Origin of the sequence: Phytopseudomonas dryadis, from assembly GCF_004327355.1 — a bacterium.
Lineage (GTDB): Bacteria > Pseudomonadota > Gammaproteobacteria > Pseudomonadales > Pseudomonadaceae > Aquipseudomonas > Aquipseudomonas dryadis.
In genome coordinates this window covers 1-57,671 of the sequence record NZ_QJUM01000026.1, presented here as the reverse complement: position 1 = coordinate 57,671, position 57,671 = coordinate 1, and the positions used below count along the sequence as shown (strand labels likewise).

General features: G+C 66.0%; 49 protein-coding genes, 1 pseudogene and 2 riboswitches (1 of these 52 running past the window's edge). Of the genes and pseudogenes, 30 read left to right on the top strand and 20 right to left on the bottom strand.

From position 1 onward, the window contains the following. The 6 genes in view from DNK34_RS19830 to DNK34_RS19805 are tightly spaced (at most 58 nt apart) and all read right to left on the bottom strand, a layout consistent with a single transcriptional unit that may run on beyond the window. Nucleotides 1-241: the 5' portion of an OprD family porin gene (locus DNK34_RS19830; RefSeq protein WP_131176848.1), read on the bottom strand. Its footprint begins 1,124 nt before the window's first position; the window shows 241 of its 1,365 coding nt (coding positions 1-241); its start codon is at nucleotides 239-241; its stop codon lies off the left edge, out of view. Beyond that, nucleotides 238-1,461, bottom strand: a complete 1,224-nt coding sequence (locus DNK34_RS19825) for an MFS transporter (RefSeq protein WP_131176849.1) — start codon at nucleotides 1,459-1,461, stop codon at nucleotides 238-240. Before DNK34_RS19825 ends, DNK34_RS19830 begins: the two co-directional genes overlap by 4 nt. 33 nt (nucleotides 1,462-1,494) lie before the next feature. Further along, nucleotides 1,495-1,935 (bottom strand): pseudoazurin, encoded by a 441-nt coding sequence (locus tag DNK34_RS19820; RefSeq protein ID WP_131176850.1) that lies wholly within the window; start codon nucleotides 1,933-1,935, stop codon nucleotides 1,495-1,497. A 15-nt stretch (nucleotides 1,936-1,950) separates the two neighbouring features. Next, complete coding sequence (locus tag DNK34_RS19815; protein WP_131176851.1) at nucleotides 1,951-2,718, bottom strand: ABC transporter ATP-binding protein; 768 nt, start codon at nucleotides 2,716-2,718, stop codon at nucleotides 1,951-1,953. Then, entirely contained in the window at nucleotides 2,715-3,749 is a 1,035-nt protein-coding gene (locus DNK34_RS19810; protein WP_131176852.1) for a FecCD family ABC transporter permease, read from the bottom strand. Before DNK34_RS19810 ends, DNK34_RS19815 begins: the two co-directional genes overlap by 4 nt. A 58-nt stretch (nucleotides 3,750-3,807) precedes the next feature. After that, the gene (locus tag DNK34_RS19805; RefSeq protein WP_131176853.1) at nucleotides 3,808-4,824 is read right to left on the bottom strand and encodes an ABC transporter substrate-binding protein; all 1,017 of its coding nucleotides are present in this window, start codon (nucleotides 4,822-4,824) and stop codon (nucleotides 3,808-3,810) included. A 184-nt stretch (nucleotides 4,825-5,008) separates the two neighbouring features. Beyond that, nucleotides 5,009-5,204: riboswitch (cobalamin riboswitch) on the bottom strand. A 447-nt stretch (nucleotides 5,205-5,651) separates the two neighbouring features. Here DNK34_RS19805 and DNK34_RS19800 point away from each other — a divergent pair. Next, on the top strand, nucleotides 5,652-5,912 hold the full coding sequence (locus DNK34_RS19800) for a type B 50S ribosomal protein L31 (RefSeq protein ID WP_131176854.1): 261 nt from the start codon (nucleotides 5,652-5,654) through the stop codon (nucleotides 5,910-5,912). Further along, a complete protein-coding gene (gene ykgO, locus DNK34_RS19795) occupies nucleotides 5,909-6,064 on the top strand; it encodes a type B 50S ribosomal protein L36 (protein WP_042552546.1) in 156 nt (51 codons plus the stop codon). The genes DNK34_RS19800 and ykgO overlap by 4 nt, the downstream gene beginning before the upstream one ends. Before the next feature lie 293 nt (nucleotides 6,065-6,357). Here ykgO and DNK34_RS19790 read toward each other — a convergent pair whose 3' ends face one another. From DNK34_RS19790 to DNK34_RS19755, 8 genes are all read right to left on the bottom strand, one after another. Continuing rightward, nucleotides 6,358-6,651: a DUF971 domain-containing protein gene (locus DNK34_RS19790; RefSeq protein WP_131176855.1), complete on the bottom strand. Its 294-nt coding sequence runs from the start codon at nucleotides 6,649-6,651 to the stop codon at nucleotides 6,358-6,360. Then, nucleotides 6,648-7,616, bottom strand: coding sequence for a HEAT repeat domain-containing protein (locus tag DNK34_RS19785; protein WP_131176856.1), 969 nt, complete (start codon nucleotides 7,614-7,616; stop codon nucleotides 6,648-6,650). Before DNK34_RS19785 ends, DNK34_RS19790 begins: the two co-directional genes overlap by 4 nt. Beyond that, entirely contained in the window at nucleotides 7,613-8,467 is an 855-nt protein-coding gene (locus tag DNK34_RS19780) for an ABC transporter ATP-binding protein (protein WP_131176857.1), read from the bottom strand. The genes DNK34_RS19785 and DNK34_RS19780 overlap by 4 nt, the downstream gene beginning before the upstream one ends. Beyond that, on the bottom strand, nucleotides 8,467-9,249 hold the full coding sequence (locus DNK34_RS19775) for an ABC transporter permease (protein WP_131176858.1): 783 nt from the start codon (nucleotides 9,247-9,249) through the stop codon (nucleotides 8,467-8,469). Before DNK34_RS19775 ends, DNK34_RS19780 begins: the two co-directional genes overlap by 1 nt. A 50-nt stretch (nucleotides 9,250-9,299) precedes the next feature. Next, a complete protein-coding gene (locus tag DNK34_RS19770; protein WP_131176859.1) occupies nucleotides 9,300-10,706 on the bottom strand; it encodes an ABC transporter substrate-binding protein in 1,407 nt (468 codons plus the stop codon). Nucleotides 10,707-10,951: 245 nt separating this feature from the next. Then, the gene (locus DNK34_RS19765; protein ID WP_131176860.1) at nucleotides 10,952-11,197 is read right to left on the bottom strand and encodes a 4Fe-4S dicluster domain-containing protein; all 246 of its coding nucleotides are present in this window, start codon (nucleotides 11,195-11,197) and stop codon (nucleotides 10,952-10,954) included. A gap of 96 nt (nucleotides 11,198-11,293) precedes the next feature. Then, the gene (locus DNK34_RS19760) at nucleotides 11,294-13,024 is read right to left on the bottom strand and encodes a fumarate reductase/succinate dehydrogenase flavoprotein subunit (protein WP_131176861.1); all 1,731 of its coding nucleotides are present in this window, start codon (nucleotides 13,022-13,024) and stop codon (nucleotides 11,294-11,296) included. Beyond that, on the bottom strand, nucleotides 13,021-13,770 hold the full coding sequence (locus tag DNK34_RS19755) for a GntR family transcriptional regulator (RefSeq protein ID WP_131176862.1): 750 nt from the start codon (nucleotides 13,768-13,770) through the stop codon (nucleotides 13,021-13,023). Before DNK34_RS19755 ends, DNK34_RS19760 begins: the two co-directional genes overlap by 4 nt. Before the next feature lie 261 nt (nucleotides 13,771-14,031). Between DNK34_RS19755 and DNK34_RS19750 the strand changes: the two genes are divergently transcribed. The 11 genes and pseudogenes from DNK34_RS19750 (at nucleotide 14,032) to DNK34_RS19700 (ending at nucleotide 27,568) form a co-directional block, all read left to right on the top strand. Continuing rightward, nucleotides 14,032-14,928 (top strand): LysR family transcriptional regulator, encoded by an 897-nt coding sequence (locus DNK34_RS19750; protein ID WP_131176863.1) that lies wholly within the window; start codon nucleotides 14,032-14,034, stop codon nucleotides 14,926-14,928. Between the two features lie 279 nt (nucleotides 14,929-15,207). Further along, a complete protein-coding gene (locus DNK34_RS19745) occupies nucleotides 15,208-16,404 on the top strand; it encodes an acyl-CoA dehydrogenase family protein (protein ID WP_131176864.1) in 1,197 nt (398 codons plus the stop codon). Then, nucleotides 16,401-17,351, top strand: coding sequence for a D-isomer specific 2-hydroxyacid dehydrogenase family protein (locus DNK34_RS19740; RefSeq protein WP_131176865.1), 951 nt, complete (start codon nucleotides 16,401-16,403; stop codon nucleotides 17,349-17,351). The genes DNK34_RS19745 and DNK34_RS19740 overlap by 4 nt, the downstream gene beginning before the upstream one ends. A gap of 31 nt (nucleotides 17,352-17,382) precedes the next feature. After that, on the top strand, nucleotides 17,383-18,177 hold the full coding sequence (locus DNK34_RS19735) for a class II aldolase/adducin family protein (protein WP_131176866.1): 795 nt from the start codon (nucleotides 17,383-17,385) through the stop codon (nucleotides 18,175-18,177). A gap of 102 nt (nucleotides 18,178-18,279) precedes the next feature. Then, nucleotides 18,280-19,044, top strand: a pseudogene (locus DNK34_RS19730) (ABC transporter permease); the annotation flags it as partial. Further along, complete coding sequence (locus DNK34_RS19725) at nucleotides 19,041-19,832, top strand: ABC transporter ATP-binding protein (RefSeq protein WP_131176868.1); 792 nt, start codon at nucleotides 19,041-19,043, stop codon at nucleotides 19,830-19,832. The pseudogene DNK34_RS19730 and the gene DNK34_RS19725, both read left to right, overlap by 4 nt. 86 nt (nucleotides 19,833-19,918) lie before the next feature. After that, nucleotides 19,919-22,351 (top strand): TonB-dependent receptor plug domain-containing protein, encoded by a 2,433-nt coding sequence (locus tag DNK34_RS19720; RefSeq protein WP_131176869.1) that lies wholly within the window; start codon nucleotides 19,919-19,921, stop codon nucleotides 22,349-22,351. An 86-nt stretch (nucleotides 22,352-22,437) separates the two neighbouring features. Continuing rightward, a complete protein-coding gene (locus DNK34_RS19715) occupies nucleotides 22,438-24,063 on the top strand; it encodes an ABC transporter substrate-binding protein (RefSeq protein WP_131176870.1) in 1,626 nt (541 codons plus the stop codon). Continuing rightward, nucleotides 24,060-25,010 (top strand): ABC transporter permease, encoded by a 951-nt coding sequence (locus DNK34_RS19710; RefSeq protein WP_131176871.1) that lies wholly within the window; start codon nucleotides 24,060-24,062, stop codon nucleotides 25,008-25,010. Before DNK34_RS19715 ends, DNK34_RS19710 begins: the two co-directional genes overlap by 4 nt. Before the next feature lie 3 nt (nucleotides 25,011-25,013). Further along, nucleotides 25,014-25,937, top strand: a complete 924-nt coding sequence (locus DNK34_RS19705) for an ABC transporter permease (protein WP_131176872.1) — start codon at nucleotides 25,014-25,016, stop codon at nucleotides 25,935-25,937. Further along, complete coding sequence (locus DNK34_RS19700; protein ID WP_131176873.1) at nucleotides 25,934-27,568, top strand: dipeptide ABC transporter ATP-binding protein; 1,635 nt, start codon at nucleotides 25,934-25,936, stop codon at nucleotides 27,566-27,568. The genes DNK34_RS19705 and DNK34_RS19700 overlap by 4 nt, the downstream gene beginning before the upstream one ends. Before the next feature lie 176 nt (nucleotides 27,569-27,744). Here the strand turns inward: DNK34_RS19700 and DNK34_RS19695 are convergent, their stop codons facing one another. After that, complete coding sequence (locus DNK34_RS19695; protein ID WP_131176874.1) at nucleotides 27,745-29,064, bottom strand: LLM class flavin-dependent oxidoreductase; 1,320 nt, start codon at nucleotides 29,062-29,064, stop codon at nucleotides 27,745-27,747. A 217-nt stretch (nucleotides 29,065-29,281) separates the two neighbouring features. Between DNK34_RS19695 and DNK34_RS19690 the strand changes: the two genes are divergently transcribed. The 16 genes from DNK34_RS19690 to DNK34_RS19615 all read left to right on the top strand — a co-directional run bounded on the left by DNK34_RS19690 (nucleotide 29,282) and on the right by DNK34_RS19615 (nucleotide 49,789). Next, the gene (locus DNK34_RS19690) at nucleotides 29,282-30,871 is read left to right on the top strand and encodes an FAD-dependent oxidoreductase (RefSeq protein ID WP_242675361.1); all 1,590 of its coding nucleotides are present in this window, start codon (nucleotides 29,282-29,284) and stop codon (nucleotides 30,869-30,871) included. Continuing rightward, entirely contained in the window at nucleotides 30,868-31,221 is a 354-nt protein-coding gene (locus tag DNK34_RS19685) for a 4Fe-4S dicluster domain-containing protein (protein WP_131176876.1), read from the top strand. Before DNK34_RS19690 ends, DNK34_RS19685 begins: the two co-directional genes overlap by 4 nt. Nucleotides 31,222-31,235: 14 nt before the next feature. After that, entirely contained in the window at nucleotides 31,236-32,219 is a 984-nt protein-coding gene (locus tag DNK34_RS19680; RefSeq protein ID WP_131176877.1) for an ABC transporter substrate-binding protein, read from the top strand. 19 nt (nucleotides 32,220-32,238) lie between these two features. Further along, nucleotides 32,239-33,573, top strand: coding sequence for an LLM class flavin-dependent oxidoreductase (locus DNK34_RS19675; RefSeq protein ID WP_131176878.1), 1,335 nt, complete (start codon nucleotides 32,239-32,241; stop codon nucleotides 33,571-33,573). After that, nucleotides 33,570-34,256, top strand: a complete 687-nt coding sequence (locus tag DNK34_RS19670) for a peroxiredoxin-like family protein (RefSeq protein WP_131176879.1) — start codon at nucleotides 33,570-33,572, stop codon at nucleotides 34,254-34,256. The genes DNK34_RS19675 and DNK34_RS19670 overlap by 4 nt, the downstream gene beginning before the upstream one ends. Nucleotides 34,257-34,409: 153 nt before the next feature. Further along, entirely contained in the window at nucleotides 34,410-36,986 is a 2,577-nt protein-coding gene (locus tag DNK34_RS19665) for a TonB-dependent receptor plug domain-containing protein (RefSeq protein WP_165497333.1), read from the top strand. A 261-nt stretch (nucleotides 36,987-37,247) separates the two neighbouring features. After that, complete coding sequence (locus DNK34_RS19660; RefSeq protein WP_131176881.1) at nucleotides 37,248-38,108, top strand: TauD/TfdA dioxygenase family protein; 861 nt, start codon at nucleotides 37,248-37,250, stop codon at nucleotides 38,106-38,108. Then, a complete protein-coding gene (locus DNK34_RS19655) occupies nucleotides 38,108-39,445 on the top strand; it encodes an LLM class flavin-dependent oxidoreductase (RefSeq protein WP_207401617.1) in 1,338 nt (445 codons plus the stop codon). The genes DNK34_RS19660 and DNK34_RS19655 overlap by 1 nt, the downstream gene beginning before the upstream one ends. Beyond that, on the top strand, nucleotides 39,445-39,948 hold the full coding sequence (locus tag DNK34_RS19650) for a sigma-70 family RNA polymerase sigma factor (protein WP_131176882.1): 504 nt from the start codon (nucleotides 39,445-39,447) through the stop codon (nucleotides 39,946-39,948). Before DNK34_RS19655 ends, DNK34_RS19650 begins: the two co-directional genes overlap by 1 nt. Next, nucleotides 39,938-40,879, top strand: a complete 942-nt coding sequence (locus DNK34_RS19645; RefSeq protein WP_131176883.1) for a FecR family protein — start codon at nucleotides 39,938-39,940, stop codon at nucleotides 40,877-40,879. The genes DNK34_RS19650 and DNK34_RS19645 overlap by 11 nt, the downstream gene beginning before the upstream one ends. A 189-nt stretch (nucleotides 40,880-41,068) precedes the next feature. Continuing rightward, a complete protein-coding gene (locus DNK34_RS19640) occupies nucleotides 41,069-43,780 on the top strand; it encodes a TonB-dependent receptor (protein WP_242675271.1) in 2,712 nt (903 codons plus the stop codon). Between the two features lie 12 nt (nucleotides 43,781-43,792). Continuing rightward, on the top strand, nucleotides 43,793-44,731 hold the full coding sequence (locus tag DNK34_RS19635; protein ID WP_131176884.1) for an ABC transporter substrate-binding protein: 939 nt from the start codon (nucleotides 43,793-43,795) through the stop codon (nucleotides 44,729-44,731). Between the two features lie 15 nt (nucleotides 44,732-44,746). Next, entirely contained in the window at nucleotides 44,747-46,429 is a 1,683-nt protein-coding gene (locus DNK34_RS19630) for a glycoside hydrolase family 3 protein (protein ID WP_131176885.1), read from the top strand. Between the two features lie 216 nt (nucleotides 46,430-46,645). Next, nucleotides 46,646-47,752, top strand: a complete 1,107-nt coding sequence (locus tag DNK34_RS19625; protein ID WP_131176886.1) for an LLM class flavin-dependent oxidoreductase — start codon at nucleotides 46,646-46,648, stop codon at nucleotides 47,750-47,752. A 226-nt stretch (nucleotides 47,753-47,978) separates the two neighbouring features. Further along, complete coding sequence (locus DNK34_RS19620) at nucleotides 47,979-48,488, top strand: flavin reductase family protein (RefSeq protein ID WP_165497334.1); 510 nt, start codon at nucleotides 47,979-47,981, stop codon at nucleotides 48,486-48,488. A gap of 299 nt (nucleotides 48,489-48,787) precedes the next feature. Beyond that, nucleotides 48,788-49,789, top strand: coding sequence for an aldo/keto reductase (locus DNK34_RS19615; RefSeq protein ID WP_131176888.1), 1,002 nt, complete (start codon nucleotides 48,788-48,790; stop codon nucleotides 49,787-49,789). Nucleotides 49,790-49,858: 69 nt separating this feature from the next. Here DNK34_RS19615 and DNK34_RS19610 read toward each other — a convergent pair whose 3' ends face one another. The 5 genes from DNK34_RS19610 to DNK34_RS19590 all read right to left on the bottom strand — a co-directional run bounded on the left by DNK34_RS19610 (nucleotide 49,859) and on the right by DNK34_RS19590 (nucleotide 56,117). After that, entirely contained in the window at nucleotides 49,859-50,725 is an 867-nt protein-coding gene (locus DNK34_RS19610) for an NHL repeat-containing protein (protein WP_242675362.1), read from the bottom strand. 41 nt (nucleotides 50,726-50,766) lie between these two features. Then, nucleotides 50,767-51,330, bottom strand: coding sequence for a manganese efflux pump MntP (gene mntP, locus DNK34_RS19605; RefSeq protein WP_131176889.1), 564 nt, complete (start codon nucleotides 51,328-51,330; stop codon nucleotides 50,767-50,769). Between the two features lie 6 nt (nucleotides 51,331-51,336). After that, a riboswitch (yybP-ykoY riboswitch) is annotated at nucleotides 51,337-51,503 on the bottom strand. Between the two features lie 98 nt (nucleotides 51,504-51,601). Continuing rightward, nucleotides 51,602-52,969: a Na+/H+ antiporter NhaA gene (gene nhaA / locus DNK34_RS19600; protein WP_131176890.1), complete on the bottom strand. Its 1,368-nt coding sequence runs from the start codon at nucleotides 52,967-52,969 to the stop codon at nucleotides 51,602-51,604. A gap of 150 nt (nucleotides 52,970-53,119) precedes the next feature. After that, entirely contained in the window at nucleotides 53,120-55,402 is a 2,283-nt protein-coding gene (pvdQ, locus tag DNK34_RS19595) for a bifunctional acylase PvdQ (RefSeq protein WP_207401618.1), read from the bottom strand. Between the two features lie 232 nt (nucleotides 55,403-55,634). Then, nucleotides 55,635-56,117 (bottom strand): sigma-70 family RNA polymerase sigma factor, encoded by a 483-nt coding sequence (locus DNK34_RS19590; RefSeq protein WP_131176891.1) that lies wholly within the window; start codon nucleotides 56,115-56,117, stop codon nucleotides 55,635-55,637. A gap of 145 nt (nucleotides 56,118-56,262) precedes the next feature. Between DNK34_RS19590 and DNK34_RS19585 the strand changes: the two genes are divergently transcribed. Next, nucleotides 56,263-57,255 (top strand): FecR family protein, encoded by a 993-nt coding sequence (locus tag DNK34_RS19585; protein ID WP_131176892.1) that lies wholly within the window; start codon nucleotides 56,263-56,265, stop codon nucleotides 57,253-57,255. The last annotated feature ends 416 nt before the right edge of the window (nucleotides 57,256-57,671 follow it).

The following is a 57,671-nucleotide window of genomic DNA, read 5'->3' as shown; positions in this document are numbered from 1 at the left end:
ACTCCTCGGCGTAACCATTGCGCTCGGTCCGCGGCTTGTAGGCGTTGCGCGCACCGTTGCTGCGCCCGCCGTTACGGTAGTCGCGGTTCTCGTAGACGCTGCGGTTGAGCAGACTCCAGCTGGCATCCTCGATAAAGCCGGCGGAGTGCGACTGAGCGCTCTGCGGCGCAGCCAGCGCCAGCGGCGAAAGGCAGCATACCGTGGCGGCGATCAGGACGGGTTTCGGGTACGGCCGGTTCATGCTTGCTCCTTGTGTCGGGATAATCGTTCCATATGCCGGGACAGGCCCACTGCGGCGCCCATCCCGATGCAGGTCAGTGCCCACCACAGTAATTGCGGTGGCGCCTGCTCGGCCGCCAGCAGGCGACCGATCAATACGTTGCCGAGCAGCGCGGCCAGGCCGCCAACGCCGGCGAAGAAGCCGTAATAGGCCGCCAGTTGGCCAGGGCGCGCGTAATACGGTACATGGGCCGACAGCAGCGGCAGCACCAGCAGGCTGCCGAGGCTGAGCAACGCCGCCATCAGCAGGATCGCCCAGCGCGGGCTCAGCAGGCTGGCCATGGGCTCGGCCAGCAGGCCATAGCTGGCGGCCATCAGCGCCAGGCCCAGGGCCATGCCCTGCCCTTCGCTGAGCCAGCGCTGGCGCAACGCGCTGATCGGCATCTGCAGCAGCACGCCGACCAGTGCGCTGATGACGAACACCCGGGTGATCCACGCCTGACCACCACCATGGGCGTGGCTGTAGGCCGGCAGCGCCAGGTACAGCGGGTGGAACAGCAACGGATAGGCCGCCGCCAGCAAGGCGAAACGCAGGAAGCAGCGCTGCTGCAGCATGTCCAGGCACTGGCGCAGCATGGTCACCGGTCGCTCCCCGGAAACCAGTTCCTTGGGCGGAAGAAAGCGCCACTGCACCAGGGTCATCAGCAGGAACAGACCCGCCGCCACGCTGCCGGACAGCGCGAAGTCGATACCGATCAGCAGCAACCCCGCCAATGGCCCGAGCAACATGCCGGCGGTACTGGCCATGTTCTGCAGGGCGAAGGCCCGCTTGCGCTGCTGCGCGTCCTGGCACTCGTCGGCCAGGTAGGCCTGGGCGCAGGGCGTGAACAGCGCACCGGCGAAGCCGCTGACGCAGGCGGCCAGCAGCAGGATCACCAGACTTTCCGAGAAGCCGAGCACGGCGAAACCGACGCAGCGCACCAGGCAGCCGACCAGGATGGCGCGGCGGTAGCCGATGCGATCGCCCAGCAGTCCGCCGAACAGGAACAGACCCTGCTGGCTGAACACGCGGATGCCGAGCACCAGGCCAACGGCCCAGCCGGCCAGCCCCAGGGTGTCGCTGAGATGCCCGGCCAGGTAGGGCACCAGCATGTAGAAGCCGAAGTTGAAGGCCAGGCTGTTGAGCACCAGCACCCGTGCCGCGGGGGACAGGCTGGCGAAGGTGTTCAACACTCGGCTCATGGCTGTTGGCTGCTCATGACTGGCTCATCGAATTCAAGGTATCTGGGTCGCACGCTGGACGATCTGTTCGAAGCGCTGCCTGGCCCGCGCCGGCAGTTGCGCCGGAATCTGCGCCTCGCTGGCTGGCTGCGCGCCGACCTGGATCAGCATGACCATGCCCATGGCCAGGTGCGGAATGCACTGGATGCCATACAGGCCGGGCTCGCTGAAGCTCACCTCGAGTTCTTCGTCGATCCGGCCCTTGAACGGTTCGGCAGCGGCCGGCAGAAAACCGGGGATACTGGCGGCATTATGGGTCGAGTGAGTGGCGATGAACTTGACCTTGTCGCCCGGGGCTATGGCCAGGTAATCGGGCTCGTAGACCATGGCGCCGGTCGCGCCGCGGTTGAGCATCTTCACCTCATGGGTTTCGGCCAGGGCCGGAGCCGCGCCCAGCAAGACCAGCAGAACAGCGAACAACGAAGAAACAGGCATGCTCATGCACTCATGTCAGACAGGTTGGAAACGCAGTACCCGATCGCCGTCTTCGGGGTCGACCAGGTAGCGGGCGCGCACCCCGAAGGTGTCGCGCAGGCATTCAGTGGTAAGCACCTCGGCTGGCGTACCGAGCGCCACCAGACGCCCGTGCCGCATCACGCCGAGGCGGTCGCATTGCAGGGCCTGGTTGAGGTCGTGCAAGGCGATCAGGCTGGTCACCGGCAACGCCCGCACCAGGCTCAGGATCGCCAACTGGTGCTGGATATCCAGGTGATTGGTGGGCTCGTCGAGCAACAGGACCTGCGGCCGCTGAGCCAGCGCCCGGGCGATATGCACGCGCTGGCGCTCGCCCCCGGACAAGGTGCTCCAGGCGCGCTCCGCCATCTCGGCCATGTCCACATCGGCCAGGGCCTGGGCGACGATCCGCTCATCCTCGGCCGACCAGGGCTGCAAGGCCGACAGCCAGGGTGTGCGGCCCAGTTCCACGGCATCGCGCACGCTCACCGCATCGGCGGTATCGGCCTGCTGTTCGACGAAGGCCAGCTGCCGGGCGACTTCGCGGCGGCTCAGGCTCGCCAGCGGCCGGCCCTGCAGCCATAGCTGGCCGCTGCCGGGCACGCGGATGCCGGACAGCAGCTTGAGCAGGGTCGACTTGCCGGAACCATTGGGGCCGATCAGGCCAAGGGTTTCGCCCTGCTGCAAGCGCAGGTCGACGCCGTCGACGATGGCGCGCCCCTTCACCGACCAGCCCAGGTTCTCGCAGTGCAGAACGGTACTCATCGTGGCCGTCTCCCGCGCACCAGGATCAGCGCGAAGGCAGGCGCGCCGATCAGCGCGGTGACCACGCCGATGGGCAGCACCTGCCCCTTGATCGCGGTGCGCGAGAGCACGTCGGCGGCGATCAGGAACACTGCGCCGGTCAGGGCACTGACCGGCACCAGCCGACCATGGCGCACACCGACCAGCAGGCGCGCGGCATGGGGAATCACCAGGCCGACGAAGCCGATGGAGCCGACGATCGACACAATCACCGCGGTGACCAGCGCCGCGCTGGCGATCAACGTGGCCTGCACACGGCGCACCGGCACACCCAGGGAGGCCGCCGACTCGGCGCCGAAGGTGAAGGCATCCAAGGCCCGGGTATGCCAGATACATAGCAGCACGCCGGCCAGGGCCACCGGCACGGCCAGCGCCACGTCCTGCCAGTCGACCCCGCTGAGGTTGCCGAGCAGCCAGAACAGGATGCCGCGGGCCTGCTCGGCGCTGGCCGACTTGGTGATCAGCAGCGAGGTCATGGCATTGAACAGCTGCGAACCGGCGATGCCGGCGAGGATGATCTGCCCACTGCCGTTCAGCGCGCCGCCGCCAGCGGCACGGGCCAGCAGGGCGACCAGGCTGAAAGCCGCGATGGCGCCGATGAAGGCGCCCATGGACAGCGACAACATCCCTGCCCCGACGCCGAGCAGCGCCACCGAAACCGCGCCCGTGGAGGCGCCGGCGGAGATGCCGAGCAGGTAGGGGTCGGCCAGGGGATTGCGCAGCAGCGCCTGCAGCACCACGCCGGATACCGCCAGTCCGGCGCCGCAGCAGGCCGCTACCAGGGCGCGGGTCAGGCGGTAGTTCCAGACGATGCCTTCGTCGATCGGGTCCAGCACGAAGCCTGCGCCGAACAGCTTGTTGGCCAGCACCTGGAACACCACCGACAGCGGAATCGGCGTTTCGCCCAGCGCCACGCCGGCGATCAGCGCCACGGCCAGCAGCAACAGGCAGGCGAACGTATAAAGCAACAGGCGAGAGCCGCGCGCCATCATGTTCCAGGGCCCGCCATCCCTGCGAGCCGTCGCTGCGCGACGTTAGAAAGCACGTCCATCATTTTGTCAGATCGAACCCGTCAACGGCCTGGGCCAGGGTTTCGATGCCGGCGATCATGCGCAGCGACGCCTGCATGCCGTCGGCGTCGAGAATCACGATACGGCCGTTCTTCACCGCCTCCATGTGCCGGGCCACCGGGTCGTTGCGCAGGAACTCCAGTTTCTTCTCCACGTCGTCGGCCGGGAAGCGGCGGCGATCCATGCGCGCCAGCACCAGCACGCTCGGGTTGGCCTTGGCCAGGGTTTCCCAGCCCACGGTCGGCCATTCCTCGCTGGACTCGACCACGTTGCGCAGGCCCAGGGACTTCATCATGTAGTCGGCCACACCCTTCTGCCCGGCCACATAGGGGTCGAGATCCAGGTCGGCGCTGGAGAACCAGAAGGCGGCGGAGATTCCCCTGGCCTGGCGCTGTTCGGCACCGGCCACGGCCTCGTGCAGACGGGCCTGCAGGCCGCCGACCAGCTTCTCGCCCTCGGCCTGCACGTCGAAGATTTCGGCCAGTTGGCGGATGCCCTTGTACAGGCTGTCGATCTGGAACGGCTGCAAGCGGGTGCCATCGGCGCCGACCAGGTTGTCCTTGCCCTCGCAGTCGGACGGCAGGATGTAGGTGGGGATCTTCAACCCGTGGAACTGCTCGCGGGTACCGACCACGCCCTGCTCGCCGACCATCCACTCGAACTGCACGGCGACCAGGCCGGGGCGCTTGTTGATCACCGACTCGAAGCTCGGGTCGTTGTCGGCCAGGCGCTCGACCTTGGCGTTCTGCGCCTCGAACTCGGGCAGCACCTTGCTGAACCACAGCGAGGTGCCGACCAGGCGCTCGCCCAGGCCCAGGGCATAGAGGATCTCGCTGCCGGCCTGGCCGATGGTCACGGCACTCTTCGGCGCAGCGGCGAAGCTCAGCTCGTGGCCGCAGTTGTCGAGGCTCAGCGGGTATTGAGTGGAACCGGCAGCCAGGGCCAGCGGCGCGCAACCAAGGGCGGCGGCGAAAAAGGCGAAACGAGACACGAGCATGCGGGGGTGATCTCCAAATCAACAGATACGCATAGGCGGCGTAGTGCAGGCAGAAGAACACATCGCATCGCCCGGCCATGGCCGAGCGCGTTCCGTCCAAACGGAACCGGTCGTCGTCGATGCCCCCTCCCGGACACCCCGCCGGCTGGTTCGATTGCAGCGCCCGACCACCGCGGCACGGCAGCTGATCAGACCTATGCCGGCAGGTCTCCTGACTGGTACGTCGACGCACTGCTGCGGCCTTCCCGGAATCGCTTCCAGTGACACGAATGCAGCCATGCTCAGCACCTACAGTTGCGGGGGCAGTTCCGTTTCGCCACATGAGGTGGCGTCGGATTCCCTATTGATTCCTCGCGGAAACCGGCGGCGGCATCTTAAACGATCGAGTCGCGTCACGGCAGCGCTGTTTGCCGCGGGTTGTTGCTGTCTTTCCCGGTTGCACGGGAAAAATAGCGGGCGGCAGACGGATGGCGTAGTGAAACTCCTTGTCGCCATTATTGTTATAATATAACAATAATGCAACGCGCTTATCGCGCCCGGATCGACCGCTGGACAAGCCACCGTCCGGGATAAGGCGGAAGCGGCCTTCGGCCTTCGATCAAAAACGCTTGAGGCTGGAAAGCTGGACGAAAGAGCCTATGCGGTCTGCTTCTCGTTCAGCCTCCAGCCTGTAGGATGGGTGAAACCCATCAATCGCCGATGGGTTTCACCCATCCTACGAGAGTCTGCTATCGCCTTGTAGCAGGCACTGAAGATTCCGCTTGAAATGAGAACCAAAATCAATAAACTGATAAATGTTATTTTATAACATATTGATTGGAGTTCCCATGAAACCCGGCATCCACCCCGATTACCGTCCCGTGCTGTTCCACGATGTCTCCGCTGACGCCTACTGGCTGATCGGCTCCACGGTGAGCACCGACAAGACCCGCGAGCACAGCGATGGCAACACCTACCCCTACGTCGCCCTGGATGTGTCCAGCGTCTCGCACCCGATCTACACCGGCCAGCAGCGCCAGACCAAGAGCGAAGGCCGCGTGGCCGGCTTCAACAAGCGCTTCGCCGGATTCGCAGGAGCCCGCTCATGAAAGTCGTCGCCTCGCTGAAACAGGCCAAGCTGCGCCATCGCGACTGCCAGATCGTCAAGCGCCGCGGGCGTATCTACGTGATCTGCAAGACCGAACCGCGTTTCAAGTGCGTACAGGGGCGGCCCAAACCGCAGCGCAAGAACAAGGGATAAGTGAGCTTGAATCAGCAACTCTGGCGCGAAGCGATCGCTTCGGGACGCGGTTATTAGCTCACCTGCAGGAGCTGCGGGGCGCCTAGCCTTGCGGGCGATGCGACAGTGGCCTTACCGCATAATTGCGTCGGCCGCACGATTCGCCGCGGGGGGGCGGCTCCTACAATACCGAGGTGCCTGCGAGATGGCGTCCGACATCAATCGCGTAGGAGCGTCGCCCCCGGCGCGAAGCGGTCTCGGCCGTCCAGCAGGAGTGGCGTCGTGACAACCAAGCAATACGACAAGCCCCCAACTCAAATCCCAGTCTCTCCCAGTTCGCGCAGGTAGCTCCAGGGATAGATACCGCGATCATGGCCGTCATCGAACACCAGCTGCACACCATAGCCCTGAGAATGGATCGCCGTGATCCGCACGCCCGCAGGCGCCACGTCGATACGCTGCGCCAGGCGTGCCGCCCGGCATTGCGAGCACGGACACTGGGCACGCAAGCGCCCATGGCCGAGTTGTTGCACCTGCCCCTCGCCCCAGTCGATGGTCAATAGCGCTTGCCCGGCGCTGTTGCGCAGCGCGACGGGGACCTGGCTCATGGAGCGACGGCACGCAACTGCGCGATGGCGATACGCACCGCCTTGCGCACTTCCGGGTCGGCATCCTGCTCGGCGGCCTGCAGGGCTGGCAACGCCTGAGCATCGCCCAGTTCGCCCAGCGCCAGCGCCGATTCCTTGCGCAGGTTGCTGATGGCGTGCCCCAGCAGTTCCACCAGGGCGTCGCGCGCCGCCGTGAAACGCAAGCGTCCGAGCGCCCGCACGGCGCGCAGCCGCACCTGCCAGTAGCTGTCATCCAGCGCTTCCAGCAACGCCGGGCCGGCGCCGCTGCGGCCGACCTTGCCCAGGGTGGTGGCCGCTTCCTCACGCACCTGCCATTCGCGATCCTTCAGGGCCGCCTGCAAGGCCGGCAACACGCTGTCGTCACTGGCCAGGCCAAGCGCGCCGGTGGCGGCGCGGCGTACTTCGGTATCGGCATCGTCGCTGGCCAGTCGTGCCAGTTGCGGCAAGGCATCGGTCTGCTTCAACCAACCGAGGATGCCCACCGCTTCACGACGGACGAAGGCATCGCTGTCCTGCAAGGCGGCAACGGCCGTGGGCACGCTGTCCACCAGGCGCAGCTCACGCAACGCCCGCAGGGTACTGGCGCGGACGAAGGCATCGGCATGCGTGGCCCAGGGCAGCACCACGCGGCCGGCATCGGCGCTTTTCAACTCGCTCAGGCTTTGCGCCGCCGCGCCGCGCACACGGGCGTCGGCATCGGTCAGCGCCGCGCACAGGCCACTCACCACTTCCGGCTCTTCCCAGGCCTCCAGCAGGCGCGCCGCCTCGGCGCGCACGTCGGCGGACGGATCCCTACCCAGCGCCTGCACCAGCCAGGGCAAGGCGTCGGGTTCCTCCAGGTCGGCCAGTTCGATCAGGGCGATGCGCCGCACGCCGGCGTCCTCGTCCTGCAGACGTGGCAGCAGCTCGAGAATGTCGGGATTGTCGGTACTCAAGTCGCTCATAGGGCAACTCGCAAGGGCGGATGATCGGTGGGCAGCCCGAGCGGCGTCAGGCGCGGCAGCTCGCGGCCTTCTTCATGGCGCAGCAGCTCCAGGCAGTGGCGCTTGAGCTGCACGAATTCGGGGCTGGTCAACAGGCCCGCATGCCGCGGACGGCGGAAGTCCAGGCGCAGGTCTTCGATGAAGCGTCCCGGCCGCGGACTCATTACCAGAATGCGGTCGGCGAGGAACAAGGCTTCGTCGATATCGTGGGTGACGAACACCACCGTGGTGCGCACCCTGCCCCAGATATCCAGCAGCAGTTCCTGCATCTTGCTGCGCGTTTGCGCGTCGAGGGCGCCGAAGGGTTCGTCCATCAGCAGCAGACGCGGCCGGTTGATCAGCACCCGGGCGATTTCCGCCCGTTGCTGCATGCCCCCGGACAGTTGGTTGGGCCAGCGCGTGGCGAAATCCTGCAACCCTACCAGGCCGAGAAATTCGCGGGCCTGGTGGTGCCGCTCGGCCTTGCCGATGCCCTGCATCTTCAGGCCGAAGGCGACGTTGTCGAGCACGCTGCGCCAGGGCAACAGGGTGTGATGCTGGAACACCATGCCGCGCTGCGGCGACGGGCCGTCCACCGCCTGGCCATCGACCCGCAGGGAGCCGGCGCTGGGCGTCAGGTGTCCGGCCAGGGCGCCGAGCAGGGTCGACTTGCCGCAACCGGAGGGCCCGAGAATGCACACGAACTCACCAGCGGCGATGGAGAAATCCAGCGACTGCACGGCTTCGAAGGCCTGGGCGCCCTCGCCCAGGCGAATGGTCAGGCGTTCGACCTCGATGCGCCCTGGCGACAGGTTGGCCTGGTGAATGTTCATCAACGGCGCCCTCCACTGCGGTACCAGGGCGTCAGCAGGTTGCCGAGGCGCTTGACCAGCACGCTGCTGCCCATGCCGAGCACGCCGATCAGCAGCATGCCGACGATGATGTCCGGGTAGTTCTGGATGGTGTAGGACTCCCAGGTGTAGTAGCCGATGCCGAACTGCCCGGAGATCATCTCGGCGGTGACCAGGCAGAACCAGGACGTCCCCATGCCGATCGCCAGGCCGGTGACGATGCTTGGCGCCGCGCCCGGCAGGATCACCTCGCGGAGGATCGCCAGACGCCCGGCACCGAGGCTGCGCGCCGAGGCGACCAGCCGCGCATCGACGCCTTCCACGCCGTGCACGGTGTTGAGCAATACCGGAAACAGCGCGCCGGTGAAGGTGATGAAGATCATCGACAGTTCCGACGAGGGGAACATCAGGATCGCCAGGGGAATCCAGGCCACGGCCGGAATCGGCCGCAGCACTTCCAGCGGCGGCAGCAGGCTGTCTTCGGCCCAGCGCGAACGGCCGATGGCGATGCCCAGGGCGACGCCCAACAGCGCGGCGACCAGGTAGCCGCTGAAGACCCGGCGAAGGCTGGCGCCAACATGATCCCAGAGTCTGCTGGATTCCAGCAGCGCCCAGGCGGCGTCGACGACCGACCCCGGCGTGGGCACGTAGGTGAAGGTGAGCAGGCCGAGATCCAGGCGCGAGTGGGTCGCCACCTGCCAGAACCCCAGGCACAAGGCGAGCGAGAGCAGACGCAGGGGCCAACGCTGTAAAGAAGTCATCATCAGGCTCCAGTGAGACGCTGCACCACGCGAGGCATGGCGCAGCAGACCGCTCAGCGTGCCGCCAGCAGACGCTGGTTGGCGCTGCCGAAGTCCAGGGCTTCACCGCCGTGGGCCTTGGCATAGGCCTCGGCCTGCCCCTTGAGCAGGAAGGCGCTCAGCTCGCCCTTGCCGTTGCGCACGAACCAGGCCTGGTTGGCCAGCAGCTTGATGCCACTGTCGGCGGCCTGGGCGTAGATGGCGCGGATGTCCTTGCCCTCCTCTTCGAGTTGCGCCAGCGCCTTGAGCGCCGCTTCCGGGGATGCGTAATGACGCACCTTGTCCTCGCCACGCACCCAGATCTGCGCCAGGCGCTTGAAGTCGCTGATCGGCCGGCCGGTCACCGCATCGTTGGCCTCGAGCGGCAACTGCGCGTAGTCGGCCAGGGCCTGGTCGTAGTCGCGGCCCTCGGCCTTGAAGGCGGCGCGGATGTACTGGTCGTCGACGAACTGCTCGACGTTCAGGCCGCGGTCGGTCTTCTTCAGCAGCTTGAGGGTGTCGATGGAGGTGGCGACGGCCTGGCGGTATTCGGGCTTCCAGGTCAGGTCGCGGGTCTGCAGGCCGAGCGGGCCGTGGAACAGGTAGTTCACCTCGGCCTCGATGCCGGTGACCTTCTCGATCAGCTCGCTGTACTTCTCCGGCTCGGCGGCGATCAGGCGATCGGCCTCCAGACCGGCGCGCAGGTAGGCGGTGACGATCTCCGGGTATTTCTCGGCGTAGGCCGCATCCACCAGGGCACCGTGGAAGGTCGGCGCGTTGGCCTGGGAGCCGTCGTAGATCTTGCGGGCGAAGCCACGGTTGGGGAACAGCTCGGCGAAGGGCACGAAGTCGGCGTGGGCCTCGATACGGTTGCTGCGCAGCGCCGAGCCGGCGATCTCCGGCGCCTGGGCGATGATGCGCACGTCCTTCTGCGGGTCCCAGCCCTGAGCGGCAACGGCGCGCAGCAGCATGCCGTGGGCGGTGGAGGCGAACGGCACGGAAATGGTCTTGCCCTTGAGCTCGGCCAGCGACTGCACGCTGGACGACGCCGGCACCACGATGCCGTTGCCGCTGCCCTTGGTGCTACCGGACAGGACGCTGATGAACAGGCTCTGCTTGCCGGCATCACGGAAGGCCACGCCGTTGAACGAACCGGGGAAGTCGGCCATGGCACCGAAGTCGAGCTTGCCGGCGACCATTTCGTTGGTCAGTGGCGCGCCGCTGGTGAAATTCTTCCACTCGATCTGGTACTTGGCATCCTGGTACTTGCCGTCGCGCGGCAGGTACTTGTCGAGCAGGCCGAGCTCGCGGATCAGCAAACCGCCGGTAGCGCAGTTGATGGTGGTGTCCTGGGTGCCGATGGCGATGCGGATGGTTTCAGCCTGCGCCGAGACGGCGCCGATGGCCAGCGCGAGGCCGACCAGAGTGGTACGCAAGTGCATGGGTGTCTCCCCTCGAATCAATAGGTGTTGGAATCGTCTCCGCCATCGGGTCGAGGGTGGGAAACGAGGGGTGTGGCATCGGGCGTCCGGTGGTTGGCCGGATGGCGTGTCGCTTTTCTAGCTGTTGTGACTAACGCGTAGCGAATGGCTAAGGCCGTACATTCCGTAGGAGCCCGCTTGCGGGCGATGCTTTCCCGCTAATCGCCCGCAAGCGGGCTCCTACAAAAAGTCAAATCGCGTTTCGTTCAACGCAGCAGATAGGGAATCTCGACGCGCACCGCATCGGTCGGGCAATCCTTCTCGCACGGCATGCAGTACCAACACTCGTCGAAGGCCATGTAGGCCTTCTGCGTCGCGGGGTTGATCGCCAGCAGGTCCATCGGGCAGACGTCGACACACACGGTGCAGCCCTTGTGGGCGATGCACTTGTCTTCGTCGATGGTCACGGGCGCATTGCTGCGCAGCAGGATTTCCTGGGGCTGGAAGGCCATATCACGGTGTCCTCGGAGCCTGTGGCTCTCGTCTTTTTCTGCATCTCTGCAGGCACGCTGGTGGAAGACGCTTCGCGGTCTTGCACCCTACTTTCGTCACGCGGCTTCGGTTTTCACCCGCAGGCGGTTGTAGGCCTGCTGCTCTTCGTCATCCAGGGCGATCAGATAGGGCTCGACCGGCTGCTTGAAGCTGACCATCCGGCCGTGTTCGTCCTTCTTCAGGTGGCAATGCACGAACCACTCGGCGTCGTTGCGCTCGGGGTGATCGACCCGGTGGTGGTACAGGCCCCAACGGCTTTCCTTGCGAAACAGCGAGGCGCGCGCGGCCATTTCCGCGCAGTCGCGGATCACGCTGACTTCCATGGCGCGCATCAGCTCGTGAGCATTGTTGGCCTTCAGCTCGGTCAGATCCGCCTCGATGGCGGCGAAGCGTTGCAGGCCGATCTCCATCTTCCGGGTGACCTTCGGTGGTTGCAGGTAATCGTTGACGAAGCGGCGCAGCTTGTACTCGACCTGTGCGGGCGGCAGGCCGTGCTCGCGATGCAGCGGCGCATAGACCCGCGCCCGCTCGGCGTCGATCTGCGCCTGATCCAGGGCGCTGTAGTCGCGCTCGGCCACATAGTCGGCGGCGTTGTTGCCGGCGAACCAGCCGTAGGTGAAGGCGCCGAGCATGTAGTTGTGCGGCACCGCCGCCATGTCGCCGGCCGCGTAAAGCCCCTTGACCGAGGTCTCGGCCTTCTCGTTGACCCACACCCCCGAGGCGCTGTGGCCGCTGCAGAAGCCGATCTCGGAGATGTGCATCTCGACCATGCTCTGCCGGTAGTCGGTACCGCGCCCGGCATGGAACTGGCCGCGGCTGGGACGCTCGTTGCTGTGCAGGATCTCCTCGATGGTCTGGATGGTTTCCTCGGCCAGGTGATCGAGCTTGAGGAACACCGGGCCGTTGCCGCCTTCGAGCTCCTGGTGGAACTCCCACATCATCTGGCCGCTCCAGTAATCGCACTCGATGAAGCGCTCGCCCTTGTTGTTGGCGGTGTAGCCACCCAGCGGGCCGGTGACGTAGGCGCAGGCCGGGCCGTTGTAATCCTTGATCAGCGGGTTGATCTGGAAGCACTCCAGGTTGGCCAGCTCGGCCCCGGCGTGATAGGCCATGGCGTAGCCGTCGCCAGCATTGGTCGGGTTCTCGTAGGTACCCATCAGGTAGCCGGAAGCCGGCAGGCCGAGACGTCCGGCCGCGCCGCAGCAGAGGATCACCGCCTTGGCCTTGATCACATGGAAATCGGCGGTGCGGCAGTCGAAACCCATAAGGCCGTTGACCGCGCCGTCGGCACCGGTCAGCAGGCGGGTCGCCACCAGGCGGTTGGTGATTTCCACCCGGGCGCGCTTGAGCTGGCGATACAGCACCTTCTTGATGTCGTGCCCCTCGGGCATCGGCAGCACGTAGGCGCCCATGTGATGCACCTTCTTCACCGCGTAGTCGCCGGTTTCATCCTTCTCGAACTTCACCCCCCAGCGGTCGAGCTGCTCGATGGTCTCGAAACTGTGGGTGGCATAGGCATAGACCGCGGCCTGGTTGACGATGCCGTCATTGGCCACGGTGATTTCCTTGGTGTACTGCTCGGGCGTGGCGTGGCCGGGCACGATGGCGTTGTTGAGGCCGTCCATGCCCATGCTGATCGCCCCGCTGCGCTTGACGTTGGCCTTGTCGACCAGCAGCACGCGCAGCGCCTTGTTGCGCTCCTTGGCCTTGATCGCCGCCATGGGGCCGGCGGTGCCGCCGCCGATGACGACGATGTCGTATTCCTGTTGCAGGGTATCGATGCTCATGGCTGCGCGCCCTTGTGTCGGTCGATGCGCAGGCGATACTGGAAGGCATCGCCACGGTAGTAGAGGTGTTCGAAATCCAGCGGCGTGCCATCGGCGGTGTGGGTCAGGCGCTCGATGCGCATGATCGGCGCGCCCTCTTCCACCGCCAGGGCCTGGGTCAGGTCGCTGTCGGCCAGCACGGCGTCGATGGCCAGGTCGGCATGGCCCAGGGCGATGCCGCAGTCGTTCTCCAGGATCAGGAAGATGTCGCGGGTGACCAGGTCGACCTTTTCCAGCTTCTCGCCCACGGCCTGCGGCAGCCAGGTGATTTCCAGGGAGATCGGCTCGCGGTTGATCAGCCGCACCCGGCGGACTTCCGTGACGCGGCTGCCCTCCGCCACCTGCAGGCGTTCGGCGACCAGCGCCGAGGCCGGCACGTGGCGGAAACTGCGCAGCTTGTTGAGCACCTCATAACCCATTTGCGTCATCGACTCGGCCAGCCCCTGCAGGGTGCTGACGTTCTGGAAGGCCTTGGGCTTGGCGACGAAGGTGCCCTTGCCGTGGATCTTGAAGATCAGCCCCTCCTTCTGCAGGTCGCCCAGCGCCTGGCGCACGGTGATGCGGCTGACGCCATACAGCTGGCCGAGCTCGTTTTCCGAGGGCATGCGACTGTGCGACGCATAGCTGCCATCGAGAATGCGCGAGCGCAGCAGCTCCTTGAGCTGGCTATAGAGGGGAACCGGTGACAACGGTAGCAACTGCGACATGTGTATCCTTTTCGATCGACTTGTCATAACAAGTAGTGACGAGAAGATATCGAATAGGACCAAGCGTCAGAAATATTTTTATCGAATAAGCATATCGCTGGGATTGCGGCCGCCATGGCTTCATCGGGATGCCAGGCATCGATCAGCGAGCGAGCCCTCCAACCATCAACGCCGCGGCAAGCGAAATGATGTGACCCGTCCCGGCAAAGGCGATTATTCTATTAAGGTATTTCTCCTGCCCTTAATATGTGAGTGTCGAAGATGAAGATTGATGACATGGATGCTTTCGTCGCTGTCATCCGCTGTCAATCGACCAAGCTGGCCGCCGATGCCCTGCAACTGACCCAGCCGGCCATCACCCGGCGCGTGCAGAACTTCGAAGAAGATCTTGGCGCCAACCTGCTCGACCGCAATACCAAGCCGCTGAAACCGACGCCCATGGGCTGGCGCGTGTACGAGCAGTGCAAGGCCATCCTGCGCGAGATCGATTCGCTGCGCGAACTGGTGGCCAGCGACGGCTCGCCCAGTGGCTCATTGCGCCTGGGCGTGCCACAGACCATCAGCGACGTGGTGCTGCTCGATGCCCTGCAGCAGATCCGCGAAACCTTCCCCGAGCTGCGTACCCAGGTGGTCAATGGCTGGGGCAGCAGCCTGATCGCGCGGATGGAAAACGGCGAGCTGGACGCCGCCGCCGCCCTGTTTCCGGCCGGCAAGATCTTCCCCGAAGGTATCGCCAGCCGCTCCATCGGCCGCATGTCGCTGCAGGTCGTCGCCGCCAAGGGCATGCTGCGCAAGCGCAGTTACAAGCTCAAGGACTGCTACCAGCATGGCTGGGTGCTGAACCCGGACGGTTGCGGTTTCCGCGCCGGCCTGCTGCGCGCACTCTCGGAACAGGGCCTGTCGCTGCAGATCAACCTGGAAACCTTCGGGACCGAACTGCAACTGGGCCTGGTCGCCAGCGGCCTGGGCCTGGGTCTGGTGCCCTCGCCCCTGCTGGCGCGCAGCCGCCATCGCGAGCAACTGGACGTGATCGGCGTCAGCGACTTCAAGCCGCTGATCGACCTGTGGCTGCTGCATCCACAATACCTCGGCAACCTGCAGGGAGCCGTCGACCTGTTCGGCGCCGTCGCCGCCAAGCGCCTGCAAGCGGACGCCTGACCCCCGCCTCCCCGTCCAGCGGCTCGCCCGGCGGGCCGCTCGCAGCCTTGCGCCCCAGCGGGGCTCGACAGCTACCGTCCGAATCCCCTTAAAATTCATAACTTGCATATTAATAGGATTATTAATTCTATATTTAAATAATTAGCTTAGAACCAAAAAGACTTTTACAGCTAACCTATATACGAATACGGTCTCATCCAAGCTACCTCATCGACCTGGGGCGCTACGGACAAACGCGCTGGCGGCCCGCCAGCCTCTGTGCCCTTCGATGAGTGCCCCATGACCCAATCCGCCGCTGCCACCTCCGCCTTCTCGACGCCCGATCTGCCTCGCGACGACACGCACTTCGCCAGGCTGCTCGACGGGATCACCGCGAGCCTGGCCGCGAGCGCCGCCGACTACGACCGCAGCGGCGAATTTCCCGCCGAGAACTTCGCCCTGCTGCATCGTCACGGCCTGCTCGGCCTGACGGTGCCGCGCGCGCTCGGCGGTGGCGGCGCCGACCTGGCCACGGCGCGCAAGGTGATCGCCGCCGTGGCCAAAGGCGAACCCTCCACCGCGCTGATTCTGGTCATGCAGTACCTGCAGCACTTCCGCCTGCAGTCCAATCCACACTGGCCGGAACATCTGCGTCAGCAGGTGGCGCAAGAGGCCGTGCGCGACGGCGCGTTGATCAACGCCTTTCGCGTCGAACCGGAGCTCGGCACCCCGGCCCGTGGCGGTCTGCCGGCGACCATCGCCCGGCGCACCGCCGAAGGCTGGCGCCTGAGCGGGCGCAAGATCTACTCCACCGGCAGCTACGGCCTGACCTGGTACCTGGTGTGGGCCCGCAGCGACGATGCCGATCCGCTGGTCGGCGGCTACCTGGTGCACCGCGACACCCCCGGCATCCGTATCGTCGACGACTGGGATCACCTGGGCATGCGCGCCACCTGCAGCCATGAGGTGCGCTTCGACGAGGTGTTGATTCCCCTCGATCACGCCGTCGGCGTCAGCCCCTGGAGCGCACCCAGAGCCGAGCTCGATGGCGAAGCCATGCTGTGGATGTCGGTGCTGCTGCCGGCGATCTACGACGGCGTGGCCCAGGCCGCGCGCGACTGGCTGGTGGGGTTCCTGAACACGCGCACACCGTCCAATCTCGGCGCCGCCCTGTCCACTCTGCCGCGTTTCCAGGAGATTATCGGGCGCATCGACACCCTGCTGTTCGCCAACCGCACCCTGCTCGATTCGGCCGCCGCCGGCCAGGTCGACGCCCGGCACGCCGGGCAGATCAAGCAACTGGTCAGCAGCAATGCGATCCGCGCCGTGGAACTGGCCATCGAGGCCTCCGGCAACCCCGGGCTATCACGCAAGAATCCGCTGGAGCGGCATTTCCGCGACGTGCTGTGCAGCCGCATCCACACCCCGCAGGACGACGTCGCGCTGAGCGCCGTCGGCCGTGCCGCCTTTGTCCAGGCCAGGGAGGCCGCACTATGAGCAACCTGATTGCCAGTCAACTCGACGCCGAGGCCAACGCCTACCTGCGCGAACGCCTGCCGGATCAGCGCATCGTCGAAGTCCCGTTCGGCCCCGATGGACTCGGCCAGATTCCCGCGCAAACCAACACCCTGATCCTGCGCCCCATCAACGTGCGCGGCGTCGACCTCAAGGAGCCGCCAGCCGGCTGGCCCTGGTCGCTGCAATGGGTGCAACTCGCCTCGTCCGGCATCGACTTCTATCCGCGCTGGCTGTTCGATGTGCCGCAGGTCAGCAGCGCCAAGGGCGCCAACGCCAACCCTGTCGCCGAATTCGCCCTGGCGGCGATCTTCAGCGCCGCCAAGCGGCTTCCGGATATCTGGGTGCAGGACGACGACTGGCACTTCACCTACCTGCAGCCGGTCAAGGGCGCGACCCTGGGCATTCTCGGCCTGGGCTCGATCGGCCAGAACCTGGCGCACAAGGCGCTGGCCCTGGGCATGCGCGTCATCGCCCTGGGCCGTCCCGGCCAGCCCATCGCCGAGATTCCCGGCATCGAGGCCGCCCGCGATATCCACCATCTGTTCGCCGAAGCCGATCACCTGGTGGTAGTGGCACCGCTGACCGCCGACACCCGCCATCTGCTCGACCGCGATGTGCTGGGCAGCGCCAAGCCCGGCCTGCACCTGATCAACCTGGCCCGCGGTGGCCTGCTCGATCAGAACGCCCTGCTCGAGGCGCTGGACAACGGCAGCATCGGCCGCGCCACCCTGGATGTCACCGACCCCGAGCCGCTACCGAACGATCACCCGCTGTACCTGCATCCGCGGGTACGTATTTCCCCCCACACCAGTGCCCTGTCCACCGACGGCAAACGCCAGTTCGTCGACGATTTCGTCGCCAACTTCCAGCGCTTCCAGGCGGCAGCACCACTGGAAAACCTCGTCGATATCGGACGCGGTTACTGAACAGATGGCCCAACGAGGCCTGGAGATTGCCATGAGTTCGCTCGCTACCCTGCACAGCCTGCCCTCCGTCCAGCAACGCGTCAGCGCGGAAGAATGGGAGGTGCGCGTCAAGCTGGCGGCCGCCTACCGGCTGGCGGCGCTGTTTCGCTGGACGGACCATATCTACACCCACTTCTCGGCCCGCGTTCCCGGGCCGGACGAACACTTCCTGATCAATGCCTTCGGCCTGCTGTTCGACGAGATCAGCGCCTCCAACCTGGTCAAGGTGGATGTCGACGGCACTATCGTCGACGACCCGCTGGCGCTGGGCATCAATCAGGCCGGCTACGTCATCCACAGCGCGATTCACCGCGCCCGTCCCGACCTCAAAGCCGTGCTGCATACCCATACCCGCGACGGCGCCGCGGTTTCCGCCCAGCGCGGCGGGCTGCTGCCGCTGTCGCAGCACGCACTGGCCTACTACAGCCGGGTGAAGTACCACGACTACGAAGGCGTCGCCCTGGACCTGGACGAGCAGGAGCGCCTGGTGGCCGACCTCGGCGACAGCAACATCTTCATCCTGCGCAACCACGGCCTGCTCACCGGCGGCATCAGCGTCGAGCACGCCTTTCGCGAACTGCACGGCCTGGAACGCGCCTGCAACATCCAGATCGCCGCCCAGGCCGGTGGCAACGCCGACCTGCTGCACGCCCCCGCCGCCGCCATCGAGAAGGTTCGCCAGCAATCGGCGCGCTTCGCCGACGGCAATGGCCCCGGCATCAAGCTGCACTGGGATGCGTTGATCCGCCAGCTGGAACGGGCCGCCGGCCAGGACTACAAGCACTGACGCCTCGCCATCGCTGATCGGGACAATGCCATGACACACGCCAGTACCTCATCCATCGCCACGGCTCGGCCGACGCGAGCCGTTGCCAGGAAGAAGTGGACCACGCCGGACTTTCTGCTACGCCTGGTCAGCCCCCTGGCCATTCTGCTGCTCTGGGAAATCGCCTCGCGGGCCGGCCTGATTCCGGCACGGGTCATCGCGGCGCCGAGCGAGATCGGCGGCACCCTGTGGGAGCTGATCCGCAGCGGCGAACTGCTGCGCCATCTGCTGGTGTCGCTGCAGCGCGCGGTTACCGGGCTCGGCATCGGCGTGGTCATCGGCGTGGTCGCCGCGCTGATCACCGGCCTGTCCAGGCGTGGCGAAGTCATTCTCGATTCGCCCATGCAGATGCTGCGCACCATTCCCTCGCTGGCGCTGGTGCCGCTGTTCATCCTCTGGTTCGGCATCGGCGAGTTCACCAAGATCGCCCTGATCGTCACCGGCACCACCTTTCCCATCTACCTCAACCTGTTCGCCGGCATCCGCAACATCGACCCGAAACTGGTGGAAGCCGCCAACACCCTGGGCCTGAACCGCCGCGAGCTGATCTGGCACGTGATCCTGCCCGGCGCCCTGCCGTCGTTCTTCGTCGGCCTGCGCTATTCCCTGGGCATCTCCTGGCTGGCCCTGGTGTTCGTCGAGCAGATCAACACCACCGCCGGCATCGGCTTCCTGGCCAGCGATGCCCGCGACTTCATGCGCACCGACGTGATCGTCATCTGCCTGCTGATCTACAGCGTGCTCGGCCTGCTGATCGATGGCCTGATCCGCACCCTGGAGCGTTTCGCCCTGGCCTGGCGCCCCACCTTCATAAGGAACCGAGCATGAATGCGTACAGCAAGATCGACGCACCCGCCGTCAGCCTGCGCGGGGTGATCCGCCAGTTCGGCGACAACCGGGTGATCGATGGCCTGGACCTGGACATCGCGCCGGGCGAGTTCGTCGCCCTGCTCGGCGCCAGCGGTTCGGGCAAGACCACCCTGCTGCGCTCCCTGGCCGGCCTCGACCCCATCGAGGGCGGCGAGCTGATCGCCCCGGCGGCGCGCGCGGCGGTCTTCCAGGAACCGCGGCTGATGCCGTGGAAGCGCGCCTGGAAGAACGTCACCCTCGGCCTGCGCGTGGACAACGCCAAGGCCCGTGCCATCCAGGCCCTGACCGAAGTCGGCCTGGCCCATCGCCTGGAAGCCTTTCCCGCCACCCTGTCCGGCGGCGAATCGCAGCGCGTGGCCCTGGCCCGCAGCCTGGTACGCGAGCCCAAGCTGCTGCTGCTCGACGAACCCTTCGCCGCCCTCGACGCGCTGACCCGCATCCGCATGCACCGCCTGATCATCGACCTGTGGCGGGTGCACACGCCGGCGGTGCTGCTGGTCACCCACGACGTCGACGAAGCGATCCTGCTCGCCGATCGCATCATCGTCCTGCAGCACGGGCGCATCGCCGAAGCGTTGCGCGTGGACCTGAGCCGTCCGCGCGACAACGGCCAGGCCGGCTTCAACGCCATCCGCAGCCGCCTGCTCGAGCTGCTCGGCGTGGAGCAGGACGACCCGGACAGCATCGGTCGCGACCACAACCCGTTTCTCACCCCGGGCTATCCGCTCAGCGCCATCGCCATCTGAGGATGGCGCCCGGCCAACCACCCCCTTCTGTACCCGAAACAAGGGCCAGTGCATGTCATCAACACCTTTGCAATGGACGCCAAAGCATGTACCACCCCGCCAACAAACGACATGGATCGACCCCGCTCTGCGCGCTGGCCACCGCCCTGGCCCTGGGAGCCGGTTCCCAGCCAGGCCTGGCCGCCGAGAGCGAAGCCCGCCTGGACACGGTCACGGTGATTTCCACCGGCCTGCGCGGCCAGCAGCGCACCGTCGCCGACAGCCCGGCCCCCATCGACATCATCAACAGTGAACAGTTGCTCAAGACCGGACGCGCCGAACTGTCCGAAGCGATTTCCAAACTGCTGCCGTCGTTCAATTTCGGCACCAACATCGCCGGCTACAACTCGGTCACCCGCCCGCTCAGCAACCGCGGCCTGGCGCCGGTCTACACCCTGGTGCTGGTCAACGGCAAGCGTCGGCACAATGGCGCCACCGCCGCGCGCGGCTCGATCGACAACAGTGGCGCGAATGCCGTGGACATCGACCTGATCCCGATCAGCGCGGTGGATCACATCGAAGTGCTCAAGGACAGCGCCGCCGCGCAATACGGTTCGGATGCGGTGGCCGGGGTGGTCAATATCATCCTCAAGTCGGATGCTTCCGGCGGGCATCTGGAAAGCAGCTACGGCAAGCTCTACTCGGGCCAGGGCGAGTCCATCAAGTTCGCCGCCAACCAGGGGTTCGAACTCGGCGCTGGCGGTTTCTTCCACGCCTCGGCCGATGCCCGCAAACGCGGTACCGCGCAATGGAACGACAAGGCCGACCGCAGCATCCGCGCCTATGCCGACGACGCCCGGGAAGCGGCCTGGGACCGTGTCGCGATCAAGAACGGCGATCCGGACATCGAGGCCTTCAACCTGGCCTACAACGCCGAACTGCCGCTCGGCGACGACTTCACGCTGTACTCGTACGCCACCTATGGCGAGCGCGATGCCGAGGCCTACAACTACTACCGCTTTCCCAACGGCAGCGCCTCGGTGCCGGAGGTGTTTCCCGATGGCTACTACCCGGTCAACAACATCAAGGACACCGACTACCAGGCGCTGTTCGGCGGCAAGGGCGTACTCGCCGGTTGGGACTGGGACCTGTCCACCAGCTACGGGCGCAACAACAGCCACCACTCCAGCGACCTCAACATCAACCCGTCGCTGGGCACCGACTCGCCGACCAGGTTCGACGACCTGGCCACCTTCCGCTTCGAGCAGTGGGTCAACAATGCCGACATCACCCGCAGCTACGACACCCTCTTCAACCTGAGCCTGCCGACCCAGGTGTCGCTGGGTCTGGAACATCGCTGGGAGCGCTACAGCACCTTCGCCGGCGACGAAGCGGCCTACGTCACCGGCAGCTACAACGCCGCCTCCGGCGCCCAGGCCGCGGTGACCATCCGCCCGGAGAACGAGGTCGACCTGATCCGCAACAACGTCGCCGGCTACCTCGACCTCGGCTTCGACCCCAGCGAGCGCTGGTACATCGGCGTGGCCGCCCGCGTCGAGCACTACGACGACGATTCCGGCAACACTTTCGGCTTCAAGCTCAACTCGCGCTATGAACTGACCGACACCCTGGCCCTGCGCGGCACCGTCGGCAGTGGCTTCCGCGCGCCGTCGCTGACGCAGATCGCCTACAACGTCTACGACAACCGCGTGACCACCGACATCAACGGCAACGTGGTGCCCGCCGTGACCTACCTGACGCCCTCGGGCAGCGCCCTGGCCAAGGCCCTGGGCGGCGACGACCTGGAGCCGGAAAAGTCACGCAACCTGGGCCTGGGGCTGGCCTGGAAACCCGCGCCACGCACCAACCTGACCGTCGACGCCTACCTGATCGACATCGACGACCGCATCTCCCTGACCTCGAACATCTACGACCAGGGCAACGGCGTCATCGACGCCATCCTGGTCGATGCCGGCCAGGCCGCGGGCAGCTACGTCAACTTCTACACCAACGCCTTCGACACCCGCACCCGCGGCCTGGACGTCGTCGCCGACCACACCAGCCCCTTCGGCGCCTGGGGCGACGTGCGCTGGAGCGCGGCGTTCAACTACAACAAGACCACCATCGAGGACGTGAAGGGCTCGCCGCAGTTGCTGGCCGATGCCGGCATCCCCCTGGTGGGGCGCGACCGCGAAGGCGACCTGACCGTGGCCTCGCCGCGCACCAAGTGGATCCTCGGCGCCAACTGGACACTCGACAACCTCGCGGTGAACCTGCAGACCACCCGCTACGGCTCGGTGCAGACCCTGGCGGTGAACAGTGCCGGCGACCGCAGCTTCGGCGCCAAATGGATCACCGATCTGGACATCGGTTACACCTTCTTCGAGCGCCTGACCGTCAGCCTCGGCGGTACCAACATCTTCAACGTGCGCCCGGACAAGAACGCCATCTACAACGCCAATGGCCTGGCCCGCTACGGCAACCCGCCGTTCAGCCCGGCCGGCGGCTTCTGGTACAGCAAACTCGCCTACGACTTCTAACCGTCCGGCCGCCGCGGCCGTTTCGACAGGGAACCGACCATGCATCCGAATCACCGCCAGCCGCCGAACACTCCGAGGAGGACCAGATGAACAAACCGCGCCTTGCAACGCACCTGCTGGCCGCCTGCGCCCTGGCCCTCGGCCTGAGTGGCTGCTCGCCCGCCAGCGACGACGCCGGCAAGACCCTGAGCATCGCCTTCTTCGGCGACAACACCACCCTGGTCAGCGTCGACCCGTTCCAGGTCTACTGGCTGGAGCACCGCGTGCTGCTGCGCAACGTGGCCGAGTCGCTGACCGACCAGGACCCGCAAAGCGGCGAGATCATCCCCTGGCTGGCGAAAAGCTGGGACGTCAGCGACGACGCCCTGAGCTACACCTTCCAGTTGCGCGAGGACGTCACCTTCAGCAATGGCGAACGCTTCGACGCGCGGGCGGTGAAGACCGCCTTCGATGCCAACAAGGCCCTGGCCGCCGAACTGCCGGCGACCTTCGGCGCCACCTACCTGGCCGGCTACGACCACGCCGAGATCGTCGACGACTTCACCGTCAGACTGGTGCTGTCGCGGCCCAACGCCGGTTTCCTGCAGGCCACCTCCACCACCAACCTGGCGATCCTGGCGCCCGCCTCCTACGCGCTCACGGCCAAGGAGCGCTCGCTCGGCCAGATCATCGGCAGCGGCCCCTTCGTCCTCGAGCACTACACCCCGGAAGTCGGTGCGCGCCTGGTCAGGCGCGACGGCTACGCCTGGGCCTCGGCCAACGTGAAGAACCAGGGCGAGGCCCATCTGGACGCGGTGGAGATCAGCTACATCCCCGAAGAAAGCGTGCGCAACGGCCTGTTCGTGCAGGGCAAGGTCGACCTGCTGTGGCCGCGCAACCCCTTCTCCGAGGTGGACCTGCACCTGTTGCAGAGCAAGGGCGCGACCATCCAGAGCCGCTCCCTGCCGGGGCCGGCGCTGAACCTCTACCCGAACACCCGCGACGAGCGGCTGCTGGCCGACAAGCAGCTGCGCCTGGCGCTGCAGAAGGCGATCGACCGCAAGAGCTACGCCAGCACCGTGTACAACGCCGAGTTCCCGGTGGTCCGCGGCATCTATGACGTGACCACGCCCTACTTCAAGGACCAGAGCGACAAACTGGCCTACGACCCGCAGGGCGCCGAACGCCTGCTCGACGCCGCCGGCTGGCTGAAAGGCGCCGATGGCTACCGGCACAAGGACGGCAAACGCCTGAGCCTGAGCTACAACCTCACGCCAGCCGAAACGGCCGGCGACGTACTGATCCAGGATCAACTGCGCAAGGTCGGCATCGACCTCAGGCTCAATGTGCTGACCCGCGCCGAATGGGTCGCCGGCAACGCCTCGGGCAACTACGACCTGACCTCCAGCTACATGACCCGCGCCGACCCGATCATCCTGCAGACCATCCTCGATCCGCGCACCGCCAACAGCTCGACCCTGGCCACCAACCTCTACGAACCGCAGGTACTGGAAAAGGCCAAGGCGCTGTTCGATGCCGGCATCACCGCCACCCAGTCGGCACAACGTGCCCGGGCCTATGGCGAGCTGCAGGACCTGCTGGTCGACGAAGCCTCGGCGTTCCCGATCTACGAGCGCGTCTGGCAGGCCGCCACCGCGGCGCGGGTGAAGAACTTCCACTGGACGGCCGAGGGCTTCGCCTTCCTCAACGATATCGAGGTCGGCGAGCCATGAGTCGCTACCTGATCGGTCGGGTCGCCCAGGCCCTGCTGGTGCTCTGGGGCGCCTACAGCATCACCTACTTCATCCTCTACCTGCTGCCGGGCGATACCCTGTCGATCATGCTCAGCGCCTCGGGCCTGGAGGTCGACGCCCTGTCCGCGGAGGAGCTGGCCAGGGCGCGGGCCTACTACGGGCTGGACAAGGGCCTCTTCGAACAGTATTTCAGCCTGCTCTGGGGCGCGCTCCAGGGCGACTTCGGCCAGTCGCTGTCGCTCAACCGTCCGGTCGCCGAGCTGCTCGCCGAACGCCTGCCGCAAACGCTGTCACTGGCCGGCCTGGCCATCGTGCTGTCGCTGATCGGCGGCATCGGCCTGGCCTATGTCACCGCCTACGTGCGCTGGCTGCCGCTGAAGGTGGCCCTGGCGCGGCTGCCCTCGCTGGGGTTCTCGGTGCCGGTGTTCTGGATGGGACTGCTGCTGATCCAGGTCTTCGCCTTCGGCCTCGGCTGGTTCCCGGCCACCGGCAGCCGCGGCTTCGACAGCCTGGTATTGCCGGCGGTAACCCTGGCGATCCCCAGCGCGGCGGTCTACGCCCAGGTGCTGCAGCGCGGTTTCCAGGGCGTGTGGCAGGAAGCCTACATCGCCACCGCCTACGCCAAGGGCCTGAGTCGGGCCCAGGTGCAGGCGCGCCATGCGTTCAAGAACGCCGCCCTGCCGATCCTCACCCTGATCGGCCTGCAGGTGGGCAACACCGTGTCCGGCGCGGTGCTGGTGGAAACCATCTTCGCCCGCAACGGCGTCGGCCGCCTGGCCCAGGAGGCCGTGCTGCGCCAGGACATCCCGGTGGTGCTGGCGATCGTCGCGGTATCGGCCGCGGCCTTCGTACTGGTCAACCTGATCGTCGACCTGCTCTACCCGGCCCTCGATCCACGCATCACCCACACGCCAAAGGTGTCGTAGACCATGACCACGACCGATAGCCGTTACCCACGCGCCAAGGCCCTGCTCCAGGCAGGCGGCGCCAGCCCGGCCGCGCCAGCAGCCTGGCGACGCCGCAGTCGATTGCAGCGCGTCCTGGAAGGCGCGCGACCGCTGCTGCGCCGGCCGGGCTTCATGGTGGCGCTGTTCATCACCGCCTTCGCCCTGCTGGCGGCGCTGCTGCCGCAGCTGCTGACCAGCTTCGATCCCTACGCCACCTCGCCGGCGGACAAGCTCACCGCGCCCAACCTGGTGCACTGGTTCGGCACCGACGAACTGGGCCGCGACCTCTATACCCGCGTGGTGTACGGCTCGAGCCTGTCGGTGCAGGCCGCGCTGCTGGCGGTCGGCATCGCCCTGCTCGGCGGGCTCGGCCTGGGCGTGCTGTCCGGCTTCGCCGGCGGCCGTATCGATGCGCTGATCATGCGTTTCGTCGACGTGCTGCTGGCCCTGCCCGGCCTGCTGCTGGCCCTGGCCATCGTCACCGCCATCGGCTTCGGCACCATTCCGGTGGCCATCGCCGTCGGCGTCGGCATCATTCCCGGCTTCGCCCGCACCACCCGCGCCGAAGTGCTGCGGGTCAAGACCCTGCCCTATGTCGAGGCCGCCCGCCTCGGTGGCGCCAGCTGGGGCCGCACCCTGCTGCGCCATATCCTGCCCAACGCCTGGGGGCCGGTGGCGGTACTCGCCACCCTCGACTTCGGCGCCGCCATCCTGGCCACCGCCGGCCTGTCCTTCCTCGGTTTCGGCGCCGCGCCGCCGGCGGCGGAATGGGGCACGCTGATCGCCAACGGCCGCCACTTCCTGATCACCGCACCCTGGGTGTCGCTGCTGCCTGGCCTGTTCGTGGTGGCGGTGGTGTTCAGCCTCAACCATATCGCCCGCACCTTGGAGGAGATCCAGCGATGAGCGCCAACCAGCCCTTGATCGAGGTCAGCCAGCTGAACGTGTCCTACCGCTTCGCCGGGCAGGTCACCCAGGCAGTGCGCGACGTTTCCTTCTCCGTGGCCCAGGGCGAGACGCTGGCGATCGTCGGCGAGTCGGGCTCGGGCAAATCCACCCTGGCCAACGCCATCCTCGGCCTGCTCCCGGACAACGCGCGGATCACCGCGGGCCAGCTGCGGGTCGCCGGTGACGACATCAGCCACGCCAGCGAGCGGATCAAACGCGCATTGCGCGGCAGCACCATCGGCCTGGTGCCGCAGGACCCCATGGTCAGCCTCAATCCGACCCTGCGCATCGGCCGGCAGATCGCCGAAGCGCTGATCCTCGCCCGCGGGCGCCGCCATCCCGGGGTCGATGCCGAGGTCATCGCGCTGCTCGAACAGGTCGGCCTGAGCCAACCGGCGCTGCGCGCCCGCCAGTACCCCCATGAACTGTCCGGCGGCATGCGCCAGCGGGTACTGATCGCCATCGCCCTGGCGGGCAACCCCAAACTGATCATCGCCGACGAGCCGACCAGCGCGCTGGACGTCACCGTACAACGGCGGATTCTCGATCACCTGGAGCGCCTGGTGCGTGAGCGTGGCATCTCGCTGCTGATCATCACCCACGACCTGGGCGTCGCCGCCGACCGCGCCGACCGCGTGCTGGTGATGAGCCATGGCCAGGTGGTCGAACAGGGCGAGCCCCGGCAGATCCTGGTGCAACCGCGGCATGACTACACCCGCGCCCTGATCGCCGCCGCGCCGGCGTTCAACGGTCGCTACAGGAGCAGCCGCGAGACGCCCAGCGAGAGCAGCCGGTCCATCCTCAGCCTGGAGGGCGTCGGCAAGACCTATGCGCTGCCGAAGGTGCCAGGCGAAGCCAGCAGCTTCGTCGCCCTGCAGGAGCTCAGCCTCCAGGTCCATCCCGGCCAGACCCTGGCCATCGTCGGCGAGTCCGGCTCCGGCAAGAGCACCGCCCTGCGCATCGCCCTGGGCCTGGAGAAACCCAGCCGGGGTCGCGTGCTGTTCGAGCAGCAGGACATCACCGAGCTCAGCTGGCGCGCCTTTCGCCCCCTGCGCCGGCGCATGCAGCTGGTGCAGCAGAATCCGTTCGCCGCCCTCGATCCGCGCTTCACCATCTTCGACAGCATCGTCGAGCCGCTGGTGTCCTTCGGCCTGCTCAAGGGGCCGGCGCTGGAACAGGCCGCCCGGGAGCTGATCGCCCGCGTGCACCTGCCGCTCAGTTACCTGGATCGGCTGCCCCGCGAGCTGTCCGGCGGCCAGCGCCAGCGCGTCGCCATCGCCCGCGCCCTGGCCCTGCAACCGGATCTGCTGCTGCTCGACGAACCGGTCTCGGCGCTGGACGTCTCGGTGCAGGCGCAGATCCTCGACCTGCTCGAAGAGCTGCAGCGCGAACTGGGCATCGCCTACGTGCTGGTCTCCCACGACCTCGCGGTGGTGGCCAGCGTCGCCCACCAGGTGCTGGTGCTGCGCCAGGGGCAAGTGGTCGAACAGGGCCCGGTGCGGCAGGTGTTCGAGCATCCGGCCAGCGAATACACCCGCGAACTGATCGCCGCCATCCCCGGCCGCCAGCCCCTCACCAGCGTGGCCTGAGCAGGCGTCGCCAGGAAGGCTCTTCAAGGCGATCGCGGACGGTCGTAGGATGGGTGCAACCCATCGGCAATTGATGGGTTTCACCCATCCTACAGGTTGCCTCGCTTCTAGCTTGAAGCTTGTGGCTTGTAGCTCAACGTCCGCTTGCGCCTTGAAATGCTCATGACGCTGGAGCGCTAACCGGGATTGCGGGGAATTTCCAGGCCCAGGCTCTCGCGCAACGTGCTGCCTTCATACTCGCGGCGATAGACCCCGCGCGCCTGCAGGATCGGCACCACCTGTTCGCTGAAGCGGCGGAACTGCTCGGGGTGGCCGATGTAGATGTTGAAGCCATCCAGCGCCCGCGCCTCGAACCAGCGGATCATTTCGTTGGCCACGGTTTCGGCCGAGCCGACGAAGGCGTTGGGCCTGAGCTGCAGGCCGGCAGCCACGGCCTGGCGCAGCGTCCAGCCCTTGCTCACGGCCAGGTCGGTAGCGGCCTTGGCCGCGGTGTAGAAGCTGCTGCGAGCGTACTCCAGGGCCTCGACCGGGAACGGTGCATCGAGGTCGTACTGGCGGAAGTCGTGCCAGCCGAAGGAGCGGCCGAACTCGGCCAGGGCCTGCTCGAAGCTGTGGTCGACGGCGTGGTAATGGCGCTCGATCTCCCGCGCCTGCTGGTCGCTGTCGCCGATGTAGATCTGCGCGCCCGGCAGGATGATGATCTCGTCGGGATTTCGCCCCTGGCGCTGCGCCCGTTGCTTGATGTCGCGATAGAACGCCTGGCCCTTCTCCACACTCGGCGCATGGGTGAACACCACGTCGGCGATGCTCGCGCCCAGGTCGCGGCCCTGCGGGGAGTCGCCGGCCTGGAAGATCACCGGCTGGCCCTGGGGCGAGCGCTGGATGTTCAGCGGCCCGACCACCGAGAAATGCTCGCCCTTGTGGTGCAGCGCATGCAGTTTGCCGCGGTCGAGGAACTGGCCGGTTTCGCGGTTGCGTGGCAGGGCATCGTCCTCGTAGGACTGCCACAGCTTCTGCACCACCTGCACGTGTTCCAGGGCGCGGCCATAGCGGGTGTCGTAATCGTAGTGCTCGTCACGGCCGTAGTTGCCGGCGGTACCGGCATCGCCGCTGGTGACCACGTTCCAGCCGGCGCGCCCCTTGCTGATCAGGTCCAGCGAGGCCAGCCGCCGGGCGACATTGAACGGCTCGTTGTAGGAGGTGGTCAGGGTGCCGACCAGGCCGATGTGCCGGGTGCTCACCGCCAGTGCCGAGAGCAGGGTCAGCGGCTCCAGCCGGTTCAGGTAATGCGGCGGCGAGTCCGCGGTGATGAACTGGCTGTCGACGATGAAGATCAGGTCGAACAGCGCCGCTTCGGCCTGGCGCGCCAGTTCGATGAACCAGTCGACATTGACGCTGGCGTCCGTGGGAATCGCCGGGTCGTGCCAGAGATTGTGTCGTCCGGGGCCGCCGACGCCCATGGGCACCGCGCCGAGTTTGATCTGCCTGTCACCCATGGTCGAAGGTTTCCCTAACCGCTGAAAGAAGTGTAGTGCTTACGATTAAATACCTAATACTGATATTTAAAAACACTTTAAATAATAAAATTACATAATTAGCTTAGAACCAGAAAGACTTTCACAGCGCTTTGTTAGAGGAATAAGGTCGTTTCCAGACCGACCCCTTTCCTGGTGGAGGCTGTCTTCCACGACCGACACCAGGAGCATGCTGTTCATGACCACTCGTCCTCCATTACGCCTGTCTGCCGATGTACTGGTCATCGGCGGCGGTCTTGCGGGCACCTGGGCGGCGGTCGCTGCAGCCCGTGACGGTGCGCGGGTGGTGCTGGCGGAAAAGGGCTATTGCGGCACCAGCGGCGTGACCGCCACTGCCGGCCCCGGCCACTGGTGGGTGCCGCCGGAACAGCGCCAGGCGGCCATCGACAAGCGCGTCGCGAGTGCCGCCAAGCTGGGGGATGCGGGCTGGATGGCACGTATTCTGGAAACCACCTGGCAGACCCTGCCGAGCCTCGACCGTCTCTACGATTTTCCATGCAACGAACGCGGCGAGAAGCAGTACCGCGCCCTGCGTGGCCCGGAGTACATGCGCGCCATGCGTCAGTTGGCGCTGGAGCATAGCGTCACCCTGCTCGACCACAGCCCGGCCCTGGAACTGTTGAAGAACGATCAGGGCGAACTGGCCGGCGCCCGCGGCCTGCAACGCCAGCAGCAGCGCGAGTGGCAGGTACGGGCGCCCGCCGTGGTGCTGGCCACCGGCGGCTGCGCCTTCCATTCGCGCCTGCTCGGCAGCCGCAACAACACCGGCGACGGCTACCTGATGGGCGTCGAGGCCGGCGCGGAACTGTCCGGCATGGAGTTCTCCAGCTACTACTGCATCGCCCCGGCCAGCAGCAGCATGACCCGTTCCATGGTCTACACCTTCGGCCGCTACTTCGATGCCAGCGGCCGCGAACTGGCGATCGCCCAGGGCCCGGACTTCAACCAGTCCCTGGCCCGCGCCCTGCTCGAAGGCCCGGTGTATTGCCGGCTCGACCGCATCCCCGGGGACATCCGCGCACGCCTGCCCTACGTGCAGCCGAACCTGATGCTGCCGTTCGACCGCAGCGGCATCGACCCCTACCGCGACACGTTCCCGGTGACCCTGCATGGCGAAGGCACGGTGCGTGGCGTCGGTGGCCTGCGCCTGATCGACGCGCAGTGCCAGACCCGCCTGCCCGGCCTGTTCGCCGTCGGCGATGCCGCCAGCCGCGAGGCGGTGACCGGGGCGATCTCCGGCGGCGGCGCGGTGAACTCGTCCTGGGCGCTGTCCAGCGGGCAATGGGCCGGGCATGGCGCCGCCAGCCATGCCCGGCAGCGCCGCCGCGCCGGCAATGTCCATGGCACCGCCCGGGTCGGCTTGCTGCCCATCGGCAGCGACCGCGACGACAGCACCGGGCTGATCCGCACGGTGCAGAACGAAATGCACCCCTACGACAAGAACCTGTTCCGTAGCGGCGGGCAACTGCAGCGTTCGCTGAACGCACTGGACAATGCCTGGGATCGCCTGCGCGAGCAGAGCCATGCCCGCGACGCCGTCGCCCTGCTGCGCTGGCGGGAAACCGCGGCAATGCTCGCCACCGCCCGCTGGTGCTACGGCAGCGCCCTGGCGCGCCAGGAAAGCCGCGGCATGCACCAGCGCAGCGATGCGCCGCAGCAATCCGCCAGCTTCGACGTCCACCTGCACAGCGGCGGCCTGGACGCGCCCTGGGTGCGCCGCAGCGCACTCGACGCCCACGAGAACGCCCGCAGCGGAGCACCGGCATGATCGAACTGATCCTCAGCGACCGCTGCAACGGCTGCAACCTGTGCGTGGCCGCCTGCCCCAGCGACGTGCTCGCGGTCGGCGCCGATGGCAAACCCCACATCGCCCGCCAGGCGGACTGCCAGACCTGCTTCATGTGCGAGCTGTACTGCCGCAGCGACGCCCTCTACGTGCACCCCGATTGCGAACGCGCGGTCGCCCTCGACCCGGAGCGGATTCGCGCCAGCGGCCTGCTCGGCCAGTACCGCCGCGACTCCGGCTGGGACGAATGGGCCAGCGACCCGCGCTACGCCAACCAGCACTGGCGGATGGAAGAAATCTTCGCCCTCGCCCGTACCCCCACCAAGACTTGACCAGGAGACACCACATGCTGATCCGTACCCTTATCGCCAGCGTCCTCGGCAGCAGCCTGCTGCTGGGCGGCCAGGCCAGCGCCGCCGACCTCGAGCCCTTGCGCGTGGCCAACCAGAAATCCGGCATCAAGTTGCTGCTGGAAGCGGCCGGCGAACTCGAGGAGGTGCCCTACCGCATCGACTTTTCCGAATTCCCCGCCGCGGCCCCGCTGGGTGAGGCGCTGAATGCCGGCGCCGTGGACATCGGCGGCCTGGGCGATGCGCCCTATGTGTTCGCCCTGGGGGCCGGCGCGCCGCTCAAGGTGGTGGAAATCATCAAGCGCGACGGCCGCTACACCACCTCGATCCTGGTGCCCAAGGATTCGCCGCTGCAAACCGTGGCCGACCTGAAAGGCCAGCGCATCGTCACCAATCGAGGCTCCATCGGCCACTTCCTGGTGATCAAGGCGCTGCGCGAAGCCGGCCTGAAAACCGCGGACGTGACCTTCGTCAACCTGCTGCCCACCGACGCGCGCAGCGCCCTGGAAAGCGGCGCGGCCGATGCCTGGTCGACCTGGGACCCCTACACCACCATCGCCATCACCCAGAACGGCGCCCGCATCCTGCGCGACAGCGACGACCTGCTCACCAACCATTTCTACCTGGCCGCGACCCAGACGGCCGTGGAAGGCAAGCGCGTGCAACTGGAGGACTTCGTCAAGCGCGTCGAGCGTGCCTTCATCTGGGCCAATCACAACCACCAGGCCTATGCAGAGGCACAGGCCCGGGTCACGGGACTGCCCGTCGCGGTGCACCTGGAGTCGGTCAGGGAGACCAACCACTCGCGTGCCGAGATCACCGACGAGGTCATCGCCGATCTGCAGCGCGTCTCCGATATCTACCTGGAGGAAGGCGTGCTGACACGCCCGGTGGATGTCACCCAGGGTTTCGACAAGAGCTTCAACGCCGCCCGCGCCGAACAGCCGGGCCAAGCGGTTGCCCAGACGCAACCTCAGTGAACCGACAGGAGAAGCTTCCATGAGCAAACGACAGATCAAACTCGGTGCCATGATCCACGGCGTCGGCCACGGCTGGGGCGAGTGGCGCCACCCCGAGGCGCTGGCCGACGCCAGCGTCAACTTCGGCTACTACAAGCAGCAGGCGCAACTGGCCGAGGCCGGCAAATTCGACTTCGCCTTCATCGCCGACAGCCTGCATATCCACGCCAAGTCCAGCCCGCACTACCTCAACCGCTTCGAGCCGCTGACCATCCTCTCGGCCCTGGCGGCAGTCACGGAAAACATCGGCCTGGTGGCGACCGTCACCGTCAGCTACACCGAGCCGTTCCAGGTGGCGCGCCAGTTCGCCTCGCTCGACAACCTCAGCGGCGGCCGCGCCGGCTGGAACGTGGTCACCTCCTGGCTGTCCGGCACCGCCGACAACTTCGGCAAGGCCGAGCACCCGCCCCACGCCACGCGCTACCGCATCGCCCGCGAGCACGTGAACGTGGTCAAGGGCCTGTGGGATTCCTGGGAAGACGACGCCTTCACCCGCAACAAGGAAACCGGCGAGTTCTTCGCCCCGGACAAGCTGCATACCCTCGATCACCAGGGCGAGTTCTTCAAGGTCAAGGGCCCGCTGAACATCCAGCGTTCACCCCAGGGCCAGCCGCTGATCTTCCAGGCCGGCACCTCCGACGACGGCCGCAACTTCGCCGCGCAGAACGCCGACGCGATCTTCGTCAGCCCCGAATCGTTCGCCGAGGCGCGTGCCTACTACCAGGATCTCAAGCAGCGTGCCGCCAAGGCCGGACGCAACCCGGACGAGCTGTTCATCCTGCCCGGTATCCGCCCGATCGTCGGCCGCGATGCCGAGGAAGTGGAAAGCCGCTACCAGCAGGCCGTCGACCTGGTCAGCATCGAAGACGCCATCGTCGCCCTCGGCCGGCCGTTCAACGACTACGACTTCTCCGGCCATGAGCTGGATGCGCCCTTCCCCGACCTCGGCGACCTGGGCAGCAACAGCCACAAGGGCGCCTCGGATCGCATCAAGCAACAGGCCCGCGAAGAGCACCTGACCCTGCGCGAAGTGGCCCTGCGCTTCTCGCGGCCACGGCGCGATTTCGTCGGCACCCCGGAAGAGGTGGCCAACGCCCTGCAGGACTGGTTCGAGGACGGCGCCGCCGACGGCTTCATCGTCAACTCGCTGCTGCCCGACGGCCTGGAGTATTTCACCCGCTACGTGGCGCCGCTGCTGCAAGCGCGCGGCCTGCTGCGCCGCGAATACCAGGGCCGGACCCTGCGCGACAACTTCGGCCTGGCCGTCCCCGCCAACCGCAACACCCTGCGCCGCACACAAGGAGCAGTGGCATGAGCGAATCCCTCAACCATCTGCTCGCCGAACTGCATGCCGAGCGCGTGCGCACCTGGGCGCCCGAGGCGCTGAAAGTGAACATCGACCAGCGCCAGAAACTGGTCGACGAGGCGCGCCATGAAACCTTCGTCAAAGCCGGCGACAGCGTCGCGCCGTTCGAGCTGCTCAAGGTCGAAGGCGGCACCCTGAGCCTCGAACAACTGGTCGCCAACGGCCCGGCGGTGCTGGTGTTCTTCCGCTTCGCCGGCTGCCCGGCGTGCAACATCGCCATCCCCTACTACGAGCGCAACCTGCAGCCGGCGCTGCGCGAACGCGGCGTGCCGCTGCTGGCGGTGAGCCCGCAGGTGCCGGAGCGCCTGGTCGAGATCAAGGACAGGCACAACCTCAGCCTGCAAGTGGCCAGCGACAGGGACAACGCCCTGGCCAGGCGCTTCGGTGTGCTCTACGAATTCGACCAGGCCTCGCGCCAGGCGTCGCTGGCCAAGGGGCCGGGCATCGGCGAAGTCACCGGCACCGGTACCTGGGAACTGCCGCAACCGACCGTGGTGGTGATCGGCAGCGACCGCCGCGTGCACTTCGCCGAGGTCAGCCCGGACTGGCTGGTGCGCAGCGAGGCGCAGCCGATCATCGCTGCGGTGGATGAGGTGCTTGAGGTCACCGACAAGGTGGCGAGAAGCGCCTGATGTAGTTCGTAGGGTGAACCGGGGCGCGTAGCCAACGCGAAGCTTGTCCACCGCTCTGCATGGCCCATGGTGGACAAAAAGAGCGTTGTCCACCCTACAAAAGCCGAGCCGCCCTATAACGCGGCTCTTTCTCTCTAAAAAAGGATGCGGCCCATGCACGTGCCAGGATTCGTTCGCCCCGAAAAACGCCTGCCTTATGCCCTGTCGCTGGTCTGCCTGGCGCTGCCGGCGGCATCCTGGGCCGAAGAGAAGGACACCGTGCTCGGCACGGTGTCGGTGATCTCTACCGGCAACCGCAGCAACACCCTGACCGTGGCCGACAGCCCCTCGCCCATCGACATCATCAGCGGCGAGCAGATCCGCAAGACCGGCAAGGCCAGCCTGCGCGAGGCCCTCGGTCGTATCGTGCCGTCGTTCAGCGCCCCCGCCCAGGCCGGCGGCGGCACCTCGTCGTCGGTGCGGCCAGTGTCGATCCGCGGCCTGTCCGGCGACCACCTGCTGGTGCTGGTCAACGGCAAGCGCCGGCACAACACCGCCGTCTACAACAACTTCGCCCGTATCGCCAGCGGCAGCGTACCGGTGGATCTCGACCTGATCCCCACCTCGGCCATCGAGCGTATCGAACTGCTGCGCGACGGCGCCTCGGCGCAATACGGCTCGGACGCCATCGCCGGGGTGCTGAATATCATCCTCAAGAGTCAGGACAGCGGCGGCAGCGCCAGCGTGACCTACGGCCAGCAGGAAGACAAACCCGGCGACCTGACCCAGACCGGCCTCAACAGCGGCTTCGCCCTGGGCGACAACGGTGGCTTCTTCAACGCCTCGCTGGATATCCGCCTGCAAGGCCCGTCCTATGCCGCCGGCGATGCCCAGGGGCCGTGGTACTACCCGGTACTGGACGGTGAATCGGTGCCCTTCGGCACCCCCGGTGCGCAAGCCGATCCCCGCGAGGGCTCGGTGGATCGGCTGCTGGAGAAAGGCTATGGCCGCTCCAACCGCGACGAGGTCTACAACCTCTCGTACAACGCCGAACTGCCCATCCACGATGCCCTGACGCTGTATTCGTTTTCCACCTACAGCGACCGCAGCATCGTCGATACCCGCGGCAGCTTCCGCGCCACCAGCCTGTCGTCGATCCCGGAGATCTACCCGGACGGCTTTCACGCCCAGCGCCTGATCGACGAGAAGGACTTCCAGCTCGCCTTCGGCGGCAAGGGCGATGTCGCCGGCTGGGGCTACGACCTGAGCACCACCTACGGCAAGGACGACGTGCGCCTCGGTGCGCAGAACACCCTCAACGCCTCCCTCGGCCCGGCGAGCAAGACCTCGTTCTACCTCGGTGCCCTGGAGTTCGAACAGTGGACGAGCAACCTGGATTTCACCCGCCCGTTCGAGATCGGCCTGGCCAAGCCGTTGCAGCTGTCGGCAGGCATCGAGCACCGCTGGGAGCAATACCTGCAGACCGCAGGCGAGCCGGACTCCTACCGCGATGGCGGCTATGTCTACCCGGTTGGTCACCCGCGCGCGGGGCAGAGCCCCCTCGCCGGCCTACAATCCTTCACTGGCACCTCGGTGGCCGATGCCGGCTCGCTGGATCGCGACAGCTACGCCTTCTACATCGATGCCGGCACCCACCTGACCGAACGCCTGTACACCAGCGCCGCATTCCGCTTCGAGCATTACGACGACAGCTCCGGCAACACCGCCAGTGGCAAGCTGTCCACCCGTTACGAACTGGCCCCGGGCCTGGCCTTGCGCGGCACTTTCAACACCGGTTTTCGCGCGCCGTCGCTGGCCCAGCAGACCTTCTCGGTCACCCAGAACACCAGCGTGCGCCTGGCCGATGGCACTACCCAGAGCCTGCTCGCACGCTACCTGCCACCCAGCAGCGTTGCCGCCCAGGCACTGGGCGCCAAGGATCTGCAGCCGGAGAAGTCGACCAACTTCAGCATCGGGGTTTCCTGGGAGCCGACGCGCAATGCCCGCATCACCCTCGACGCCTACCGCATCGAAATCAAGGACCGCATCGTCAAGAGCGAGATCATTCGCGACAGCGGCACCTCCACGGTGATCCGCGACACCCTCGCCTCCCTCGGCATCAACGACCTGTACTCGGCGCAGTACAACATGAACGGCGTCGACACCCGTACCGACGGCGTCGACCTGGTCAGCGAACTGCACAGCGATCACGGCCATTTCGGCCAGGTGCGCTGGTCGGCGCTGTACAGCTACAACCGCACCAGCATCCGCGATATCAAGCAGAACGATACGGTCAGCAACCTGCTCGGCAGCGACTATGTGATCTTCGGCCACCAGGCGCAAACCGACCTGACCCAGGGTAGCCCGCGCGACAAACTGGTATTGGGCAGCAACTGGCGCATCGGCGACTTCATCACCGACCTGCAACTGACGCGCTACGGCAAGTACACCGAAGCCGGCATCGCCGCCTCGGCCGACCAGCAGTTCGGCGCCAAGTGGATCACCGACCTCGACGTCACCTATCTGCTCAGCGACAACCTGTCGCTCGCGGTCGGCTCCAACAACCTCTTCGGTGTGCGCCCCGACAGGCAGGACCCGACCTCCGTGGTTACCGGCCTGGGCAGCGCCAATCCCAGCGAAATCAACAACCCGGACTTGGGGGGCTGTTGCCGTTTCAGCGCGAACCGCGTTGCTGCGCAAAATCTCGCCAGGCTAGGCGGAGGACGCTGGGAATGGTGTTCCCTTGCCTAGTCCTCCAACAACGCATGGCGAGATTTTGCGCGCCACCCGAAGGGCCGGGCCCGTTTTGCCGCGAATGCTGCGTTTCTCGCCACTCATTTGGAACACCAAACTTCGCGGCTCGTGCCTTGCCTCGCGGCAAAACGGGCTCCGGCGCGGCCGTGCTGAAACGGCAACAGCCCCCCGTGGCGCATTCAGCCCATACGGCCTCAACGGCGCGTTCTATTACGCGCGCCTTTCCTACGACTGGTAACACAAAAAGAGGACAATCCCATGCCCGCAGAAAACGTCGTCGCACTCAGCGAAACCCTCAAGGTCACCCCGCTGGAGCCCACCCTGGGCGCGGAAATCAGCGATATCGATCTGAGCAAACCGCTCTCGCCGCTGCAGCGTGAGCAGATCCACGCCCTGCTGCTCAAGTACAAGGTCATCTTCTTCCGCGACCAGCACATCAGCAGCGAGCAGCAGATCGCCTTCGCCCGGCAGTTCGGCGAACTCTACGTGCACCCGACCACCCAGCAGCAGGACGGCGACAAGCCCCAGGCGCACCTGATCCTCGCCAGCCAGGCCAAGGAAGCCTATGGCGATGCGCGCAAGGGTCGCTGGCACACCGATACCAGCTGGATGCTCGAACCCACCTGGGGCGCGGTGCTGCGCGCGGTATCGCTACCGGAACTGGGTGGCGATACGGTGTGGGCCGATGCCGGCCTGGTCTATCGCGGCCTTTCGGATGAACTGAAAGCGCGTATCGACAAGCTCTACGTCACCCACAACTTCAAATCGTCGCTGGACAGGGTCGGCTACCACTATCCGATCCTCGCTCACCCGCTGGTACGCACCCATCCGGAAACCGGCGAAGACGCCCTCTTCATCAACTTCTCCATGTCGCCCCAGGTGATCGGTTGGTCGGTCGAGGACAGCCGCGCCCTGGTCGCCGAGCTGCTCAAGGAATTCAGCAACCCGGAGTACCAGGTGCGCTTCAAATGGACAGCGGGCACCATCGCCTTCTGGGACAACCGTGCCCTGCTGCATTACCCGGTCTACAACTACGGCGACTTCGACCGGGTGATGGAACGGGTGCTGATCGCCGATGACGACATCCCCCACCGCGTACGCCAGCAGGCGGCGGGCTGATGGCGCGGCAACTGCACCTGGCGCTGTTCGTCAGCCATGCCGGCTCGCACCTGGCGGGCTGGCGTCTGCCCCAGGCCGAAGCCGGCAATGCCCTGGATATCCGTTATTACCAGCGCCTCGCCGAGCAGGCCGAAGCGGCCAAACTGGACCTGCTGTTCGTCGCCGACAAACTGGCCCTGGACGACATCCACGGCGGCTCGTTCGATGCCGCGGTGACCTGGCGGCCCAGTGGCTCGCCCGAGCCCCTGGCACTGCTGTCGGCGCTCAGCGTGCTGACCTCGCGCATCGGCCTCGGCGCCACGGTGTCCACCAGCTATCACCAACCGTTCCATGTCGCCCGCCAGTTCGCCACCCTCGACCACTTCAGCGCTGGCCGCGCGGCGTGGAACGCGGTGACCTCGGTGAACGATGGCGAGGCGCGCAACTTCGGCCTCGAGCAGCACCTTGGCCACGCCGAACGCTACACCAAGGCCGCCGAATTCCTCGAGGTGGTGCGCAGCCTCTGGGACACCTGGGAAGACGACGCCCTGCTGGTCGACAAGGCCAGCGGCCGCTACGCCGATGCCAGCAAGTTGCATTACGCCGATCACCAGGGTGACTGGTTCAAGGTGCGCGGCCCGCTCAACCTGCCGCGCCCACCGCAAGGTCATCCGGTGCTGATCCAGGCCGGCGTGTCGTCGGCCTTCCAGTCCCTGGCCGCGCGCAATGCCGAGGTGGTCTTCCCGGTGCAATCGACGCTGGAAAAGGCCAAGGCGTTCTACCGCGAATTCAAGGCGCAGGTGGTCGCCGCCGGGCGCCAGGTCGACGACGTCAAGGTGCTGCCCGGTCTCTACCCGATCATCGCCGACACCGATGAACAGGCGCAGGCACTGGCCAATGAGCTGGACGAACTGATCCTGCCGATCGCCGGCCTGGCCTTCATGTCGGCGAGCATGAACTACGACCTTGCCCAGCATGATCCCAAGGCACCGGTACCGGATATCCGTGCGCACATCCGCGGCAGCAAGGGTCGCTTCGATGGGGTGATCGGCAACGCCATCGAAGCCGGCTGGACGCTGGAACAGCTCGGCCGCTGGTACGCCTCCAGCCTGGCCTTCGCCAAGTTCATCGGCTCGCCACAGACGGTCGCTGACCAGATGCAGCAATGGCTGGAACAAGACGCCGCCGACGGCTTCGTGATCATGCCGCCGTACATGCCCGGTGGCGCCGAACGCTTCCTCGAACAGGTGGTACCGGAGCTGCAACGGCGCGGCATCTTCCGCTGCGAGTATCAGGGCAGCACGCTGCGTGAACACCTGGGGCTGCGCACGCCTGCTCCCTCCCGGACCAAGGCCTGATGAGCGACAGCCATTCCCTCATTCAGCACCTGTTCGAGCAGAACCATGCCTGGTTGCGCTCACGCCTGCGCGCGCGCACCGGTTGCCAGCAGCATGCCGAAGACCTGGCTGCGGAAACCTTTCTGCGTGTCCTGAGCATGCCAGCGCCGGAACGCATTCGCGAACCCAGGGCGCTGCTCACCACCATCGCCTATCGCCTGCTGTATGAAAGCTGGCGCCGGCGCGACCTGGAAAAAGCCTACCTGCGTCTACTCGCCGAGACGCCCGAAGAGGTGCAACCCTCACCGGAAGAGCAACTGGAACTGCTTGAGCGCCTGCTGCATCTCGACCGTCTGCTGGGTGGGCTGCCGGGGCAGACGAAAACGGTATTCGTCTGCAGTTTCGTCGAAGGCCTTACCTACTCGCAGATCAGCCAGCGCATGGGGTTATCGGTGACCAGCATCCACCGCCTGATGGCCGCTGCACTGCATAACTGCTGGGAGGCTCTGGCCGATGAGCGCTGATACGGACAACAGCCTCGAACAGGCCATTGACTGGCTGGTGCACTTGCAATCGGGCGAGTTCGATGCCGGGCGACAACATGAACTGGATGCCTGGTGTGCGGCAAACCCACGCAATGCACAGACGCTGCAGCGACTGCAAAACGGCCTGGCGCCCCTGACTGACGCCAAGCTGCGGCAGCTCCCTGGCGACGAACTGCTGAAGATCGTCCAGGCGCCGTCGAGCCGGCGCCAATTCCTGCGCGGTGGCTTGGCCCTGCTCGGCATCGGTGCCACGGGCGCGCTGCTGGAGCGCATCGCCCGGGTTGGCCCGGCACTGCCCGGCGACCTCTACACCGAGATCGGTGAGCGGCGTACCTGGTGGTTGCAGGACGGCAGCCGTCTCGACCTCAACGCCCGCAGCATCGCCAGCCTCGACAGCCATGCAGCCCGGCGCCTGAGCCACAAACAAGGCGAGTTGCTGCTACAGGTCAGCCGCGCCGCATCGCCGTTCCTGTTGCACTGCGCGGACAACACGCTGCACCTGAATCAGGGACGTTTTCTGTTGCGCCAGGAAGGTGGCCGGGTTCGCCTGATCACCTTCGAGCAGGGTGCCCGGCTCGTCAGCCCGCAACACAATGAGCATGTACTGGCAGCCCACCGCAGCCTGCTGTTCGACCGCCAACGGATTTATGCCGAAGCCCCATCCAGCAATCAGGAAGCGGCCTGGCTGGATGGCTGGCTGGTATTGCGCAATCAGCCCCTGTCGCGGCTGACGGACGCACTCAGCGCCTATCAGTACGGGCTGTTGCGCACCAGCGAGGCGGCTGCCCGCTTGCGCATCAGTGGCCGCTACCCGCTCGACGACGTGCCCCGCTGCCTGGATCTGCTGGCCAACAGCCTGCCAGTCGCCATCCGTCGCGGCCCCCTCTTCACCAGCATCGACCTCGCCTAGCACAGGGTGGATCGGGGTGCGTACCACCACTGCGGTCGTGGAACGGTGGATGAATAACACGTCATCCCCCTACAACCGTGCGGCTCTGCGCCCCGTTATATCCATTGAACGAAATCATCTAACCAGGCTGGAAAATTTCCCCGCGTCGTTGCTCAAGGCATTCACCAACACCCCATGAGGAACACCGACGTGCCCTTCACCTTGCGTCCTACCCTGCTGAGCTGCGCGCTGCTGCTGGCAATGCCTGCCATGGTCTCGACCGGCCATGCGCAAACCACAGAAACCACTTTCGCCGTTCCTGCCGGCAGCCTGGAAGACGTGCTGCTCGGCCTCTCACAGCAGAGTGGACAAGCCATTTCGGCCGATCCACAACTGCTGGAAAAGCTGCGCAGCCCTGCCATCCAGGGTTCGTTGAGCCTGGAACAGGCCATCGAACACGCACTCAGGGGCAGTGGCCTGGAACTGCGCAGCAACGCAGCGGGCATTACTATCGTGCGCGGCGCGACACAGACGAGCCAACAGGCCGACCCACGCCTCGGCGTGGTGGTGGTAACCGGCAATCGTGGCAGCGAGCCCCGCACGGTTGCCAGCAGCCCATCGCCTATCGACGTGATCACGGCGGAAAAACTGCGGGAGAGTGGAGCGACGTCGATGCGCGATGCCCTCAAGCGCCTGATCCCCTCGTTGAACGTGCAAAACGCGGCCAGCTTCTCCCACGAGAGCATCGCCCGCCCGGCGACCCTACGCGGTCTTTCGCCCTCGCACACCCTGGTGCTGGTCAACGGCAAGCGCCGCCACAGCGGGGCGATGATCAATGCCTCGCGCGAGTCGACGCTGGCCAACTCGGTGGATCTCGATCTGATTCCACTCAGCGCCATCGAGCGGATCGAAGTGCTGCGTGATGGGGCTTCCGCCCAGTACGGCTCGGATGCCATTGCCGGGGTCATCAACATCGTCCTGAAACAGCAGGACCATGGCGGCCAGGCGATCAGCAAGGTGGGGCAACGCGCATCCGGCGATGGCCAGCAGCTCTATCAGAGCCTCAACAGCGGCTTCTCGCTGCCCGCTGACGGCGTCTTCAATCTGTCCCTGGACGCTCGCTCCAACCAGTCGGCCAGTATCGCCGAACGGGCCAGCGGCGCCTTCTACGGTATCGACGGCGTCAACAGCGACCCACGCGACGAGACGGTCGGTCGCCACGTATTCGGTGGCGGCCTGCCCAAGATCAAACAGGTCAACGTGGCCTACAACGCCGAGCTGCCCATCGATGACGACCTGACCTTCTATTCCTTCTCCACCATCAGCCAGCGTGACGGCTGGATCGGCGCCAACTTCCGCCGCCCCAATGCCACCAGCAACGGTTCGAGCAACTCGGCGAACAACGTGATCGAACTGCGGCCCGATGGTTTCACGCCCTATTACCGCGCCAAACAACTCGACTATCAGTTGGCCGCCGGCTTCAAGGGCGGCAGCGAGGAAGGCTGGCAATGGGATGCCAGCAGCACCTACAGCCGTGACAAGCTGCGTCACGAGCAGGAAAGCCTGAACGTCTCCCTCGGCCCCGACAGCCCCACCCGCTTCCACCTCTACGACTCGCGCTTCGACCAATGGAGCAACAACCTCGATTTCAACCGTGCATTCGACGTGGGCCTGGCCAAGCCCCTGCAGTTCGCCTATGGCTTCGAGCATCGCTACGAACATTACCGCACCGAGGCCGGAGATCCGGCTGGCTGGGCAGTAGGCAACTACCAGATACGTGGTGTACCAGGCGTTGCCGGGGTGCAGGCCGCCACCACGGTGTCCGACCAGCAGACAGCGGATATCGACCGCGACAGTTTCGCCGGATACCTGGATCTCGGCCTGAACCCGACGGAACAGCTCTATATCGGGCTGGCCGCCCGCTATGAAAGCTATCGGGACGACGCCGGCGACAGCTTCAGCGGCAAACTCTCGAGCCGCTATGAATTCGCCCCCCAGCTGGCCGTACGCGCCACCCTGAGCAATGGCTTCCGCGCCCCGTCGTTGTCGCAGACCGCACACCAGCAGAGCTCCAGCGCCAACTACACGATCAATGCGCAGACCGTGCTGGTCACCTCGTCGAACATCGCCGTCGATTCGGGCCTGGCCCGCGCCCTCGGCGCCGAGGGGCTGAAACCGGAGAAGTCCACTAATTTCAGTATCGGCCTGGTCTGGCAACCGACCCCGGCCACCAACCTGAGCATCGATGCCTATCAGATCCGCATTCGGGATCGCCTGGTGCTGACCGGCTTCATCCGCGACAGTGGCAACGGCAGCTACGAAAGCCTGCTGGCGAACTACGGATACGCCCCGAACACCTGGGTGCGCTTTGCGACCAATGGCCTGGACACCACCACCAGCGGCCTGGATCTGGTGTTCGACCACAGCCGCAATCTCGGCAGCGCTGGCGACCTCAAACTGGGCCTGGCGCTGAACCTCAACACCACACGCATCGATGACGTCAAGGAAAGCCCTGCCGCCCTGGTCGGTTCCGGCAATGTGCTGCTGGATCGCACCGCACGTTCCTACTTCACCAGCGTGTATCCGAAGAACAAGCTGATTCTCAGCGCCGACTACAACCTTGGCGCGTTCAGCCTGCGTGCGGCACTGACCCGCTACGGCAAGCACACCGACGTCAGCAGCGAGTCCCATTACTACGACGTGGAGTATCCGGCCCAGTGGATCACCGACCTGGAACTGGGCTGGCGTTTCAACGAGCAACTCAGTGTCGCCCTCGGCGCGCAGAACCTGTTCGACATCGACCCGCCGTCGAAGGGCTACGACCTCACCAGCAACCCGGCCGGCTTCCCCTCCACGGGTAGCAACCCCGCCTACGACCCTTACGGCGCCTACTACTACGGCAGCCTGACCTACAACTTCTGACTCGGAGCCCCCATGCGTCGCAGAGAATTCAACCTGCTCCTCGGGCTGGCAGCCGCCAGCCCCTGGCTGTCATCCGCCACTGGTGCCCTGGCCGCGTCCAGCCTGCGGGTCGGCCGTTACAAGGGCGACCTGTCCTATTCCTTCGAGGCCGCCGGTGTATCGCTGCCCTATCCGGTCAGCTACTACGTGGGCGGCGCGCCCATTACCGAGGCCCTGGCCAGCCAGCAACTGGACCTGGCCGGGATGAGCGAGATACCACCGGTTTTCGCCCTGCCCTCCAATACCACCTACAAGCTGGTCGGGGTGATGAAGATGCCATCCGCCACCCAGGTGATCCTGGTGCCGGAGAAGTCGTCGCTCGAACAACTGGCCGACCTGCGCGGCAAGCGTATCGGCTACGTGCGCGCGACCACCTCGCACTTCTTCCTGCTGCAGGTGCTCAAGGAGCAAGGACTGAGCTGGCAAGACGTGCAGGCGATCAACCTCACCACCCAGGATGGCCTGTCGGCCTTCCAGAGCGGCGAACTGGATGCCTGGTTCATCTACGGGGTGTTCGTCCAGTTCGCCAAATTCCGCCTCGGCGCGCGGCTGCTGAAAGACTCGGCCGGCTACCTCTCCGGCAACTATCCCTACGGGATGACCAATGCGGCCTGGGCCGATCCAGTACGCCGCCAGGCGGTACGCGCCTACCTGGACGCCATGCGCGAGACCCTGGCATGGGTTGCCGCCCACCCACGGCAGTGGGCCGAACTCAACGGCCGGCTCACCCATGTACCAGCCGCCTATTACCTCGACCAGTTGGACGAGCAGGGCCAACTGGGCCGCCTGCAACGGCCGGACCACGCCAGCATCCAGTCCCAGCAGCAAGTGGCCGACGCGCTCTTCGCCGCCGGCGCCATCCCCCAGCAGGTGGACGTCAGCCCACTCTGGGACCTCGATTTCCTTGCCTGAATCCAGGAGCCCCACATGCCTCACACCATTGACCTGAAAGCCGCACCGTTCAACCTCGACGACCAGGCCATCGCCTGGGTACGCCAGACCCTCGGGCGCCTGAGTCCGCGGGAGAAGATCGGCCAGTTGTTCACCCTGGCCTCGCGCAGCAACCGCATACTCGACCAGCGCGAGCTGCTCGGCTTCGCCCCAGGCGGCATCTTCCGCCCCGTGCGTGGCAGCCTGGAAGAGATCTGGCGCGCCAACCGTTTTCTTGCCGACAACAGCGAACTGCCCCTGCTGATCAGTGGCGATATCGAAGGCGGCGGCGCCAGCTACCTGCACTGCACGCCACTGCCCAACCCCCTCGGCCTGGCCGCCGCCGACGACCCACAACTGTCGGCCAGGGTGCTCGAGGTCATGGCCGGCGAAGCCCGGGCACTGGGCTACAACTGGTCCTTCACCCCGCTACTGGACATCAACGCACGCTTTCGTAGCGCCATCGTCGGCACGCGCTCATACGGCAGCGAGCAGCGGCGCATCCTCGAACAGGCCCGCCTGCACGTCGACATACTCCAGCGCCACGGCATCGCCACCGCCGCCAAGCACTGGCCCGGCGAAGGATTCGACGACCGCGATCAGCACCTGGTCGGCACCGTCAACCCACTGTCCTGGGAAGACTGGCAAACCACGTTCGGCGCGCTGTACAAGGGGCTGATCGATGCCGGCGTGCTGAGCGTCATGTCGGCGCATATCGCTCTGCCCGCCTATATCCGCCGCCATCTTGCCGACGCCGGGCGCGATGCGTTCCAGCCGGCCTCGGCGTCCGCCTTGCTCAACCGCCGCCTGCTGCGCGAGGAACTGGGCTTCAACGGGCTGATCATCTCCGATGCCACCGGCATGGCCGGGCTGAGCAGTTGGCACAGCCGCGCCGAACTGGTGCCGGCCGTGATCGAATCCGGCTGCGACGTGTTCCTCTTTACCCAGGAAAACCCCAGCATCGATTTCGACCTGATGTACCGCGGGCTGCGCGAGGGCCGGCTGAGCGAGGAACGCCTGGAGCAGGCGGTGACCCGCATCCTGGCGCTCAAGGCACGCCTGGGCCTGCATCGCGCCCCGCGCCCGCCGATCGCCCTGGATGAACTGCGTCGCGTACTGCAATCCGCACCGCACCGCGCAGTCGCCGAAGAAGCGGCAGCGGCCAGCATCACCCTGGTCAAGGATCGCCAGCGACTGTTGCCCATCAGCCTCGAGAAACATCGGCGCATCGTGCTGGCCAGCGAAGGCGTGATCGGCCACCCGACTCAGTTGAGGCCCGAGTTGCACATCGCCAGGTTACTCGCCGAGCGGGGCTTCGAGGTAAGCGACTACGATCCGGAAGATCCGCCCAGCCGGGAAAAAAATGACCTGCTGATCTATGTACTCGCCGAAGAGTCCGCCACCGCACGCGCGCACATTTATCTCAACTGGCAACGCATTCACGGCGGCAACATTCGTGACAGCCTGCGCCGACACTGGCATGACTTGCCAACGCTGGTGATCTCACTCGGCCAGCCCTACTACCTGTACGACGCGCCACTGATACCAACCTACATCAATGCCTACAGCGCCATAGAGCCCGTGCAACGGGCCGTGATCGCCAAACTCCTGGGCGAGCAGGCCTTCATCGCGAGCGACCCGGTGGATAGCTTCTGTGGGCTGGAAGAAGCCCGCTACTGACAGCCCGACAATCAGTGCCGAACCGCTTTCCGGTCTATCCGGGACAACGGTCCGGCGCCCAATAAATAATTAATAAAAATAACATAAGCATATTTTTATACGTTCTTTGCATGTTCAAAGACGCTTTCCTAGTATCCGGGTCAATGCCCTGACGTGCACCACGATGCCGCTCCCATGAGCGCGGCGCCCACACCGAATGAACAGGAGTTCCCCGCAATGAGTCTCGAATTTATCGGCCTTATCGGCCCTCAGGAAGGCAGCGAATCGCAAGCACCCCGTGGCCCGGTGGTCGACGTGGAGTTCGTCAAGGCATTCGCCCAGGCCCAGGAATACGGCGGCTTCGACAAGGTGCTGCTGGCGGTCAATACCAGCGCGCCGGACTCGCTGATCCTGGCCAGCTACGTCGCCGCGCTGACCGACAAGCTCGGCCTGCTGGTCGCCCACCGCCCGGGCTTCCAGGCACCGACCTTCGCCGCCCGCCAGTTCGCCACGCTGGATCACCTGAGCCGCGGCCGCGCCTCGATCAACGTGATCACCGGCGGCGACAGCGGCGACCTGCAGCGCGACGGTGACTTCCTCGACAAGGACGCGCGCTATGCCCGTACCGACGAGTACCTGGACATCTTCCGCAAGACCTGGACCAGCACCGAGCCCTTCGATCACCAGGGCGAACACTACCGTGTCGAGGACAACCTGACCCTGGTCAAGCCGCTGCAGAAGCCCCATGTACCGATCTACTTCTCCGGCGCCTCGGATGCCGCGGTGGAAGTCGCCGCCAAGCACGCCGACGTGTACATGATGTGGGGCGAGCCGCTGGAGCAGATCCGCGAGCGCATCGCCAAGGTACGCAAGGCCGCCGCCAGGTACGGCCGGGAACAACACATCCGCTTCAGCCTGTCGCTGCGGCCGATCCTCGGCGCCACCGAGGCCGAAGCCTGGACCCGCGCCGAGCGCATCCTGGCCGACGCTCGCGAGCTGATCCACCTGCGCCAGGGCAAGCGCCGCGACAAGAACTTCGGCACCAGCAACGCCGGCTCCTCGCGCCTGGTCGAACTGGCCGGCCAGCGCAAGGTGCACGACAAGCGCCTGTGGACCGAGATCGCCGCTCTGAGCGGCGGCGCCGGCAATTCCACGTCCCTGGTCGGCACCCCGGATCAGGTCGCCGAGGCGGCGCTGGACTACTACAACGCCGGCGTCAGCACTTTCCTGTTCCGCGGCTTCGAGCAACTGCGCGACGCGGTCGAGTACGGCCAGGATCTGCTGCCGCGCATCCGCGCCTTGGTCGAGCAGCAGGGCAATACCAAGAAAGTCAGGAACGCCTAGAAGCCAAGAGGCCGAAAAGACGCTACAAGGCGAAAGAAGCCATAAGCTGCAAGCTTCAAGCGATAAGTTAAAAGCGGCTCGGAGCGCTCCATTGCTCTTGCTTCTGTCTTGCGGCTTGAAGCTTGCGGCTTGTAGCTCAATGGCTTCTTTCGCCTTGAACCAGCTCACCAACAACTGCTCGGTCAACGTTCATGAGCAGTCAAACGACAAAAACCCTGAGTCCCCCATGACCGTACTCGTTCTGGAACAACCCTTCTCCACGCCTCTGGACGCCGCCGCCTTCAAACAGGCCATGCGCAACACCGCGGCCTCGGTGAACATCATTACCTGCGCCGGCAGAGACGGCGATTACGGCCTGACCGCCACCGCCTTCAGCTCGGTCACGGCCGATCCTCCCACGGTGCTGATCGCGGTGAACAGCGGTGCCAGCCTCTACCCGCACCTGATCCGCCAGCGGCGCTTCTGCGTCAATGTGCTGCGGGCCGACGCCGTGGACGCCGCCAACGACTTCGCCGGTCGTCTGCCACCCGAACAGCGCTTCGGCAAGCATGCCTGGCGCCGCCTGGACAGCGGCAACCCGGCCTTGCTCGCCAGCACTGCCGGCTTCGATTGCAGAGTCAACGATTTCCAGCATGTCGGTACCCACCTGGTAGCGATTGCCGAAGTACTGGACTGCTGGCACTCCGATCTGGAGCCGCTGCTCTATTCCTCGGGCCGCTATGGCCGCTTCGCCTGAACAGTGGCGTTCCGGGCCTCGGAACGTCGGTCGCAAGCAGCGCACGCCGCGTCGGCTACGGGATCGCTCGTGGATTACCCGAGCGGGTCCGGCCCACAGCGCGTTCGTCACGTTCACCGACCCTATTGCCTTTGCTGCGCGAACGCGGGTTGTCCCTCGATGAGTACCGGCGCTACCCTGAGAGACCACCCCGGCCTGCCGGCACCGGGCGACCGGCCTACCCTGGCACGCCAGCAATCCACCGTGGGCGAACGCGCGCAGCGGTGGCCTGAACCGCCCGCCACAGAGGAGCAATGCCCATGCATTACCGTTCGCTGGGAAAATCCGGACTCAAGGTTTCGCCGCTGTCGCTCGGCAGCATGATGTTCGGTGGCGCCACCGACGAAGCCGAATCGCGCCGCATCATCGATCAGGCCCGGGAGCTGGGCGTCAATTTCATCGATACCGCGGATGTCTACAACAACGGCCTGTCCGAGGAAATCACCGGCCGTGCGATTGCCGCCGACCGCGCCAACTGGGTGCTCGCCAGCAAGGTCGGCAGCCCGCGCTCCTGGTCGCACCCGGCCAACCAGGGGCTGAGCCGCAAATCGATCTTCGAGGCCCTGGAGGGCAGCCTGCGCCGCCTCGGCACCGACTACCTGGATCTGTACTACCTGCACCGCGAGGATCACGACACGCCACTGGAGGAAACCATTTCCGCCATCGGCGACCTGATCCGCCAGGGCCGGATCCGCTACTGGGGGCTGTCCAACTTCCGTGGCTGGCGGCTGGCCGAAGCGGTGAACATCGCCCGCCGCCTCGGTGTCGACGATCCGGTGGCCAGCCAGCCGCTGTACAACATCGTCAACCGCCAGGCGGAAACCGAGCAGCTCACCGCCGCGCGTCACTACGGCCTGGGCGTGGTGCCCTATAGCCCGCTGGCACGCGGTGTGCTCAGCGGCAAGTATCAGCCCGGCGACGAGCCCGATGCGGGATCGCGGGCAGCACGCCGGGACAAGCGCATCCTGGAAACCGAGTGGCGCCAGGAATCACTGGCCCTGGCCCAGCAGGTCACCGCCCATGCACAACGCCGTGGCAGCGACCCGATCAGCTTCGCCATTGCCTGGGTGCTGGCCAACCCCCTGGTCAGCGCCGCCATCGTCGGGCCGCGCACGCTGGAGCAGTGGCAGAGCTATGTCGGCGCCTTGGAGCTGCGCCTGGACAGCGAAGACGAAGCCTTCATCGACAGCCTGGTCACGCCCGGTCACGCTTCGACCCATGGTTTCAACGACCCCGCGCATTTCGTCAGCGGGCGGCACTGAGGCCTGCCGGCCTCGAAGTCGCGGTCCCAGTGACTCGTGGGCGGCTGCCAGCCGCCCACGCCTTGGCCGTCACTGCAGGCTGATTTCCAGCACCCGGTCCCTCCCCCCTTCGGCCAGCAGGTACTTGCCGTCGGCGATGGGCAGCAAGGTCTGCGGCGCCTTGAGGTAGGACAGGATCACCTGCAACTGCCCATCCGGCTGCAGCAGGAGCAACCTGGCGCGATGGCTGGAGTCTTCGCTGATCCAGAGACCACGGCTGTCGCACAGCAGGAAACTGGGCTTGTTGAGGCCGCCGAGGAATGTCGTATCCTCACCGTCGCCAACCAGTTGCCGCACCCTGTCCCGGGATTTCTCGGTGTAGAACAACCTGCCGTCCGGGCAACCGGTAATGGACTCCGCTTCGTTCAGGTCATCGCGCAGTACCGTGGTGACGCGGGAGCCCAGATCGAAATGCAGCAGGCGCCCGTCGCCTGCCCTGTCTTCGATGGCGTAGAGCGAGGCCGGGGCGTCACTCCAAAGGCCCTGCACGTTGGTCGCGGAGAACAAGGTGGTGACGGCGCCATTCTGTAACAGGGACACAGGGTGGGTACCGCCCTCCTGGCTGAAGGCGATGCCCCGTCCCGCCGCCAGCGTCAGCAGCCCATCGGGCTTGGACAGTCCCTGCAGCACGACGCTGCGCAAGCCGTGCCGATCGATGCGCACGATCCGCCCGTTACCTTGGCCCAGCTCTTCGCTGACCAGCAGGTCGCCTGCGGTATCCAGCGCCAATGCGGCGGCCCTGGGCAGGTCCTCGTAGAGGGCGCGAACGCGCCAGCCATCGGCGGCGCGCACGGGATAGAACTGCTGCCAGGCGAAGAAAGCGAGGGCGGCCAGGCTGAGCAGAAGCAGCGCGGCCAGCATGCGTCGAACCCATCGATTGCCAAGGAAAACGGCCATGGTGCTCCGGAAGCGGGATTGCAGCGTGTGTGGAGACGGCATCAGAGCACCGCATGTTCATAGAGGATCACGGCGCCAACACCGATCAGCACCAGGCCGCCGACGATTTCGGCCTTGCGCCCGAAGGCCGTGCCGATCAGGCGGCCGAGCATGACCCCGACGGTCACCATGATCGTGGTCGCCAGGCCGATCGCCAGCGCGGCGAGCCAGATGTTCACGTCCACGAAGGCCAGCCCCACGCCCACGGCCAGGGCATCGATGCTGGTGGCAAAGGCGGTGAGCGCGAGAATCCAGAAGGAATGGCTTTGCGGCCTGCTCGGCTCCTCCCGTTGCGGGCGCAGGCCCGCATGGATCATGTGCAGGCCCAGCAACAGCAGCAGGGAAAAGGCGATCCAGTGATCCCAGTCCTCGACGAAACGGGAAGCGGCCTGGCCGATGAACCAGCCGACCACCGGGGTCATGGCTTCGATCACGCCGAAGATCAGCCCCGTGCGCAGGGCTTCGGAAAAGCGTGGCTTGTGCAGACTCGAGCCCTTGCCTATGGCCGCGGCGAAGGCATCCGTGGACATGGCAAGCGCAAGGAGAATGAGGGAAAAGGGGTTCACGGTTCAGCTCTCGGCCGGGCTATGAGTCAACGACAGCGCCACGCGCCCGGCTTCAGGCATGGCCATGTCGTTGGTCTCACCAACCGCAAGGTGTTCGTACCACGGCAGGTTGCCGAGAATGTTGATACGAACGCTTCCGAGCGGGCTCGGAAGCAGGCTACTCCCCAAAGAGGCCGGCACTCTAACCGGGCAAATGTGAAAAATTCGTCAAGACCCCAACCTGGATGCGATGCGCAGCCGCCGCGCTCAATGCGGGGAGAAAGGCCTGGCCTCAGGCTTCGCGCAACGCCTGGGCGAGCCCCAGCCGGCGCATGTACAGCGCCCCCCAGGCAAGACCGACGAGCGCCGAAACCAGGGAGCCCGACAGCACACCGAGCTTGGCCGCGCCCAGCAGGTTCGGGTCGGCGAAGGCCAGGTTGGCAATGAAGATGGACATGGTGAAGCCGATCCCGGCCAGCAGCCCGATCAGGGCGACGCCGCGCCAGGACACATCGGCCGGCAGCCGACAGAACCCCAGCCTGACCATCAGCCAGCTCACGCCGATCACCCCGGCAGGTTTGCCGACGAGCAGCGCGATGGCCACGCCCAACATCACCCAGTGCGGCTCGCTTGGCGACAGGTCGATACCGCCCAGGCTCACGCCGGCATTGGCCAGGGCGAAGAGCGGCATCAGGCCATAGGTGACCCATGGGTGCAGCGCCAGTTGCACACGCACCACCGGAGGCAACAGTTCGCGCTGGGCGATGCGCAGCTCACGCAGCGATTGCGCGGCGCCTGGCGATGCGATCCCGCTGCCACGGTTGTCCTGCAACTCCCCCGCGACGCGGGATAGCACATCCCGGGGCCGCTCGCGCATGGGCAGGCAGGACACCGGCGTCAACAGGCCGAGGACGACGCCGGCGAGGGTCGGATGCGCGCCCGTCATCAACAGCCCCAGCCACATCAGGGCGCCGGGCAGCACATAGGCATAGGCCGATCCCGCGCCGATCCGCTGCAGCCCCAGCACCAGCAGAGCACCGAGCCCGGCCAGGGCAAAGCCGCTGTAATCGAGACCGTCCGAATAGAAGAACGCGATCAGCAAGACCGCGATGACATCATCGATGACCGCCAGGGTCAGCAGAAAGACCCGTACACCCGAGGGAATCCCCCGCCCCAGCAGCGCCAGCAGCCCCACGGCGAAGGCGATGTCGGTGGCGGTCGGTATGGCCCAGCCATGCAGGCCGGCGCCCTGGCCATTGACGGCGAGGTAGATCAGGGCGGGCAGCATGACGCCACCGCAGGCCGCCGCGATGGGCAGCAGCGCCTGGCGGAAGTCGCTCAGCGCACCGTCGTGGATCTCGCGCCGGATCTCCATCCCCACGACCAGAAAGAACAGGGTCATCAGGCCGTCGTTGATCCAGAAATGCAGCGACTGGGAAAACACCAGCGTGCCGAGCCCTATCGTAAAGGGCGTATGCCATAGCGCGTGATAGCTGCCGGCCAGAGGAGAATTGGCCCAGAGCAGCGCCAGCGCCGTGGCGCACAGCAGGACCACGCCACTGATGGCCTCGAGTTGGAGGAGACGGCGCAGCCTGGCGAGGGCGTGCTCCACCAAACGTTGAGCACGAGGCAACTCCGGAGAATTCGGGTGCGATTTCATGGGCGAGAGAACTCCGCGCAGCGGCCCGACCAACGCTATTGAACCTGTCACACCGCGATATGCGGCTAACACCCGGCGGCTATCCTACACCGCTTACCGTCCGCGCGACCAGATGCTGCCCGCCGGCGAGCCGCCCCCGCCGCTCACCAGCTATTGCCGTAGACGCAGTACCTGCAGTTGCGGATCGGCCTCGATCTGTTCAGGGGTGAATGGCAGGGGTTGCCACGCCTGACGGGCGAACAGTTCGGTCTGGTCGGCGAAATGCGCCGAGTCCGGATCGCTGGACTGGGAAAACGCCAGCAACCCCTGAGCCACCGGCCCCCGCTCGTCGAAGCTCACCAACTGGATGTAGCTGCTGCCGCCAACCACCTGCAGCCGGCCGGCCTCCTGCGGCACACTCTGGATGGCGTTGTAGATGCCCAGGTGCCCATCGCCACCGGGAACCGGGATGCGCCTGGCGTTGCGCTCGACGCCCTGGAGTTGCCCCCAGGTCACGCCTGGCGCGAGTTTCAGCGCATCGACCTGGGCCACGGCACGTTGCAGCATGTCCGCCAGCGCCCGGGCCACCTCGGCATCCTGCCAGGCGATGCCGCGCGGGGTGTTCAGAGGATCCTGCGGATCGAAGGGATGGCGCCAGCCCTGGTCGGCCGCCTGGAACTGCAGCATGAAGGCCTGGAAATACAGCCAGCCCAGCGTGGCATCCAGCCCCGCGCTGCGGTCCCAGCTGGCCATGGCCGCACAGGCACGGGCCAACGCCGCCTCGCCACCTTGCCCGTGGCACCACTGCAACAGGTCATCGAGCAACAGGTCCGCCGCATGCACCCGGTTGCTGTCCACCAGGCCTTTGAGGAAGGCTTCGCTGAGCGGCGCCTGCCCCTGCTTCGCCAGTTGCGCCAAGGCGTAGCGCGTACGCAGGCCGAGCGCCGTGCCGTCACGGCTGACCAGCGGCGAGAAGCCGCTCAACGGCGCCTGTGGATTGCTCATCCAGGCACTGTCGTTGGCGTTCTGCAGATAATCCTCGCGTTGCAACACCGGCAGGCGTGTCCCGGCGATGATGCCCGGCTGGGCGGCGCCGTCGTCGGTCTGCCAGTCGCAGTCGCTGCGGCTGCCATCCACACCCGGCAAGCCATGGGCCTGCAGGTCGCGATCGATACAGGACGCCAGGCGCTGTCGCGGGATGTTGGGCACGACCGAGACGTTCATGTACAGCGCCTGCCCGCGCCGATCGGCGGCCAGGGTATTGACCCAGGGAATCCCCTGGATACGCTGCACCGCCTCGCGCAGGCTTTGCACATCGCCGGCCCGGTTCATGGCGTACCATTGCTGCAGGGCGCGGGTATTGTCGAGATTGGCATCCTGCAGGGCGTAGGCATGGCGCCTATCCCAGTCGGCCACCCCGGGCCACTTCAGCAGCGGGCCGAAGCGCGACTCATGGATCACCTGATGCTGCGTGGACAGGCTGCCGTCGGCCTCGCGGACCTGGATGCGCAGGTCACGACGTTGCAGCGGGTAGCTGGTGCCGTCGACCCGATAACGCTCCGGATCATCGGGGTCGAGGGCCAGGCGGTGCAGGGTGAAATGGCTCGAGGTATCGACGGTGTGCGTCCAGGCCAGTTGTCGGTTGAAACCGATATTGACCAGCGGCAGACCGGGCAGCGAGGCCCCCATGACATCCAGCTTGCCGGGAATGGTCAGGTGCATCTGATAGAAGCGCAAGGCGCCGAACCAGGGAAAATGCGGATTGGCCAGCAACCTGCCGCGACCATTCTCGGTGCGCTGGCCGCCGACGGCGATGGCGTTGCTGCCGCGCTCGAAGGCGAAGCCCTGCAGCCTGGCCAGGTCCATACTGGCGGCCTGCCCGGGGGCTTCCGCCGTGGAGGCCGACGGCGGTGTGGCGGCCAGCAGCGCCTCGGCGAAACGGCCGACGCCGCCCTCGACCATCAGCCGCCTGATCAGGCGCACCAGATCCGTCTCCTGCAACGGCCTCACCCACTCGGCGCCCTGGCAGGCGGCGGGCACGCCCCGGTCGTCCAGGTAGCGGTTGAAGCCGGCCGCGTAGCCCGAGAGCAACTGCCTGATGGGCGCTGGCTGCGCCTGCCAGTAGGCGTCGACGGCCGCGTCGTCGTTCAACCAGGTGAAAAACAGATCCGAGGACACGTTGTCCAGGCGCGCCGACGACTGTCCGTCACGACCGAGAAAGCGCGACCGCTCGCCACGGGCGGTCAGCACCTCATCACTCAACAGGCACAGGTTGTCGCGCGCGTAGGCATAGCCCACACCGTAGCCCAGCCCTCGCTCATCGCTGGCCCTTATGTGGGGAATGCCGAACGCGGTCCAGCGGATTTCGACCTCGCCGCCGCCCGGGCTCTCGCGGGTGCACCCCGCCTGAGACAGCAGCGCGGCCAGCGCGGTTACCAGTAGACCTAGACGCACCTGAACATCCTTCTGCGGATCGCTGAACGGCCCCGTAGCGAGGACCGGTCTCTTGAATGCAATAGGAACGCGCGACCCCAGCGCAAATTTACCGCCGGCTTGCTCCAGGGCACATCAACCCGAAACGGCCGGTTGTAGGATGGGTGAAACCCATCGACGATTGATGGGTTTCACCTGCGCGGCCCGACCCATCCAACAGGTTGTCTAGCTTCTAGCTTATGGCTGCTCTTACTTAGGAAATCCGCTCCATCTCGGCGACGCGCGTGCGGCAATGGCGCATGGCATTGACGATATGCTTCTCCACCATGGCCTTGGAAATCCCCATCGCCTGCGCGATATCGTCGTGGCACAAGCCCTCCAGCTTGCGCAGCAGAAAGGCCTGCCTGCACCTGGCCGGCAGTTCGTCCAGCGCGCGTTGCAGCAGCTCGGCGCGCTGCAACTGGTAGAGCGTGGCCTGCGGGCTTTGCATCTGCAGGCTCTCCTCGCCCGCCACCTCGCTCAGCGGTTCGCTGCGGCGCACCGCGCTCCGGCGAAACGAATCCACACACAGGTTGATTGCAGTGCGGTAAAGGAATGCTTTAGGGTGGTCGAGCGCGTGATGGCGAGGGCTTTCCAGTACCCGGATGTACGCGTCGTGGGCCACGTCGGCGGCCAGGTGCCGATCTCGCAGACGGGCCGTCAGGTAACGGACCAGGCCGTGGTAGTACTGTTCCATGGTCACTCCACCGGGACTGCAGCCAGCCGGGCCCGTGGCACCCGGCCGCTATACTAAATAATAGTTAACTGTATAATAATTCCCATCATCATTAAAAGAACTACTGCAGCATGACGAGAAGAGTTCAGCCAGTCCGGTAGCCGACATGTCCAGCCAATCCTCCCAGCATGCGTCCAACGAGCGCCTCAGCGATGAAGCTGCCCACTGGTGCATGCGCCTGCATGAAGCGGACTTCTCCGAGCAGGAGCGTGCGCGCCTCAACCACTGGCTGAGCAGCGATCCGGCGCACCAGCGTGAATTCGACGCCATGCTGGAGATCTGGAATATCAGCGAGTTCCTGCCGGCCGCCAAACCCGCCCGGGCGAAGGCCCCGCCTCGTCCTCCACGCAGCTACAAACGTCCGCTGATGGCCGTGGCGATGCTGCTGTTCATGCTGCCGCTGGCCGGGCTCGTCGGCTGGCACCAGGGCTGGATGCCCAACGACCATCAACGCTACCAGAGCGACTCGACGATCCGCGAGATCACCCTGCCGGATGGCTCGCAGGTGCAGATGAACCTGAATACCCGCCTCTCCTTCAGCAACTTCAAGGATCGCCGCAGCGTGACCCTGAGCAGCGGCGAAGCCTATTTCGAGGTGCGACACGATGCCGGCCACCCGTTCGTGGTCAACGCCGGCCAGGGTCAGATCCGTGTCACCGGGACACGCTTCAACGTATGGACATACCAGGATCAGGTGGTCGTCACCCTCACCGAAGGCTCGGTCAAGGTACTCGGCGACAGCCGCCGGCCGGAGCAGATCGCCTACCTGTCGCCGGGCATGCAGGCACAGTACAACCCGCACCAGCCCGGCCCGCAACTGAGCTCCGCCTCTCCTGACGAGGCCCTGGCCTGGCGCGACGGCAAACTGATTCTCGACGACCTGACCCTGGGCGACGCACTGCCGCGGATCAATCGCTACCTGGACCGCCCCGTCCACCTGGCCGACCGGGCCACGGCCCAGTTGCGCATCGGCGGCATCTACAACACCCACGACATCGAGAGCCTGGTCCAGGCGCTGCCCAGGGTGCTGCCGGTCTACCTCAGCCATAACGACGCCGGTGAAACGGTCATCAGGCGCAAGCACAACTACAGCCGGTAGCAGGGCATGACGGCAGGCCGGATTTCACGGCGACAGGATTACGGCAAACCACCGTCCGCGTGTGAGCGTCTACCTCGGCGCGATGTGCTTGCAGTCATCCCGCAAATCCCAGTGCGGTCGTCTAATCGCTGCGAGGTCGCAGCTCCTACGGAATCGCGGCAAACCACCACCCGCGTAGGAGCGTCGCCCCCGGCGCGATGCGCTTGCAGCCATCCCGCAAATCCCCAGCAGCAGCCAATCGCCATGGGGGCGGTGCTCCTTGTATGTTGAGCTTATCTGTCAACAACCCTGACGGAAGCAGTTACCGGGGAGGCCGTTCGCTCCTGGAGGCACCTTGCGTGACCTCGCCTGTAGAGTGGCCCCCCGCCTCATTACCACTACGTGGAGTATCCCGAAGCCGGACTCGCAAGAGTGGC

Coding starts and splice junctions, on each gene's coding strand:
- DNK34_RS19685 (WP_131176876.1), top strand. CDS start 30,868: ATGATCGAACTGATCCTCAGCGACCGCTGCAACGGCTGCAACCTGTGC.
- DNK34_RS19705 (WP_131176872.1), top strand. CDS start 25,014: ATGACCACGACCGATAGCCGTTACCCACGCGCCAAGGCCCTGCTCCAG.
- DNK34_RS19715 (WP_131176870.1), top strand. CDS start 22,438: ATGAACAAACCGCGCCTTGCAACGCACCTGCTGGCCGCCTGCGCCCTG.
- DNK34_RS19725 (WP_131176868.1), top strand. CDS start 19,041: ATGAATGCGTACAGCAAGATCGACGCACCCGCCGTCAGCCTGCGCGGG.
- DNK34_RS19785 (WP_131176856.1), bottom strand. CDS start 7,616: ATGAGCGACTTGAGTACCGACAATCCCGACATTCTCGAGCTGCTGCCA.
- DNK34_RS19655 (WP_207401617.1), top strand. CDS start 38,108: ATGGCGCGGCAACTGCACCTGGCGCTGTTCGTCAGCCATGCCGGCTCG.
- ykgO (WP_042552546.1), top strand. CDS start 5,909: ATGAAAGTCGTCGCCTCGCTGAAACAGGCCAAGCTGCGCCATCGCGAC.
- DNK34_RS19750 (WP_131176863.1), top strand. CDS start 14,032: ATGAAGATTGATGACATGGATGCTTTCGTCGCTGTCATCCGCTGTCAA.
- DNK34_RS19625 (WP_131176886.1), top strand. CDS start 46,646: ATGAGTCTCGAATTTATCGGCCTTATCGGCCCTCAGGAAGGCAGCGAA.
- DNK34_RS19710 (WP_131176871.1), top strand. CDS start 24,060: ATGAGTCGCTACCTGATCGGTCGGGTCGCCCAGGCCCTGCTGGTGCTC.
- DNK34_RS19620 (WP_165497334.1), top strand. CDS start 47,979: ATGACCGTACTCGTTCTGGAACAACCCTTCTCCACGCCTCTGGACGCC.
- DNK34_RS19770 (WP_131176859.1), bottom strand. CDS start 10,706: ATGCACTTGCGTACCACTCTGGTCGGCCTCGCGCTGGCCATCGGCGCC.
- DNK34_RS19615 (WP_131176888.1), top strand. CDS start 48,788: ATGCATTACCGTTCGCTGGGAAAATCCGGACTCAAGGTTTCGCCGCTG.
- DNK34_RS19775 (WP_131176858.1), bottom strand. CDS start 9,249: ATGATGACTTCTTTACAGCGTTGGCCCCTGCGTCTGCTCTCGCTCGCC.
- DNK34_RS19805 (WP_131176853.1), bottom strand. CDS start 4,824: ATGCTCGTGTCTCGTTTCGCCTTTTTCGCCGCCGCCCTTGGTTGCGCG.
- DNK34_RS19735 (WP_131176866.1), top strand. CDS start 17,383: ATGAGTTCGCTCGCTACCCTGCACAGCCTGCCCTCCGTCCAGCAACGC.
- DNK34_RS19610 (WP_242675362.1), bottom strand. CDS start 50,725: ATGGCCGTTTTCCTTGGCAATCGATGGGTTCGACGCATGCTGGCCGCG.
- DNK34_RS19585 (WP_131176892.1), top strand. CDS start 56,263: ATGTCCAGCCAATCCTCCCAGCATGCGTCCAACGAGCGCCTCAGCGAT.
- nhaA (WP_131176890.1), bottom strand. CDS start 52,969: ATGAAATCGCACCCGAATTCTCCGGAGTTGCCTCGTGCTCAACGTTTG.
- DNK34_RS19645 (WP_131176883.1), top strand. CDS start 39,938: ATGAGCGCTGATACGGACAACAGCCTCGAACAGGCCATTGACTGGCTG.
- DNK34_RS19675 (WP_131176878.1), top strand. CDS start 32,239: ATGAGCAAACGACAGATCAAACTCGGTGCCATGATCCACGGCGTCGGC.
- DNK34_RS19650 (WP_131176882.1), top strand. CDS start 39,445: ATGAGCGACAGCCATTCCCTCATTCAGCACCTGTTCGAGCAGAACCAT.
- DNK34_RS19760 (WP_131176861.1), bottom strand. CDS start 13,024: ATGAGCATCGATACCCTGCAACAGGAATACGACATCGTCGTCATCGGC.
- DNK34_RS19810 (WP_131176852.1), bottom strand. CDS start 3,749: ATGATGGCGCGCGGCTCTCGCCTGTTGCTTTATACGTTCGCCTGCCTG.
- DNK34_RS19590 (WP_131176891.1), bottom strand. CDS start 56,117: ATGGAACAGTACTACCACGGCCTGGTCCGTTACCTGACGGCCCGTCTG.
- DNK34_RS19635 (WP_131176884.1), top strand. CDS start 43,793: ATGCGTCGCAGAGAATTCAACCTGCTCCTCGGGCTGGCAGCCGCCAGC.
- DNK34_RS19665 (WP_165497333.1), top strand. CDS start 34,410: ATGCACGTGCCAGGATTCGTTCGCCCCGAAAAACGCCTGCCTTATGCC.
- DNK34_RS19700 (WP_131176873.1), top strand. CDS start 25,934: ATGAGCGCCAACCAGCCCTTGATCGAGGTCAGCCAGCTGAACGTGTCC.
- DNK34_RS19660 (WP_131176881.1), top strand. CDS start 37,248: ATGCCCGCAGAAAACGTCGTCGCACTCAGCGAAACCCTCAAGGTCACC.
- DNK34_RS19790 (WP_131176855.1), bottom strand. CDS start 6,651: ATGAGCCAGGTCCCCGTCGCGCTGCGCAACAGCGCCGGGCAAGCGCTA.
- DNK34_RS19695 (WP_131176874.1), bottom strand. CDS start 29,064: ATGGGTGACAGGCAGATCAAACTCGGCGCGGTGCCCATGGGCGTCGGC.
- DNK34_RS19800 (WP_131176854.1), top strand. CDS start 5,652: ATGAAACCCGGCATCCACCCCGATTACCGTCCCGTGCTGTTCCACGAT.
- DNK34_RS19755 (WP_131176862.1), bottom strand. CDS start 13,770: ATGTCGCAGTTGCTACCGTTGTCACCGGTTCCCCTCTATAGCCAGCTC.
- DNK34_RS19690 (WP_242675361.1), top strand. CDS start 29,282: ATGACCACTCGTCCTCCATTACGCCTGTCTGCCGATGTACTGGTCATC.
- DNK34_RS19720 (WP_131176869.1), top strand. CDS start 19,919: ATGTACCACCCCGCCAACAAACGACATGGATCGACCCCGCTCTGCGCG.
- DNK34_RS19670 (WP_131176879.1), top strand. CDS start 33,570: ATGAGCGAATCCCTCAACCATCTGCTCGCCGAACTGCATGCCGAGCGC.
- DNK34_RS19825 (WP_131176849.1), bottom strand. CDS start 1,461: ATGAGCCGAGTGTTGAACACCTTCGCCAGCCTGTCCCCCGCGGCACGG.
- DNK34_RS19745 (WP_131176864.1), top strand. CDS start 15,208: ATGACCCAATCCGCCGCTGCCACCTCCGCCTTCTCGACGCCCGATCTG.
- DNK34_RS19780 (WP_131176857.1), bottom strand. CDS start 8,467: ATGAACATTCACCAGGCCAACCTGTCGCCAGGGCGCATCGAGGTCGAA.
- DNK34_RS19820 (WP_131176850.1), bottom strand. CDS start 1,935: ATGCCTGTTTCTTCGTTGTTCGCTGTTCTGCTGGTCTTGCTGGGCGCG.
- DNK34_RS19765 (WP_131176860.1), bottom strand. CDS start 11,197: ATGGCCTTCCAGCCCCAGGAAATCCTGCTGCGCAGCAATGCGCCCGTG.
- DNK34_RS19680 (WP_131176877.1), top strand. CDS start 31,236: ATGCTGATCCGTACCCTTATCGCCAGCGTCCTCGGCAGCAGCCTGCTG.
- DNK34_RS19740 (WP_131176865.1), top strand. CDS start 16,401: ATGAGCAACCTGATTGCCAGTCAACTCGACGCCGAGGCCAACGCCTAC.
- DNK34_RS19630 (WP_131176885.1), top strand. CDS start 44,747: ATGCCTCACACCATTGACCTGAAAGCCGCACCGTTCAACCTCGACGAC.
- DNK34_RS19815 (WP_131176851.1), bottom strand. CDS start 2,718: ATGAGTACCGTTCTGCACTGCGAGAACCTGGGCTGGTCGGTGAAGGGG.